Genomic DNA, 57671 nt, shown 5'->3' on the forward strand with positions numbered 1-57671 from the left:
TGATTTCAAAATATTGGATAATTTGAGTGTGGACGCCGGATATCGTTTTGCCGATAACCTTTACGCTGAGTTCGATGCTACAGATATTGATGAAAATGGAGCTTTGAAATTACCTTCTTTCGGTCTATTGGACGCAGGACTTTTCTTTAGCATGCCATTTGCTAGTAAAACAATGAGCTTCAGATTGAACGTTAACAATGTTTTAGATACTACGTACATTGCTGAATCTGATACCAATAGATTTGTTGAAGACGGCGATGACACTTTCAAAGGTATTAATACTAGTAACAGGGTATTCTTTGGTTTTGGAAGAACATGGAATGCCAGTGTTAGATTCAATTTCTAAATCTTCAATTCATAATAACATGAAAAACCCTGCCAAATGGCAGGGTTTTTTATTTCCAAAATCCTTACTTTTAAATTTCAAACCAATCTTATGGAAATTCTACAAAACGTTCACTCTTATCTTGCCTATGTGGTATTGGCAATATTAATTCTTGCAGTTTTTAATGCCTTAACAGGATGGTTGGGCAAAAGAGAATTTACCATGGAAAAAGATTTAAGGGTAAGTCTTTTTGCCTTGATATTGACTCATATTCAATTAATAATAGGGTTGCTGCTATACTTTATTTCAGATAATGGCCTAAAAGCAATCCAGACGTTGGGCATGGGCGGTTTAAATGCTGCAGCGCGCCTTTTGGCTTTGGAGCATCCTTTAATGAATATAATCGCAATAGCTTTAATCACCATTGGTTGGTCTCGTCACAAGAAAAAGACGGAAGATGTTGCTAAGTTTAAAAGTATCGCGATCTTTTACGGTCTGGGGCTATTATTTATTTTAAGCCGTATTCCTTGGGGACAGTGGTTTAGTTAAAAATCTCTTTCTTTCAGTAAAAACAGATATACAGGGAAATGGTCGCTGTACCCACCCAGATAATTGGTCCCAGAATACGTTCTAAAGGGATATCCTTTAAATTTTCCCTTGTTCGTCTTCATGTATGAAGGAGAATAGATGCCAGATTTCCAAAAAGAATGTTCTTGCTTGTTTTTATTCAGGAAGTTATGGGTCATAAAAAATTGGTCAAAAAGATTCCATTTATCCCTATAGGCCAATGACCCATACCCTTTTTTAAAAAACTTTTCCATAGGATTATAAAGATGTAAACTGTCCAATTGACTTTCTTTGCCCTTAGTGTTTAATATTTTTTTTAAGCTATCATCCCTTGGGTCGTCGTTAAAATCGCCCATGCTGATGATTTTAGCATTCCAATTTAATCTTTGTATAGAATCAATAATACGTTTGTTCAATAACGCAGCTTTAATTCTATTGGGCTTGCTTTTTGCAGCTCCACCCCTTCTGGAGGGCCAGTGGTTTACAATAAAGTAAAATTCTTCATTATCCAGTATTCCTCCAACTACAAGCTGGTCTCTGGTATAAATTCTTTGAGACATATCATCAAATAAAAGCAGTCTATGACTGTTAAAAGATGTTGGTAAATAGGCAGTTTTTTTAAAGAGCAAAGCAACATCAATACCACGTCTGTCAGGAGAATCAAAATGGACAATGCCATAATCTTTGTCTATTAAGCTGGGATGATGAATTAAATCTTTAACAACACTTCTTTTCTCAACTTCACACAATCCAATGATATCTGGAGATGTCTTGGAGGTCTTCTCACCTATTTTTGAAAGAACCTTCGAGATGTTTTCAATTTTCTGTTTATATCTGTCTTGAGTCCAGTTATAACTGCCATTTGGAGTGCGGTCATCATCAAAAGTCAAAGAATCATTCGTAGTGTCAAAGAGGTTTTCAACATTATAAAATGCGATGGTTCTTACCGTATAGTTTTTTTGGGAATGAGCGGTAAATGAAATACAGATTAGGGCGATTAAGGAAAATAAAAGTTGCATGTAGGTTTTGATTTTAAATCGAAAATAGTTAAGATTGTTTGTTTTTCGGACAAAAAAGAAAGACAATAACCCCAACCCTTATTAAATTAACCTACGATAGCTAGCCTATGAGAACTATTATGTTCTTGCTGGTATTCTGCTGTGCAGCGCAACTGTATAGTCAAAGTACTATTATTTCTGGAAGTGTAAAGGGAAAGGGTACAAAAACGCCTGTCCATAAGGCTATTGTCACCATAGATGGCTTTTCCACAGAATCTTTTACGGGAACAAATGGTCATTTTACATTAGAAACTTCACAGGTTGGGGATCACATTTTAAAAATTACTGCTCTAGATTTTATTCCCAAAAGTTTTGCGATTTCTTTAAATGGACAGAACATAGATTTGGGAGAAGTCTTCTTGGAGAAAGATATAGTACGAGAAAACACAGATAATCTGATTGTATTGACAGATGGAGAACTTTCTGATGATGAAGAAACTGTTTCAGGATCATCTGGAATCTTACAATCTAGCAAAGATATATTCCTAAACAGAGCAGCATTTGATTTTGGTCAAGCATTTTTTAAGGTCAGAGGCTATGATTCAAATAATGGCCAAGTTTTACTTAATGGTATTCCCATGAATAAATTCTATGATGGAAGACCACAATGGAATAATTGGGGCGGCCTCAACGATGTCATTCGCAATCAAGAATTCACCAATGGTCTATCTATTAACACATATACATTTGGAGGAATTCTAGGGAACACTAACATTGATACTAGACCATCTGGATTAAGACCGGGAATTCGGATATCGGGCTCAATGTCAAATCGTTCATATAGAAGCCGTCTCATGGCAACCTATAGTTCTGGGTTCCAAAAAAACGGATTGGCCTATACATTTTCATCTTCTAGAAGATGGTCCAATACAGGTTATGTAGAGGGCACTTTGTATGATGCTTACTCTTTTTTTGGCTCACTGGAATATAAATTGAATGATAAAAACAGCTTGGTCTTAACGTCAATTTTAGCTAGAAATAGGAGGGGGCGTTCCGCAGCTATAACTGAAGAGGTTTTTGATTTATTGGGAAATCAATACAATCCATATTGGGGAAATCAAGATGGAGAAAAGCGAAACTCAAGAGAGCGTGAGATTTTTGAGCCCCTGTTTATGTTGAATCATTTTCTACAGTCTAAAAAATTGATTTGGACATCAGGAATCGCATATCAGACTGGGACCAATACACGGAGTAGGTTAGGGTATTATAATGCCCCAAACCCAGACCCAACGTACTACAGATATTTGCCAAGCTTTTATATCAATAGTTCTATAGGGGCAAATTTCAACAATGCTTCTTTGGCGAAAGAAGGGTTTTTAAAGAATCCACAAGTTCAATGGAGTCGTTTATATACTGCTAATTTGTCCAGTGAAGGTAAAGCAGCTTATTTGCTTTATGATGATGTAGTTAAGAATAAGGAAATTACATTTTCAAGTGTCATGGATTATAATATTAATGAACATGTTCAATTAGGTGTCGGCGGGAACTTTAAAAAATTGTCTTCTGAAAATTTTGCAGAGATTCAAGATTTATTGGGAGCTAGTTTTCATGAAGACATTGATTCTTTTTCTAACACATTAAATGATGTTAATGGAAGTTCATCAAAAACTGAAGGAGAAAAATTTAATTACCATTATAGTATAGATGCTTCTCAACTAGGTGGTTTTTGTCAAATAGGACTAAACTTTAAACGCTGGAAGGGTTTTGTTTCTGGCTCTTTTTCAAGTTTTGGTGCTCAACGGAATGGGTTATTTCAAAATGAGCGTTTTTTAGAAAATTCTTTTGGTAATAGCGAGAAAGTTTCATTTTCCAGTTTGGCACTTAAATCGGGAATTACTTATTTCTTTTCTGGAAGACATTGGTTAACGGCCAACAGTGCGCTCGTAAATAAACCTCCAACGCTTCAAAACATGTTTATCAATCCAAGAGAAAATAACGACATAGTCCCAGAAATTCAAACCGAAAAAAACACGGCAATAGATTTAAGTTATTTTATTCGGTTGCCTGATTTAACAGGAAGAGTGAGTGTATTCTATACTCGATTTCAGAACACCACCGATATTAATTTCTTTTTTTGTCAACTCAGGTGTGGGGTCAGATTTTGTCCAGGAAGTAATTACTGCTTTGGATAAACTACATAAAGGGATAGAGCTTGGATTGGAATATCAGGTTTCGGCAAATGTAAAATTATCATTGGCTGGGAACTTGGGAGAGTACGTTTATGCCAGTAGTCCGCAAGTACAGATAAATTTTGATACAGCAGGTGCCGAAGAAGATTTAATTGATCCAGAAGGGAATATAGATTTAGGTGTTGCCAAACTAAAAGGTTTAAAATTGGCTCAAGGACCGCAAACTGCTTTTGCTTTTGGAACCGAATATAGAAGTCCTAAATATTGGTGGGTTGGGGCAACTACAAATTACTTAGCTAACAACTTTATAAATATTTCAACCATTACCCGCACACAAAGCTTCCTGTTGGATCCAGATACTGGACAGCGTTTTCCCGATGCTACTGATGAAAATGTGACTCGTATTTTAAAACAACAAAAACTAGAGGATATTTACCTGTTAAATGTAGTGGGAGGGAAATCATGGCTAGTCAATAAAAAATATGTTAGTGCATTTGTGAGTGTGAACAATGCTTTTGACAAAGTTTTTAGATCAGGGGGCTATGAGCAGAGTAGGAATGGGAATTATGGACAACTAAAACAAGATAATTTGAGCGGGACACCTTCCTTTGCTCCTAAATATTGGTACGGTTACGGAAGAACCTATTTTTTGAATTTGGCAATAAGTTTTTAATTAAGATGGCTAAAAAGTCCATATATACGGTGATTGTGCTCTGTTTCACAGTTCTTTCTTGTGTAAAGAATAGCGATTTCAATGGGTTATCAAATGGCTGTACTGACGACTTGGAAGCCAACGCCACTTTTAAGGAAGTAGAAGCTCTGTTTAAGGAAGAGACAATTCAAATTAAAGAAGATTGGATAATCGAGGGATATGTTATTTCCTCGGACAAAGCTGGAAATTTTTTTGGTGTACTGCATTTTCAAGACCATCCTACAAATCCTGCACAGGGCTTTCAAATAGAAATTGATTTAAGGAACTCCCATTTGTTTTTTGAAGCCGGAAGCAAGATTTTAATAAAATTGAAAGGACTTTACTTAGGTAAAAGAGGTGAAGTATATAAACTTGGTGGCACTTTCGCAGCCTTTGGAAATATCTCTGTGGGGAGATTGCCTGTGTTGAAGATCCCGGAACATATTTTTTTATCGTGCAATGCTTCTGAGGAGGTAAAACCAGTTTTGGCAGACTTTGAAGATTTGGAAGAATTAAAGACAAATACATTGGTGAGATTTGAAGAAATGGAGGTGGTCGAGGAAGAATTGGGGAATACCTTTGCAGTGGAAGCAGAAGAAACAGAACAAATACTTCAAAATTGCTCTGAAAACAGTGTTGTTCTGGTGAGTAGTGGCTTTTCCGATTTTCAAGCGGATATTATACCTGAAGGAAATGGAACCATAACGGGAGTTTTATTGAAAGATGGAGACAATTTGCAACTTGTTATTCGAGGTTTAGGAGATATTGAATTTACCAATGATCGCTGTCCAGAAATTATTACTGAATTTGCTTCAACTAGAATTTTTATTTCAGAATTGGCGGATCCAGATAATAATGCCGGCGCTCGTTTTGTAGAGTTATATAATTCGGCCACTGAGCCATTGGATTTGAACAAATGGGAGTTAAGACGATACACCAATGCCAATACCGATGTTAGTTCAACCATTGATTTGTCGGGTATTGTAATAGATGCTGAAAGTACGCTCGTGATATCTCCAAACGCCACAGAATTTGAACTGGTCTATAGTTTTGCTCCAGATTTTGGAGTTTCTACAAACAGTCCAGCAGATTCAAATGGAGATGATAATTTAGAACTAGTAGACCCTTTTGGAACTGTTGTAGATACATTTGGGGTTATTGGTGAAGATGGTTCAAATACCAATCATGAGTTTGAAGACGGTAGGGCCTTGCGTAACGCAAATGTTACAGAAGGAAACCCTAGCTATACTTTTGAAGAATGGAGTATTTTTAACGACACTGGTGATGCCGATACAACCAACCAACCCAAAAATGCCCCTGAAGATTTTACTCCAGGCATAAGGGACTAAACGATATAGAATTTAAAAAGGACGATAACTAAATTCTTGCGGGCAAAGTAGAAAAGACAAAACAACTTAATCCATTGTGAAAAAGAAAATGAGTTCTCAAATTCTAATTGAATGAAAAGGCTTAGTTTTTTTAGGCTTTTATTTAATCATATTTATGATGAAAACATTCTTTTCTAATATTTCGTAATACCTTTTTAGAGCTAAACCTGATTTTTTTGGTCTTTATTTAGCTCAATTTATAAATGGACACTACAATTTATAAATTGAACAAAAAAACAGTTGTCATTTTATAGAATTCGTTCCAATTTCATGATATCAAAATAATCTGTGCAAAGCAGTTTAATATTAACGCTAATTATAGTATGTCATGAAAAACCTTATTACTACATTCTTATCAACCTTATTTGCTCTATTGTTTTTTATTAGTTGCACTCAGGAAGAAACAATATTGTCAGACACTACTCAAGAAACAATGGAACCTGTTCAACTTACCGAGCAAGAAATTATAAGGAGTAACTTTAACCTAGATGGTCTTAATGATTCCACAGGTATAAAAAAGGATAACATGAAAGTCTTATGGGGCAAGCATAAGACCATTACCTTAGATGGCAGGGATTGGCATGAATTTTGGATTGAAGAATTGGTAAAACCCGATTTGGAAGAAGGAGAGATTACGGACATTACTTATAGTCTGTTGGCAACATTGACCGACGAAAAACCGGCATATTGGGTGGTAAAAATGAATTCTCACAATGGTGAACCTCAACAATCCTATTTTGAATTGGAAGACAATGTTTTTACAGGCATGACATATTTATTTGACATGAAAGGAACCATAAGTATGGCAAGATACTATGACAAGGGTGAGGCATTCAATGGTATTTCAGATAAGGATAGTCCATTGGAGTTGCCCGCTCCGTTAGCAGCCAGAAGATGTGATGCTAAATTAGCGACTAGGGGTTGCACTAGTACTAGTGGTTGCCCACCTCCTACAAATGGCAATGGTGGCTGCAAGGGTGGTGGTGGACATTATGAATGGGGTATTGTGGGCGTTGAGTATACGGACAGATATATGGACCGCAATGCAGATGGAAGGGGGCAGGAAAGTGAATATTCCAGTACATCTGTGAAAGATGTATATGGCTATAGATGGGTAGCAAGTAACGGTTATTACCGGGCACCACAACGAAGTTGGTCATATCTTGGCATTTATGACAATGGCAACTCTCGTAGAATACCCAAACCATCTACGCAGCCGGATAGAATAATCATAGATAAGGCCCTATCGGCATTTTCTCCATGTGCTTCAAAACTAATAGGCATTGCCAATGTTGCCGACAATAAAATGGCCAACGACATGAGGAATGCCTTCGGTAGAGATAACAGTGGTTTTGACCTCACCTACAAGTATAAAGATTTACCAGACAGTAATAATGAGACCACTTTGGGACAGACTGACGTTACTTTAAAAAGTAATGGAAGGATTCAAAATATGACCATTTGGTTGGATTCCGATTTTATAAAACAGGCAACAACCGTTTCTATTTACTCTGTGGTACTGCATGAAAACATGCACGCTCTTATGTACTATCAATTGGACAATAAGAGCATAGCTCCAAACAATCCGGACATTGACCTTTCTATTTTAGCGGATAAATGGTCAAAAGTTGTTGCTGAAAGTTCTGGCGGACCATTGCCAAGAAACCAAATGGCCTATGCCCAACATGAGATCATTTCAGGCCTTGTGGACACTATGGCCGGTTACATCCGTAACTTTACTAGAGGGTCGGGATATCAAATTGATACTGTACAAGCGACTGCCCTTGCATGGGTTGGCCTTGAAGATTCCATCGCATGGACCGTAATGGATGAAGATGAAAAAGAAACATATACCAATATTATTAATTATGAACGTACAGGTTTTGAAATACTTTCTGTTGGCACTAAGTGCAAGTAGTCTTGTGATCTACACCGCACAAGCGCAAAACGGAATAAGCGATAAGGTCTATTATGATTTGGTGACGGACATCATAATGGAGGACACCATTGTACCCAACTGGAGGGCTAAAATTATTGAGGACAGGGTCAAAAGAGGAACTATGACCAAACATGACAGTATCAAATATTTCAGGATAATAAAAAATTCCAGGCTGGTACTTTACAACAAAAAGGTTAATTCCCGTGCTAAAAAGGCGTTGACCAAAGATTTGGAAGAAACACATTACCTTAAAAAACACCTATCAGATAAAGAAGTAAGGGATATTGTAAATAAGTTCCCTGAAGATGGACCCATTGACGCTACTTTGGTCAAAGATCGAATTGAAGTGCTAAACAAAATTCCCATGAGGCAGGACGGGCACAAATTTTCTTCTCCAATACGAATTAGTGGAAATCGTTTCTTAGTTTACCATTTCAATGTTACTGGGCATTTTAGTTTTAGTTCTGGGGTCGTTATTTTTTCTGTTAAAGACGATACCTATTTGATTGAAAAAAAGGTGATTTTAGAGGAGGTTGTGCTATGATAGTGAATAGGTAATCAAAAAATGCTACATGTTAAACCAATGCAAACCTATTCCCATTAATTAAGAAATTAATAGAGCTATTCATTTTATTCGATTGCAGAAAGAAGAGGAAGTTGGAACCTTTTTACCCCCTTCTTCTTTCATTTAGAAGTAACATGAATTTTGAATCTAAACAAAACAGCTTGAAAACTTCTTTCCCTTTACTAATAAAGAATCCAATCATGAGTTTGAAGACGGACGAGCTGTGCGTAACACAAATATATCGGAAGGTAATTCCGGTTATACTTTTACCGAATGGGCAATATTTAATGATTCAGGAGATAGCGGCACAATAGAGCAACCCAAAAATGCCCCAGAAGATTTTACTCCCAGGATAAGGGAATAGAACAACTTTAATGACCTTCCCTTTTATAGGTGACTTTGCGGAAACCAGTTGATGAGAAAATAGAGACCAACTAAGCTAATAACCTCTATAAAAAACCAAATAAGTTTTGATTGGGTTATTTTTCTATTGGCTTTTTTGTATTGTTCCGCTCCTAGCTTAAACTGTGAGGAAGTTGCATTTCCCTTTTTCCTTGCTAGCTCTAGGCATTCCCTTGAAAATTTATTTAATTGCTTTGAATTCAGTATGATTTTCACCAACTTATAAATCCAAATACAAACAAGTACACCAACAACAACTTTAACCATTACAAATTTTTAGATACACGGAAAGATAGAAAAATGGCCACATTCAAAGAGAATAAAACCATAAAGATAAAACCATTGTACAGACTCCTATTTTTGGGGATCGCACAATTGTCCGGAGCTTTTATGATTTTTAGGCTAGGGGTTTTGGTACTAAAAGAGGAGTGGATAAATGTGGTTTGTTTTTTGATTGCTGCTGGTTTGGTGGTTTGGGCAGGCTATCTCTTTTATGCTTTTTCCAGATATTATAGTTTAAAGAATAACAAGATAGTTTTTAGAAAAGGGCTATTTGTTTTCTTTGGATATGAGTTGAAATATTCAGATTTAAAGAATGTTGAAATAAAAACATACGATTCTGAACTCACCTTGAATATTTATCTAAAACAAACAGAAGAACCGATTCCCTTAACGGCAACATATATGAAGATAAAGGACTTTCATGAGGTGTTCAAAACCCTTGTGGAAGCTCAATCTCAAAATAATCCTGAAGAGTTTAAACCTAGTTTTAGAGGATAATTTTCATCAAAAAGGACGATAGCTATAAGGGATGCAAATACTAATGAAGGGAATGCTGTTAATTCAGCAAACAGCAAACAGCAAACAGCAAACAGCAAACAGCAAACAGCAAACAGCAAACAGCAAAGCAAAGGGAGTAAAATGTCTTTAATCGGTCAAAGTGATACAAATTATGAAAACACTGAATTACTTAATTGCAGTTCTTTTTTTAGTAGCTAATTTAAACTGCAAAACTACATATAACATTGCTAAGGAAAACCTAGCGATGTATGAGGTTATTCAATCTTATATTGAATTTAATACCAATAGCAGCAGTTTGTATTTTAGGACGATAGTCGAGCCATCTTTAGATTCTACCTTTAGCGAAATTGTTGATTATGCCTATTTGAATTCATCAACCAATCTTATTGGAGATAATTCAAAGATGAAGTTTGAAGACATCTTTAAAGAAGAGGAAATAATTCTTTTAAAACAACGGGCGGCAAAGGTTCAAGAAGTCAAACTAAGTCATATTAGATTATCAGGAATAAATATCTCCAAAAAGAAAAATAATGCCTTATCAGTTACAGTGCCAATATTTTCAAGTAATGAAAAATATGCCTTAATGTATGTTGAGGGTAATTCAGGAGGAGATTTATATGTTTTCATTAAGTCAAAAAATACATGGAAACCATATACTATAAGTAATATATGGGTGTCCTAAATACTTGTTAAGTGGATGAGATTCCTTTTTTTAAAAAGGACGATAGCTAAATTTTTGCCCACCAACAGAAGCATCTGCCATTAAACCTGCTTTTGGCAAAGCAAAAACGGCAACCCCTTCTTTGTATTTGGCATTAAAAGCGATACCAGATTTTAGTGCTACGGCAGAAGTCTCGGCGGCAAATTGGAATTTTCCTTCTTTAAAGCGTTGTAAGTCCACTTCAGTTTCAAAAAAGATAACTTCAATAATGGCCTGTCCCCCAGCTTGGAGCCCCACATTAAGTTTTTTAAGGCCAGCCATACCAACCCTCTCGCCTGCTTCATAGACTACGCCATTACCGGAAGCACCTCCAATAATAAAGCCTCCTTTACCTACATTAGGAAACAGAACATACCCAGCTGAATTTTCAAAGAAACGTTCAAGACCACTATCTGCACTTAAAAGAGTCTTTTGGGCTTTTTTGGCATCATTCATTATTTTTCTATCCTTCTTGGTCTGGGCATTCACGCCTGTCATCATCAATAACATTCCAACTAACACAAGGGACTTAAGTACTTTCATTCTATATGTTTAAAGTATATTGAGTGTAAAAATAAAAAAATAGGCCCCTACTTTATGAGAAGGGGCCTATTTTTGGGTTTATCTTAAGAACTTGACTATTTTCCTTTGGGAAAAAGTTTATTGGCCATTATCTCTTCCATTTGCTTTACATGGCGTTCTGTATGTCCAGCCATAAAGATGACTACCTGTAAACCATCTACGGTTCCAAAAGGCAAATCATTACAGTAACGATTTCTTAGATCATCTTCTGTGGTTTTCACATAGTTAATATGCTCACTTCTTTTATCCATAAAAGCTTTAACGGTGGCTTCATGAGAACCAAACTTACCGCTTGGCTCAAAAGGCTCAGATGTTTTTACTCTATTACTTCTGTCCACAATTACTCCCATAAGTTGATCATCTTTAAATTTTAAAGAATCTTTCAATGCAGGGTTTGGTCCAGCGGCAACGGTTTTTTGAATCAATCCTCCAAAAGCGTTTTCAGAAATAGCAATATGCTCCACGCATTCCGCAATGGTCCAGGCCTCTTCTTCCGGCATAAAATTCAATTGTTCTTCAGTAAGTCCATTAAGAACTTTGGTCATATGATCACGAGTTTGTGTCAGGTGCTCAATTGCCATTTTACGCTCATCATCAGTAAGCTTAAAAGTATCTGTGCTAAAGCTGAAAAGCAATAGTGCAACCATTGGTAAAATCAGTTTTTTCATGTGTGATAGAATTTAAAATTAATTATGGGTTTATGGTGTTTTAATGTATAGACGGTTAAAGGTATTGCAATTGGACAAGTTCTTAAATAATCGAATAAAAAAACAAACAGGTACAAAATAGCAAATATACAGCATATTTATACCCTATTAAGGGGTATATGCGCCAAATGGAAGTGTAATTTATGCTAAAACTGGTTTAGCATGAAGGCCAGAAGACATAGATAATACCTATATTTTAATAGTATTTTAATATGAATTGCCTATAATGAAAGCAAGTGTTTTTTTAATTTTATGAAGGCTTAAAAATCATATTTAAACAACAATACTATCATGAGTAAAAATGAAACAAAATCAAATGGTACAAGTGGGTGCCCGTTTATGGGAGGAGCTTTAAACCAAAGTGCTGGCGGTGGCACAACGAACCGCGATTGGTGGCCAAACCAATTAAAATTGAATATTCTTCGTCAAAACTCTTCATTGTCCAATCCAATGGAAGAAGGCTTCAACTATGCTGAAGAGTTTAAGACTTTGGACCTACCAGCAGTAAAACAAGATTTATATGATTTAATGACCACATCTCAAGATTGGTGGCCGGCAGATTATGGTCACTACGGGCCATTCTTTATACGTATGGCCTGGCATAGTGCAGGTACGTATCGTATTCAAGATGGTCGTGGAGGTGCAGGTTCAGGTTCTCAACGTTTTGCCCCGTTAAATAGCTGGCCAGACAATGGAAATTTAGACAAGGCACGTTTATTATTATGGCCTATAAAACAGAAATATGGAAAAAAACTTTCTTGGGCAGATTTACTGATTCTTGCTGGTAACTGTGCGTTGGAATCAATGGGCTTTGAAACCTTTGGTTTTGGTGGTGGTAGAGAAGATATCTGGGAACCAGAACAAGATATATACTGGGGTTCTGAAACAGAATGGATGGGAGACGACAAACGGTATTCAGGAGATAGAGAACTAGAGAATCCTCTTGGAGCTTCTCATATGGGTCTTATCTATGTTAATCCAGAAGGTCCAGGAGGGCAACCAGACCCGATTGGTTCAGGATATGATATTAGAGAAACCTTTGGCCGAATGGCGATGAATGATGAAGAAACCGTAGCCTTGACCGCTGGTGGTCATACCTTTGGAAAAGCTCACGGTGCTGCAGACCCAAATAAGTATGTTGGAGCGGAACCGGCTGGTGCTCCTATTGAAGAAATGAGCACAGGTTGGAAGAACTCTTATGGTACAGGTGTTTTGGATGATACGATTACCAGTGGGATAGAAGGTGCATGGACGCCAAACCCCATAAAATGGGATCATGACTATTTTGAAGTGTTGTTGAACTATGATTGGGAATTGACAAAAAGCCCTGCAGGAGCACATCAATGGACTCCAACAGCGGCATCAAAAGCAAGAATGGCGCCTAGAGCAGGTGATGCTTCTAAAGAACAGCCACTTATGATGACTACAGCTGATATGGCAATGAAGATGGATCCGGCTTATTTGGCAATCTCCAAACGTTTTCATGAAAACCCAAAAGAGTTTGAAGATGCCTTTGCAAGAGCTTGGTTTAAATTAACACACCGTGATATGGGTCCTATACAACGTTATTTAGGATCAGAGGTACCTTCAGAAGAATTAATTTGGCAAGACCCAGTTCCAGCGGCCACAAATGAATTAAATGACAATGATGTAGCTGCATTGAAAGCGAATATATCGTCTTCGGGGCTTTCAGTATCTGAATTGGTATCTACCGCTTGGGCATCAGCTTCAACGTTCCGTGGATCAGATAAAAGAGGGGGTGCCAATGGAGGGAGAATCCGTCTTGCTCCACAGAAAGATTGGGAAGTCAACAACCCAGAGCAATTGGCTAAAGTATTGGATACATTGGGAAGAATTCAAAAAGAATTTAATAGTGCTTCTGGTAAAGAGGTCTCTATTGCCGACTTGATTGTTCTTGGTGGTTCTGTAGGTATTGAGCAAGCAGCTAAGAATGCAGGTGAAGATGTAACCGTACCTTTTACTCCTGGTAGAGGAGATTCGTCACAAGAGCAAACGGATGTTGAGTCTTTTGAAGCGCTGAGACCATTGGCTGATGGGTTTAGAAACTATATTGCTCCTCACCATTCCACTTCAGCAGAAGAATTATTGGTGGATAGAGCGCAATTGTTAACACTTACGGCACCAGAAATGACAGTTCTTGTTGGAGGATTGCGTGTAATGGATGTAAATCATAATCAATCCCAACACGGTGTTTTCACTAAAAATGCGGGGTCTTTAACCAATGACTTTTTTGTGAATGTACTCGACTTAAGTACCAAATGGGAGGCTACTTCAGAAGCTGATAATGTATTTGCTGGTCGTGACCGTGCTACAGGTGAAGTTAAATGGGCAGGTACCCGTGCTGACCTCATTTTTGGCTCTAATACAGAACTTAGAGCTATAGCCGAGGTATATGCGTCAGAAGATTCTAAAGAGCGATTCTTAAAGGATTTTGTTGCGGCATGGACTAAGGTAATGAACCTAGATCGTTTTGATTTGGCTTAGTTTTAGAATGGCATTGCCAAGAAAATTAGAAAAAGAAAATTAATACATAAGACTGCCATAACCACTTACGGTTGTGGCAGTTTTTTTATACCTTTCCATAACAAATGAATAGTAAAGAAGACTTTTTCAATCAAATAAGAAATGGCAATGTTCCGGCGGTTGAAAAACTGTTGGAAACCAATATGGAGTTGTTGGAATCGATAGACGAAAGAGGTTCCACTCCTTTAATTCTGGCTACATACTACGAGCATGAAAAAATTGCTGAACTATTGCTAAGAAAAGGAGCTAAGATTGATTCCAAAGATGGGTCGGGCAATACGGCATTAATGGGTGTATGTTTCAAAGGGTATACCAGTATAGCAAAATTGTTGATAGAAGCAGGAGCCAATGTTAACCAAACCAATGCTATGGGAGCCACCTGTTTAATTTATGCCGCTACGTTTAATCGAATTGAAATTGCCCAATTGCTCTTGGAAAATGGTGTGGATACTTCAACAAAGGATGCTAGAGGAAACACAGCCCTGGACCATGCCAAAATGCAAGGCATAAAACAACTAATAGAACTACTGGAAACCAAGGGTTAACAAACATATTTAATGGACTCAAAAGAACAGCTCAATCTTGTTAAACGAATAAAGGCTATTTCTGAAACAGGTTTGGTATATGCTACAGACCTTTACGCTAGGGAGCGCTATGAAGAACTAAAACAGATTAGCTTAAAGTTAATGGCCTATATGGCGGATTCCCCAATGGAGATCATTAGGGATTTCTTTATACCAGAGAAGGACTATCCCACTCCCAAAGTTGATGTTAGGGGTTTTGTTCTGAACGATAAGAATGAGATTTTGATGGCCAAGGAAAGTGTGGATAGTAAATGGACCATTCCAGGAGGTTGGGCAGATATAGGGAATACACCTTCTGAAATCGCAGTTAAGGAAATTGAGGAAGAAACGGGAATAGAGACAGAAGCGATAAGACTTTTAGCGGTTTATGATAAACAGGTGCATCCGCATCCTCCTGAGCCATACTATATTTATAAGCTTATTTTCTTATGCCGAATGAAGGGGGGAAAACTTAAGGCAGGTTTTGATATGCTTGGAGCCGATTTTTTTCCTTTGGATAATCTTCCAGAGCTTTCAAAAGATAGAATTTTGGAAGCCCAATTGAAGCATTTGTTCCAATTGACCAAATCTTCAGAATCTCAAGTTTATTTTGATTAAAGGAAATGTCACAATATCTCAACATAGCACTTATACAATCACACTTGCTTTGGGAAAACCCGCGAGCAAATAGAGAAGCTTTCTCCAAAAAAATCACTTCTATTCCCCAAGATGTAGATTTAATTATTTTGCCAGAGATGTTCTCTACAGGGTTTACCATGAGCCCAAAGAACATTGAAGCCTCAGAGGGAGAAAAGACTTTAAAATGGATGCAGCAACAAGCAAAAAAGAGTAATGTAGCTGTAGTTGGGAGTATAGTTTTTACAGAAAACAACCAAAACTTTAATAGATTGTTTTTTGTCTACCCAAATGGCGAATACGAGAGCTATGACAAAAAGCACACATTTACTCTAGCAGGGGAGGATAAAGTTTATAAAGCAGGAAACAGTAAATTAATAGTTGATTATAAAGGCTATAAAATCTGCCCTTTGGTCTGTTATGACCTTCGTTTTCCAGTATGGGCCAGAAATGTTGAGGATTATGACGTACTTATCTATGTTGCCAATTGGCCCAAACCACGCATTGCTGCTTGGGATACTCTTCTAAAAGCACGTGCCATAGAAAATATGTCTTATTGTATAGGGGTAAACCGAATTGGATTGGACGGATTAGGTTATGAATACTCTGGACATTCAGCGGTTTATGATGTTTTGGGAAATCAAACGGGATATTCTGAAAAGGAAGAAATTCTATATGCTACCTTGGATAAGGAGCATATTCATTCTACTAGAAAAAAATTAAAATTTCTAGAAGACCGGGATCAATTTAGTCTGTTATCGTAAAGGTCTGTTCCAACTCCCAGTTAGCACGCACGTCGATGACATCTGGATAATAACTCACCTTTTCGGGCTGTAGTTTTTTAAGATAGCTTCCTGTGTCCCAAATACCATTTCCATTATCATCAAAAATAACCCGAATCATATACTTTCCTGGCTCTAAGTTATTAAACTCAAAGGCCTTTGGTACCGTTGCCACAAGTTCGCGCTGGATTTCTCCTTGCTCATTGGTCAATTGTACAATCAAAGGATAACTTACATTGCCACCAATGTTTACCCGCAAGTTTCCATAATCTGCGTAGCTACCAACAGAAAAGTTATAATCCAAGGTATCACTTACCATCCCAAAAAAATCAGTGACTGCTCCTGGTAAAAAAGCAAAACGATAACGCTGATTGGGTTCAACGTCAAAATCAAAATCAAACTTGTTATTGATAGAATCAAGAGTGTAGGTATAAGGAGCCAAGAGAGAGTCGTTGACCACTAATCCAACCTGTGAAGTATCTAAACGACTTAATGGGGTATTGCCAAGAATACTAAAAGAATCTTCAAAATTAAATTTACCTCTAACGCTTGAGTTAAGTGCTATGGAGTCTAAAGGCAGTTTTCGGGTTTTAACCGTAAAAGTGTCAATTTCTTCAAGTTTTTCATTGCTAACTTTAAAAATAATTGAATCCAAATCGGTTGGAGTAAACCAATAATGCAATGTATCCTTTTCCCTATCTTTTAAAAGTACTGTTTTGACTGAATCTGGCAGAATGGTCAAGGGCTCAATTTTAATATCTCTATGGTCCCCTTGATATCCGAATAAAATATGGTTTTTGGCCACATAGCTGGGAACGGAAATATTATACCCTGGTTCTTCCAGAAATAGATTCAATAAATAAATGGAATCTGTTGGTATGGTAATCGTGTCTTTTAAAAAACCAATCTTATCCTGTCTTTGATCAAAGAGGTTATTTTTATTTAAATCCTTAATCCCTACCATAACATATTTACCTGCCTTTAAATTTTTAAGCTCAAAAAATGGAAGACTGTCCAATGTATTGGTAATATAATTAGGGGGACTTTTATAGATGGTGGAATCTGTATAGGCAGTATCTAACTCATACAACATTACACTTATAAACTGATCTGCTTTGCGGTTGAATGCGTCTTTTACGGCTCCAGATACGCTTAAAGAATCAATATAGGAGCCTGTTGAAAAAACGTATGTTAGAAAACTATTGGGGTTTCCTTCATTATGATCAACGATACTCTGACCAAAATTAAGTGTATATGTAGTGTTTTCTTTTAGGGTGTCCTTAAGAATAACTTCAATATACTTGCTTGCTCCGCCCAACGGTCTTACTTCAGGAAGGTTCTTTAGTGGGGGTGATACAATAAGCTGATTCTGGACATCCTCCAGCTTTATATATTCATCAAAATACAAACGTATTTTTTTGGCTTTAAAATTGGTGGTAAAATTGTCAGGCTCGGTACGCAAGAGCTCCGGTGGAGTTTTATCTTCTGGTCCCCCTGTTGGATTTCCTCTTTTAGCGCATTGCCAAAGTGCCAAACCTATTAAGGTAAGAAAGATATAGCTTAGTAGTTTTTTTAGGTATTGCATGTTAAAAACTAGTCTGGAACAAAGAAACAACTAATTTAAAAATTGGAAACAAGCATTAATAAAATTTAACCTCATGGAACAACGGCGATGCTCAGAACCGAAATGTCAATATTTCCAATTTGGTGAAGTTTTTTTGCGCAAGCCTCAATAGTAGCACCAGTGGTAATAACATCATCGACCAACAAAACATGATTAAAATCCATTTTGGAAGAAGTATTCAATTGAAAAACTTCTTTTGTGTTCTCCCAACGTAATTGCCTATCCTTTTTTGTCTGTGTTTTTGTGTTGATGATTTTGGTAAGCACATCATCTCTATAATCTGCTTTGATGGATGCAGCAATGTTTTTGGCAAACAGAGCTACTTGGTTATATCCTCTTTTCTTTATCTTTTTTGGGTGTAAGGGCACTGGAATTACCACATCAACATTTTGTAGCATTTCCTCATTTTCCAAAAAGGAACCGCACCAATCCCCAAAAAACACCCCTATTTGCTCTTGATTTTTATATTTTAAATGGTGTAACAGGTTTTTTACAACACCATTTTTGGTAAAAAACACGAAAGAAGCTGCTTTTTTTATAGGAATTCTCCCATAAAATATAAGATCTACTGGGTTCTCATCAGCATAGTTGTAATCGGTGAGTGGTAATTCATGTCGACAAACGGTACATAAAATGCTTTCTCCTCTAGATAATTGTGCATTACAACCAAAACAGACCAATGGCAATAGGATGTTGTTAATATCGTTTAGTATCTTAGCCAACCTTTTTATATTCAAATCTTATTGCATATTATAGTAGTGTATTAACCCATGGATGCCCAGGATAACAATTTCAACTACAAGATTATTTTTGCAGCACTAGTTGCTGTAATTGTGGGTATTTTAATAGCCTTCTACTACAGTTATGCGCAGTCCAATAATCAAATGTCTTTTTTAGAGCAGGAAAAATCTCTTCTGGTGAAGGATTTAACACTCATGAAGGCAGAGGTAGATCGATTGTCTGGACTTAATGAGGTTAATGATATCGAGTTGCAGACTTCACGATTCAAGGTACGACAATTATTGGACTCAGTAGGCCGTCTGAATTTCAGCATTACCAAATTAAAAGAAACTCGTAAAGAGCTTCGTATGCTGGAGGTTAAGTTTGATAGTTTAAAACTCAAGAATAATTTTCTTAGGTACAACAATAGCTTAATGGCCAGTAGGTTTGAAGAAACGCGAAAGCAGTTGGAAGATGCAAGAGGAAGGGCAAACAACATGGAGCAAGCAGAGTCTTTATTGCGTGAAACCAATAAAGAACTTAGCAGAGAACTTAAAATTAAAAGCTATTTAAAACTACAAGATGCCGAGGGCAGTGGTTTTAGATTAAGAGCAGGAAGACCTTTAAAAACCAATAAAGCTTCAACCATTGAAAAATTAAGAGGTTGCGTCACCATTTTAAGTGATGAAACCGAAAATGGGGATGTAAAAGTACTTTACCTACAGTTTTTAGGCCCTAATATGGCTGTTATAGAAGACAATGCCAGTACTATTTCGGTTAGTGGTAACACCTACAGCAAAAAAGTGGAAATCGTTTACACAGGAAAAGAGATCAGTGTTTGTGACGCTATTACGGTTCCTGAAGCATCCTTGCAAGAGGGAATTTATACCCTTAACGTTTTTGAGGACGAAAGACTTCTCGCTTCTACAGAATTTCAGTTGAAATAAATCACTTCTTTTAGGGTAAAATTCTATTTTTGCCCAATGGCAAATCAGGAAGACATTTTTAAGAAGGTTATCTCTCATGCAAAGGAATATGGATATGTGTTCCAATCCAGTGAGATTTATGATGGACTCAGTGCAGTGTATGACTATGCGCAGAATGGAGCTGAGCTAAAGAAGAATATTCGCGAATATTGGTGGCAGGCCATGGTTCAGCTCAATGACAACATTGTTGGGATTGATGCCGCCATTTTTATGCATCCTACTACTTGGAAGGCATCTGGGCACGTTGATGCTTTTAACGACCCATTAATAGATAACAAAGATTCCAAAAAAAGATATCGCGCAGATGTTTTGGTTGAAGATTATGTAGCCAAGATAGAAGCTAAAATAGATAAAGAAGTTGCTAAAGCAGCCAAACGCTTTGGGGACAGTTTTGATAAAAAACAATTTTTGGAAACCAATCAGCGCGTAGTTGACTACAAAGCTAAAGGAGATGGTATTCTAAAACGCTTGGGCAAATCTTTAGAAAATGAAGATTTGGTTGACGTAAAGGCACTGATTGAAGAATTGGAAATTGCCTGTCCACTTTCAGGTTCTAAAAACTGGACAGATGTTAAACAGTTCAATTTAATGTTTGGCACTAAGTTAGGAGCTTCTGCAGATAGCGCAATGGACCTTTACCTGCGCCCGGAAACGGCTCAAGGTATTTTTGTAAATTTTTTAAATGTTCAGAAGACGGGTCGAATGAAGATTCCCTTCGGAATTGCCCAAACCGGAAAGGCGTTTCGTAACGAGATTGTTGCGCGCCAGTTCATTTTCCGTATGCGGGAGTTTGAACAGATGGAAATGCAATACTTTATTAAACCGGGCACGCAACAGGAATGGTATGAAAAATGGAAGGAAAAGCGAATGAACTGGCATCTCTCATTAGGTATGGGAGAAGATAATTATCGTTTTCACGATCATGAAAAGTTAGCACATTATGCAGATGCTGCCGCTGATATTGAATTTAAATTCCCTTTCGGATTCAAAGAGTTGGAAGGGATTCATTCCCGAACGGATTTTGATCTAAGTCAGCATGAAAAATTTTCTGGTAAAAAACTTCAATATTTTGACCCCGAAGAAAACAAAAGTTATGTTCCTTATGTCTTGGAAACTTCAATAGGGTTAGATCGAATGTTTTTGGCGGTATTTTCCAATTCATTGCAAGAAGAAGAACTGGAAAACGGAACAACAAGAACAGTACTAAAACTTCCAGCAGTATTGGCGCCGACCAAAGCTGCGATTCTTCCTCTTTTAAAACGAGACGGACTACCAGAAGTCGCCCACAAACTTGTGGATGAGCTTAAATGGGATTTTAACGTGGTCTATGATGAAAAAGATGCGGTGGGTCGTCGTTACCGTCGTCAAGATGCTGCAGGAACTCCATTCTGCATTACTGTAGATCATCAAACTTTAGAGGATGAAACTGTCACTATTCGTCATAGAGATACAATGGAGCAACAACGTGTGTCATTATCTGAAGTAAAAGAAATTATTGCAAAGGAGGTTGATATGCGATACTGGTTACAACGCATTTAATCAAGCGAGTTGTCCTGTAAGCTAAAACAACCCGGTGATTTCACCATCCTCGTTAACATCTATACCTTCAGATGAAGGGTGCGCAGGCAAGCCCGGCATTCGCATGATGTCACCAGTAATTGGGACCAGAAACCCGGCACCAACGGCTATTTCAATTTCTCTGACAGTAATGATAAAGTCTTTTGGTCGTCCCAAAAGTTTGGGATTATCTGATAGCGATTTTTGGGTCTTTGCAATACAAACGGGTAAATGATCTAAGCCCAAATTGGAGATTTTTTTCAAATGGGCTTTCGCTTTTGAAGTATAATCTACATGTTCCGCACCATAAATTTCGGTGGCAATAGTGCTAATTTTATCCATAACACTGGAATTCCAATCATACAAAGGCTTAAAATCCGAAGCATTGGACTCCACTACGTCAATGACATGTTGTGCCAATTCTTCTGCACCTTCGCCGCCTTTGGCCCAAACTTCGGCCAAGGCCACTCGAATACCTTTGGATGATGCCAGTTGTTTAATTACCTCAATTTCAGCATCCGTATCGGTAACAAACTTGTTAATGGCAATCACAGGAACTATATTAAATTTTGCAATATTCTCCAGATGTTTTTCCAAGTTGGGCAGGCCTTTTTTAAGAGCCTCTACATTGGGTTCAGTTAGGGACTTGATATCTGCCCCACCATGATACTTAAGAGCGCGTATGGTAGCCGTAAGAACAACCACTTTCGGTTTTAAACCGGCACTCTGGCATTTGATGTCAAAAAACTTTTCAGCCCCCAAATCAAATCCAAAACCAGCTTCGGTAACGGTATATTCAGAGTAAGACATGCCCATTCGGGTAGCAATTACGGAGTTGGTTCCTTGCGCAATATTGGCAAACGGCCCTCCATGGATAATTGCAGGATTCCCTTCTATGGTCTGCACTAAATTGGGCTTAACGGCATCTTTGAGCAATGCGGTCATGGCACCTTCGGCTTTAAGGTCTTTGGCGTAAATAGGCTCTTTATCAAATGTATAGCCTATGAAAATGTTCCCTAGGCGCTCTTTTAGGTCACTTAGATTTTCAGCCAAACAAAGAATAGCCATAATTTCGGATGCAGCAGTAATATCAAAACCGGTTTCCCTGGGCACTCCAGAAGTGGTTCCTCCCAGACCTACAATAACATGACGTAGGGAACGGTCGTTCATGTCCATAACTCGTTTCCAGCCAATGGTCCTTGGATCTAAGCGCAAAGATCTTGTCTTGCTTTGAATATTGTTGTCAATTACTGCGGACAAGAGGTTATGGGCCTTTTCAATGGCGGCAAAGTCACCCGTAAAGTGGAGATTTATGTCCTCCATGGGGAGCACTTGAGAATACCCACCTCCAGTGGCGCCACCTTTTATTCCAAAAACAGGCCCCAAAGAAGGTTCCCGTAGAACGACAGTGGTCTTTTTGTTTAATCGATTTAAACCTTCGGTCAGTCCAATGGACATGGTTGTTTTTCCTTCTCCCGCTGGCGTCGGAGAAATGGCTGAAACCAGGATAAGATGGCTTTTGTCCAAATTCTTCTTGTCAATCGCCTCTAAAGGTAACTTAGCTTTATATTTACCATACATTTCAATGTTATCAGGATCTACTCCAAATTTTTTTGCAATTGTTGAAATGGGTTGAAGTGTTATGCCTTTGGCAATTTGCAGATCGTTCATTGAAAGGTGTTTTGAGTTAATTCCGAAGGCCTAAAAAAGCACTTCGTTTTACGACATACAATATACTATAATCAAGTGATTATTTAAGCTCGTTTGTTTTCCCTTTTCTTTTTAAAATAGGTTTTATCGGCTATATAAATAGTTTTCTCAACCCGGCAATAGACTATGGTTTGATCCTGGTTGGTGAGTGAGGTGGTTTTAAGAATCTCCATTTCATTATTATGGGCGACATGGTTTCTGATTTCGTCCAGTTCTTTAAGGGTGTAGGTGAAGTTGGCATATAGGTTTTCCTTTGCCGGACGTTTAAAAAATACTTCTGCTGATTTATCCCAAACCACGAAGTCTGTACCCAGCAAATTGATTAATTGCACCATAGGAATTGGGTCCACTGCTGAAAACATACTACCTCCAAAAATAGAATTAACGTAGTTTCTGTTTTTGTATGTAATAGGAAGTTTTATTGTAATATTTAATAGATCTTCAGAAACATGAATGATCCTTCCTGTACTTCTGCGATACATTGGAGATAGGTTAAAACCATATTTAAAGAGGGTATGTTTTTTAACAAACTTGGATCCTACCTCTGCTAAATTTTGATATAACGACATCTGATTTTCTAATTTGGAGATTGAGCACTGATAAAACGATAATGACCTATAATCCTAAAGTCAAAAAGCATGTCTTCTAAGACTTGACCTCGTCCAATATTGTGGACTATTAGGTTCCGTTTGTGATCCCTCGATTTTTTATCTACCACAATACCAATATGAGTAATAGCCCCTCTTAGGTTCCAACATACAATATCTCCTGGAAGGTAGTCTTCAGCATTATTTGATATTGATTTTTCTGCACCTATACGCTTAAAGAAAGTCATTAGATTAGGAACTCGTCTATGATCAATGTTTTTATCTGTGGAACTAAGGCCCCAAATTTTGGGATAAGCGTTAAAATTGGCTTTCATATCTTCATGTACTAACTGCTGCAGATCAACACCTATTTTCCTATATGCCCTAATTATAACATCGGTGCAGACGCCTTTGTCACTTGGTACATCTCCATTGGGGTAGTCAATCGAAAAATAACTTGGGTCATAGGTTACGTCCTGTTTTGTCAATTCCAGAGCACTTTCAACCAAATCAACTTCCTCAATTACAGTTTGGGACCAAACCATATTGAAGAGTAACACTAGGAGTATTAAAAGAGTTCTTTCCATAAGCCTCATAATGCTAAGATAACAAGCAAAGTAGTAAAGAAATATACTTTAACGTTGGGTTATGAATTGCCCACTATTTATGAATCCTTTAGCTATATGATCTACTAAATGGTGGTGCTTATTCCATGATTGATACACTTCCATACCCCATCCTTCAACCAATTGCTGACATTCCGCTTCGTTTTTTGAATTATGAATAATATGCGTAGTAGTAATGTTCCCGCGTTCCAATACTTCTGGTGGATTTAAAAACTCATTGGGGTCACCTTTTTTATAGACGTTTAAATAATCACTAAGCCTAGGTGATAAATCATAGTTCCAGACAACGTTATAGGCAAACATTAAATGTTGTCTTGTAAGGTGAAAATGGTTGCTCCACCGGCCATGTATTTCTGGGTGCTGGAGTGTATGTGCATCAACACTCAAGAAACGATATCTATGGTTTTCCTTTTTGGAATAATCCAAAAATTGAAAACCCAAATTGAAAATCTCTAAACATTCATGTATGTTTCTTGTGGTATTGGCTCCGCAAAACTGACAGTTTCCGGTTTCTAGAAGAGTAATTCCATTCTTTTGAGCAAGGTCTCTATAGTCTTGCATATTTTTTGTTATAGCCCCAATAAGGGGAGGTGCTTTATATTATGGTAGGTTAACGCTGCTTTAATACACTGCTTTAGTTCTACTTCTGGAAGTTTGTCATCCAGTTGAAAAACAATGGCTCGATTTTTCTCAAAAGTAAACAAGTCTTTAAACACTATTCTGAACGAAGGGACCAATTGGCTTGTACATTTAAAATATAGCGCATATTGGTTTGGTGTTTTGGATTTCCAGTCCATGCGCAACGTACTCCCTTTTTTGGCCAAATAACTTGGCTCACCCCATTTGAGCGTTTCCTCCAAAACCTCGATTTCATCTACTTCCTCTGCTACTTCTAAAACCAATTGTCTAAGGGCTTCCATTTTCTCCTTCACCAAATCGGGATAATTACTGAAAACGACTTTAACTTCCGGGTTTGCCTGTATTTGTAAAGCCTTCATTTTTGCTAACCGTGATTTTTGATTCAATCTTGGTGTTTGGATATTACTTTGTTGCCTTAATTTGTTCAACACCTATATTTTCCAAAATAGCGTTTACTTTTGGCAAATCTTTCTTTAGAATCCCATTTAAGTTGCCAAGATGTTCTTCAAGTTCGGCAGAAAGTTCCTTGTATACTTTGTACGTCCCATTGGTTGGCTTGGCATCGCCGCTTTCAACGCTTCGCCTTAGAGAAGCCAATCGATTATTTAGTTTTATCGGAAAATTCAAAGGATCTTGACCTGATTGATTTTTAACCTGATAGAGTTCTTCTTCAATTGCAGTTATTTTGTTCAGGAAAGGAGTAATGGTCTTTTTGGTGGCAGCACTGGAGATTTTTTCCTTGTTCGCCTGAATTACATCACGCATTTTTCTAATATGTATGACCGCTTCGTTAGCCGAGCTGGTCTTCTGCATAATGTTATTGGCCAGCTCAAACTGTTCTTTTAAATCAGCTTCTGTAATTCCTTTAAGATTAGGATCTATAGTAACGGAAAAAGGATAGGTTTTCTCATAATCCTTTGTTTTCATTCTAACTTTGTAGGTGCCCAAAGGAGCTTTGGGACCTCTTTGAGGACGAGCACTCCAAATAATCATTCCCTCAAATTCCGTAGCGCCAGGATATCTCAAATCCCAGGTAAAGGTATTAATGCCCTTCGCAGTAGTGGGTTTTGATGAGCCACCCTTTTGCCACCATGGAATATTGGGATCTTCTTCATATTCAGGCTTGCTTCCGGTAAACGTATTGATGAGGTTGTCATTGGCATCCAAAACTTCAAAAGTGATGGTGTCCAATTGCTCTTTCAGATAATACTGGATAGATGCATCTTGAATACCTCTAATGGCATCCGAAGGCTTAAAAAGGATGGCAGATTGATTTTTCATATTATCCTTATACTGCCTCAAGGGGTGAATATCATCCAAAATCCAAAATCCACGTCCATGGGAACCCAAAACCACATCATTGTCTTTAACCACTAAATCGCGGATTGGCGTATCTGGCAGTTTTAACTGTAAACTTTTCCAGAGCACTCCATCATTCATGGAAAAATAGACACCATGCTCAGTTGCTAAAAACAACAATCCTTCTCTTACCGGATCTTCACGAATTGCTCTTGCAAAATGCCCGTCTTCTATTCCTGTTATGATTTTCGTCCATGTTTTGCCATAATCATGCGTTTTAAAGACATAAGGTTGTCTGTCATCCACTTGATAGCGGTTGGCAGCTACAAACAAAGTTCCCGGGCGATGTTTAGATTCATCTATAATACTAACTCGAGAGAATTTTGGTAAATCCTTAGGGGTAATGTCCTGCCAATTTTCACCTCCGTCTCTTGTGATATGTATTTTTCCATCATCTGATCCCGCCCAAATGGTGTTGATATCATGGAAGGAAGGTGCCAATGCAAAAACGGTCGCATAAATTTCAGGTCCGTTCATATCCATGGTGATTATACCGCCTGTTTTTCCCAAGGTAGTGGGGTCCGCATACGTTAGATCTGGACTGATTTTCTCCCAAGATTGTCCATCATCCGTTGTTTTCCATACATGCTGTGAACAGGTATACATTATGTTGGAGTCCTGTGGAGCAAACATAATGGGAAAGGTCCATTGCCAACGTTCTGGAAGTGCTTCGGCAGGTTCTCCAGAAAAAAACCTCGGATATACTTGAATATCTCTAGACTGTCCATTACTGCGGTCGTAACGGGTGAGTAATGCGCCTTGACTCCCGGCATAAAAAATATCCAGATTCTCGGGATGTTGGGTAATCCATCCACTTTCGCCACCGCCTACAGCGTAAAACCATCCATGGTTAGGACCTCTTGCCTGCATATGGTCCCATCCGTCACTGGGCATGGCCAAAGTGCTATTATCTTGTTGCGCACCGGCAACATGATAAGGCACATCGTTCGTGGCCATAACATGATAAAACTGAGTGGTTACATAATCCTGTTCTGTCCAGCTTTTTCCTCCATTGATACTTACATTTCCGCCCCCGTCATTGGAATTGATCATACGATTTGGATTGGAGGGATCAATCCACAAATCATGATTGTCGCCATGAGGCGTTTTTATAATAGTATCAAAAGTCTTTCCGCCATCTGTAGATTTATAAAATCGGGTATTGAGACCATAAACCGTTTCTTTGTCCAAAGGATCGGCATAAATTCTGGAATAATAAAAGGCGCGTTGTCTTAGTTTACGTTCATCGTTGGTACGTTCCCATGTCTTACCGGCATCATCTGAGCGAAAAACACCACCTTCATTTGCTTCTACAATGGCCCAAACGCGATTCGAATCTACTGGAGAAACCGTAACCCCAATCTTTCCTATAGGTCCAGCGGGCATTCCAGCATTACCGGTTAGGTCTGTCCAAGTATCGCCGCCATCTACCGACTTCCATAGCTTACAATCGCCGCCACCGCCCCACATTTTCCATGCTTTACGCTGTACTTGCCAGGTGCTGGCATATAAAACTTTAGGATTGTTTCGGTCGATGATCAAATCGACAGCACCAGCTTTTGGGCTTGTATACAGTACCTTTTCCCAAGTTTCACCACCATTTTTACTTCTAAATACTCCACGTTCTTCATTATCACCATACGGATGTCCCAATGCTGCAACGTAGACAATATCTGGATCCGTTGGGTGAATTCTGATACGGGACACCGCCTGTGTTTCTTTTAGGCCTAAATGGCTCCATGTTTTTCCACCATCAATCGTTTTATAGACACCATCACCCTGAGTAATGCTTCCGCGCAATTGTACTTCTCCCATACCGATGTAAACGATATCTGGATTGGTTTCTGCTACTGCCACGGCCCCTACAGATGAACTGGTTACCTGTCCATCAGTAACAGCTTTCCATTCGTTACCTCCATCTGTGGTTTTCCATAATCCGCCACCGGTAGCACCAAAATAATATTCGTTGGGTCTAGTAGGACTACCCGCACATCCTAAAGATCGCCCGCCCCTACTTGGTCCAATGTTACGCCACTCCAGCCCTTCATAAAAATTTTTATGAATTGTTGTTGATTTAACTGTTGCTGTTTTGTCTTGCGCCAAAAGGGTAAAGGCACAATTTAGAAAAGCGAATAGAAATACAAATTTGACTTGTTCTTTCATTTTTGAAGGTATTTTGTGTTGGTTCTAGAGGGACTAAAAAATGTTCTATATAATAATCTACAAGATACTATAATCAGGTGAGAAAAAATGATAGGAAAAGGCGTTGGGTTTTTTTAAATGGGACTATGGGTTATTGGTTTTTTCGTTGTGCTTTTATATAAACATCAATAAGATCAGGACGGTCATTTACAAAGCGAAGTGTAGTCAACCCATCCTCATTCTGAGAAATTATTGCCGGAATGGAAGATGTGGTCAAAAACCAACCGAAAGGTAGTACCACCGTGTTTCTATTTCTGCCAAAACTCCTATCCCACACCAATTGATTTTTATAGACCATGTAACGATTGGCATCTGTGTAGGTTTCAGTAATGCGAAGGCGTTTGGTTTCCCCTTCTTTTAGGGGATCATACCAGATAGCAACGACTTCTGTTTCTGGAGTGATTTCTGAATTGATGGTAATGCCGCGTTTTGAAATTGCCTCTCCTTTCAAGGTTTCAACCTTTAATTCTTCCCCAGTATCCAAGATAATCGCGGAGGGTTTAGAGGCCTTACTACCAGGTCTAACAACATTTATGTAGCGATCTATACCAGGTCTTGTTTCGGTATAATCGTGATATAACAAAAAGGAATGGGTTTCTGGTTGCTGTAAAAAATAAACGATGTCCCTGTTTTGAAATGCACGCTCGTTAAACTGCCAACCCAAACGTGCTTTAGAGGCATCTCTTCCGCTTCCGTTTGTGGGCACATAACTTTCTTCTTGGGGCAATTCTATTTTTGAAGTGAGCTTTGTTGCTTTTATTGCAAGCGGCACTGCCTGCGCATCACGATTTAGGAAGCTTACCTTAATACGGGCATCATCTGTAAGTTGCACTTGTGATGGGTAATTGCAATGGGTTAACTCATAACCCGCAGGTAATATAATGCTATTGCGTTTTATACCCAATGATCTTGAAAATACAATGGTATTACCTTCACTAAAATAACTGGCAGGGTCTTTATAGGTTTTGTCAATACGTATTCTTGCCTGTCCACCATTAGGAATGGGTCGCGCCAAGGTCACCTGAAGATAGTCGGTGTCTTCGAAAGCATTAGCCAATCCGTTTTGTGCAGCGGTTTTTCCATCTACAATCTCCCAGACCAATGTTTTTCCTGAAAAGAGATCCCAAACTTTGTTTACCGTGTGTTCGCTTCCTTTTCTGAGCGTGTTCCAGTAGTATTTAGCGCCAGAGGTTGTTCCGCTTACATCATACACAATTCGAAAAGATTGGGTATCCGGTGCTAGAAGTTCGTATTGGGTATAGCTATCTGTCTGCGTTTGTTGTGCTTGCAAATAGAAGGAAAACAACAAGAGGAAAAAAAGAAGTGCCGTGGCTGATGTATGTTTTATGCTCATGAATGGTTTTTAGTCTGTGGTTTTATTATCAATACGCCAAGGCGGGTTTAACCTGTTTTCTCCAGCATGGTATAGAATGATTTGATTTCCATCCATATCTTTTAATCTTGCTTCTCGCCAAAGCCACGGTCTATCACTGGGAGGCTCGTCAAAAACGATTCCTTTTTGGGTGAGGTCGGCTACATACCCATCCAGATTGTCGCACTCAAAATAGACATAAATACCATCGCCTTTTGGCAATTGTTCCGCCAAATGTATAGAAAAAGTGGCAGGCCCATCTGGGCACTCAAAACGAGCATAATGGGGTAGGGCCTTTACGATTAGGGTTAACCCCAGTTTTTCATAAAAAGGGATTGATTTTGTTAGATCTAAAGAGGGGACGGTTATTTGGTTGAGGTTCATTGTTTGTAATTGCGGTTATACATTGTCGTACGCAGTTTTTATTTCTATCAGCACTACTTCATTCCTTATTCGTAATTCACTGAATATTTTACCTGGACAAAGTCATTAGCAAAAGCACTTGCTTTAGCTTTTTCAAGTTTAATGTCTTTTAATGTTTTTCCAAATAAAGGAATTCCTTCTCCAAGTAATACAGGAACTTTGGTTATGATTATTTCATCAATCATTTGAAGATTAATAAAGGATTGAATAGTTTTCCCCCCATCTATATAGGCATGCTTGAAACCTTCTTTTTCCAATGAAGCAACCAAGCTGTTAATATCTCCGGAGTACATTTCTATTTTTCCTTTTAGATTGTCAGGGGCTTCTTTTATCGTGTTGCTTAATACAACAATGCGCAGGTCACCGTAAAACCATTGCTCAGGTGTCAAATTCATATTGGAAATCATTTCCATACACTTTCGTCCCATAATCATACAATCTACAGAATCCATAAAAGCTTGAAATCCCATATCTTCTGTTCCCATATCAGCTTCCAAATCACCTGACGTATGCAACCAATCAACATTCCCGCCTAGTTTGGCAATAAAACCGTCTACACTCGTAGCTATATAAACTGAACACTTCATATCTGATTTCTATTTTTTTAATGGCATACAACGGTACGGCTAAGCGTAGTGCGGAGGCAAGGAAACCTTTCGTTTCCGTCTGTGCACGAAGCTAAAGCTTATTGTTTTGCTTTTTCTTTTTTTGTTCCAAAGCTAAATCTATAAGATTTAGCGACATTATAAATATACACTGACCTTACGGTTTTGCCCTAAAGTCCGCATTACGTTTAGGTATTGTTGGGCGCAGTTTTTCTCCGTACGAGTGCGCGTTTTTCATCACGTTTTGCTTTGATTTTTTCTGTCCGAGTTAGAAGTCCATCTGCAACAGCTGCGTTTGAGTGAAGTCCATTTAATCAAACTTGCTCAAGGTTTTTTTCGAAGGTTTATTCTCTCGACTAAAATTGCATTAAAACGGATGTCAAAATCACTATTTACATTCTCAATTTCCATTGAGCGAACAAAATCCTCCATTTCTCTACCGAGTTGCATTTTGTCAAAAGTCAATAAACTGTCAAGATTATATTTTCCAACTACACTTCGTACGCCTGACCTAACAATAGATTCTGCTAAATCGTCACTTTTATTATTCTCAGAAATGAAGAAGCCTTTTTCATCAAAAAGATGTTCTCTCTTGGACTCAAAAACATAAAAAATCCGTGAATATGTTATTAACTCCTTTCCATCTTTGGACAGGGCAGTTGTTTCCACTAGATTTTCAAATTGTCTCGATTCCTTATTAGTTTTTCCAACACAGCCAAGAATAAAAATCATTAGAATTAGTGTTGATAGAATTTTACTGCTTTTCATATTAAAATGGATGTTTCAAATTGCGCCCAACTTGTTTATATAGATGTAAAATACATTCGTATACCCCTAAATATAGTGGATAATCGCTGTATTTTGTAAGTGATATTTGTGATTTTAGTTAGAAAAGATAGGCGATTCTTGCACCTCCATAAAAGTTTCTGTCGTTACCGGGATAAAAATAACGAGGCAGGGCACCACCAAAACTGGAGGCATTGATCAATACAGATTGAGCGTAATTCGTATCAAACAAATTGTTTGCTCCAATATTCAATCCTAGCGAAAAATGAGAAGATAAACTGGTCCGGTAGGCCAGCTTGGCATTAAAGACATTAAAAGATTCACTATCCAAGGTATTGGCATCCGTTAGGGGAATCTTATCCACAAATTGATGGGTAAGGTTCAGTTGCAGGCCATTGGTATGGCGTAAATCCAGACCAGAGGCAATCCTATTTTTGGGGACACCTGTTAGCGGATTGCCAGAAAAATCATTTTCACCATCCACAAAATCCACAAAGCTATGGTCGCTCAAGGTATAGCTGAGGTAAGGAGAAAGTACCATCTTTGGAGAAAGCCGTAACGCATATTTGACATCCACCTCTAAACCTTGGTGACGCGTTTCACCAGCATTCCTGCCGATAAATTGGTCTTCGCCCACCCGTTGGGCAACCAGCAGGTCGTTAATATTCATCCTAAATGCCGTGAGATTAAGGGATAATTTCTTTTTTAAAAGCGCAACATAAGCACCCAGCTCATAATTGGTCCCGGTTTCTTGTGCAATATCAGGATTGATCACCCCATCTGGTGTTAAGGTTTCTTCTAAGCTGGGATTGGAAAAGCCGCGACTTATATTGGCATATACCTGTCCATTTTTAAAGAGGTATTGCAATCCAAAATTCGGCAAAAGAATTGCATCAAAATCCCGTTCTGCGGAAGTGTTTTCATTTCCTTGATTGAACAGGTCTTGGAAGTTATAGTTGGTCTTGTTAAGGTTGAGCCCTAGTTGTGCCGAGAATGATGGTGTAAAAGGATAGGTGAAAGATCCAAACAAATTTAACTGCCTTCTAAACTCCCGGTTTCTACTCAGGCGATCTCCTTGTAAACTGCCATTGCCATTGTTATCTTGGAACAAGTTCTGAAAAGTGCCCCAGTGGTATTCGTCCTTATAAAGCTCTCCTCCCAAAGTGTATTGTGCCTTGCCCAAATTTCCTTCAAATTGGCTGCGCAATCCAAAACCGTTGGTAAACTCATCTAAAATGTTAAATGGGCGTGGCTCGTAGTGGTCCAAGTACGAATAAAAAATACTTGTAGTATTTTTTAGGTTCTGATTGAATTCATGTGAATATGATATTCCTGCCAAGGTATATTTGTTTGCTTCAAAACCTTGTGCGGCCAACCAATTGCCTGCAGCTCGGGTAGGGTCTTCATCAAAATCTGTTTGATTAATGGAACTTGGAATCTGAGCGGTGTAATCTATATAGTTGATCAGTACCCCCAAGCTGCCTTTGGAACTAATTTTAGCGTTGGTATTCAGTAAAAAACCATCACGATCAAAGTTGTTGTTTTGTCTGTACCCATCGATTTCAAAATGATTGTAGCTAAAGGTTAAATCAAAGTTTTGCTGCGAATGTTGAAAGGAAAGATTCTCTTTTAACATGCCATAAGAGCCTACAGTAAAGCTATTGGCCAGTTTGGTCTCTTCAACTTGAAGGTTTTTGGTGTCCAATAATATGGCACCACCCAAATTGGCTCCAAAGGAGGTGGCTTTTGGTCCTTTGATGATTTCAATGGACCCCAGGTTTTCAAAATCAAAGGCTTCAATGGTTGATGATCCCGTGCCATTGGTAACGGGAATACCATTAAAATACAAACGAAGCTTGTCCGTGCCAAAGGGTGTTCGTGCACCCACACCTCTAATGGTAATCCTATTGGTGTTTAAAGCGCCAGAGAGAATATAAACTCCAGCCACCTGATTCATGGCGGAGGCAATATCTATAGGATTGAATTTTTCAAAAGTAGCAGGACCAATAGTTGAGGCAGCTGTAATTCCTGTTGCTTTCTTGGCAATCACATCTTCTATGAGAATAATCTCGTCCAATTGGGTAACAGAATCTTTTTTAACCTCCTGTGCAATCAGTTGTGCGATAAAAAGTGAGAATAGAATTGAAAAAAGACCTTTCATATAATTTATGGGGTAATGATTAAAAATAGGATTAAAAAAGTAGCTACTTTTTTAGTCGGATTGTTTTTCCCTTTTTGGCACTTTCTCTCGCTGCATCCAAAATTTCCATCACCACCATATTGTTTTCTAAAGAAGAAAGGTTGTTGGGCGGAAGGGTAATTTTATTTTTGACCACTGCAGCAAAAACGGAAAAGGGATCGTTCATGGGCGCTTGTCTTTCTTCAAGGGTAAATTGCTCTTCGCTAAAGCCATCATAGCCTTCTGCCATGCGAATACGTAAGTTGTTACGATTATCAGCATAAATGGCTCCAGTTAACCCATAGATTTCCATGTCTTTTCTACCTATTGGCCAGTTCCAAGAAGGCTCTAAAATTGCTTGAGCATCATCATAGGTAAGAATGATAGTGGCATCATCATCTACCTTGGGATTATTTTCTGCCTGCAATTGTTGGGTGACTGCAGTAACAGTGTTTGGTTTTTGCCCTTTTTTAAGCCAGGTCATTAAGTTGGCACCATAACATCCAAAATCCATGATAGCGCCTCCTCCATTATCTTTTGGATCCAATAGCCAATCCAAAAACTCACTATTGATTCCCAGTTTGGCGGGACCGCGATGCCCATCTCTTACTATGACTTTTCTTAAATCCCCAACTTTTCCCTGATCTAATAGTTCTTTTGCCCTATGGTTGGTGGGGTACCAAGTAGTTTCATAATTGGTGAGTAAATGAATGTTATGCTTTTCGGCAAGAACTTTCATTTGCTTGGCATGCTGTAAACTTACTGCCAATGGTTTTTCCACCATGACATGAATACCTTTTGGAGCACAGGCTTCAACTACTTCCAAATGGTCATAGATGGTCCCAAAGGCGGTGACTGCTTCGGGTTTTGTTGCAGCTATCATTTCTTCCAAGGTATTAAAGACCAAATCCATGGAATAACCATATTGTTTTGAATAGCGTTCGGCCAAATCTCGGTTAGGCTCTACCATCCCTACAATTTCGATATCGCCAATATCTTCCCGGCCCAAAATCCAATGTACATGGGTATGGGTAAGACCGGCCACTCCTATACTAAGTGGCTTTTCTTGAGCCAGACCATTGGGGGTATTCATGAGAAGACAAAAAATAAAAATAATTTCATAGCGAAGCATAAAACAGTGTTTGAATTAAGGGAATATGGTATAAAAATAGCGACTAATTGTCTAGTTCCTTTAAAAAGGAGACCGTATCCTTTATGGTTGCAAATTCTTCATTAAGGTTGGCCAATGCAATATTGTGAATTACTTCTGCACTATACTTTTCTCCTGCAACTCCAGTTTTATTGAAAGAAGCAGTGGCATCAGAAATTAAAGTGGCATTAAACCCAAGGTTGGAGGCCATTCTGGTTGAGGTAGAAACACAATGCTCGGTTGTAAGGCCTACGATGACAACATCTGTAATACCATTGTCCTTGAGTTGCGATTCTAAATCTGTACCTATAAAAGCACTGTTGACATTTTTCTTTATGACCGGCTCACCCGCCTTGGGTTCCGTTAGAGGATTAAAAGCATTCCCTTTTTTGGTAGGGTGCAAGGGAGATTCAGGGTTTGTGGAACAATGTTGAATGTGAAACCTTGGGAGATCTTTGGCTCTAAAAGCTTCCAAAATTTTTTGGCAATTTGCTTCTGCTTGTGGATTACTTCGTTCTTCCCCATAATAGTCCACTTCTTGTAAACCCAGTTGGAGATCAATTAATAATAAGGCTGTCATTTATAAAAATTAAGCCTTAAAATTAAGGATTAAAACCTGAAGCCCACAGATAATCCAGCTCTGTACATGAATGTATCCTGAAAATCTTCTGGGTTGACATTTCTACCAAAACCACCATGAATTTCCAAGGTGAATTTTTGACTTCGGGTGGCCCACTTGTTCCCCAAGCCCAGACCCAATGCTACTGTGCTGTACTCGTTGTCCCTGAATGCCAAAGGATCTGCTACTTCATCATCTTCCCCGGTGTAATAAAGGCCAAAAGCTTCAGCAAAAAAACCACTACGGGGTTGGTATCCAAAATAAGCTCTAAAGTTGGCTCCAATTCCAAAATCCCCATTGTAATCCGCAGCATCATTATCAAAATAAATTGTTCCCCCAAAACTAGTGTCCTCACTTAAATAATATTCGTAAGAACCTTCTATGGTACTAGTAGCTATAAAAAGCCCAGCATTAAATTTTATCTCGTGGTTATTGCTAAATGCCGGATACGCTTGGGCAACCATAAAACAACTGGAAAGTAAAAGACCCAAAAACAATAATTTCTTCATGATAATAGTGTTAAATCCAACAGGAATAATCAATTAGCGTTCCAAAAATCAAATTTAAAACATGTTGGTCAAATAGTTCAATTTTATAGAGCCGAACACATTGGTTATTTTTAGGGAAAATTTAGGTATGAAGATAGTATCGTATAATGTAAATGGAATTAGGGCTGCTCTAAACAAAGGTTTTATAGATTGGTTGCAAGCCGTGGGGCCAGATGTAGTTTGCTTACAGGAAACCAAAGCCATGAAGGAGCAGGTAGATTTGTCTTTGTTTGAGGCTGCGGGCTATAAACATCATTATTGGTTTAGTGCCCAAAAGAAAGGGTATAGCGGGGTTGCTCTATTATGTAAGGAGAAGCCAGATCATGTGGAATACGGCACTGGGATTGACTATATGGATTTTGAGGGACGAAATATACGAGCTGATTTTGGTGATATATCCATAATGAGCATGTACTTGCCATCTGGCACCAATATGGATCGCTTGGAATTTAAGCTAACCTATATGGCAGATTTTCACAAGTACGCCAATGAACTAAGAAATGAGCGACCTAATTTGATTGTTTGTGGCGATTATAATATTTGTCATGAAGCTATTGATATTCACGACCCGGTCCGCAACAAAAATGTATCCGGCTTTTTACCTGTAGAAAGGGAGTGGATTGGCAACTTCATGGATGGTGGCTTTATTGATAGTTTTAGGCATTTTAATAAAGACCCTCACAATTATACATGGTGGAGTTATAGAGCAAATTCAAGGACCAATAACAAAGGTTGGCGTTTAGATTACGGAATGGTAAGTTCTTCACTAGAGAACAGATTGAAACGTTCTGTAATTCTGTCTGATGCAAAACATAGTGATCATTGCCCAATTCTGTTAGAAGTAGAAAAATAACGTTTGCTTTAAAAACCAGAAATAAGGATTAACTACTTTTGCAAGTCAAAAAAAATAGCTAAATGAAATACACCAGACTTCCACATACCGATATTAAGGTTAGTAAAATCTGTTTGGGAACCATGACCTGGGGAAGACAGAATACTGAGGATGAAGGTCATGAGCAAATGGACTATGCTCTTGAACAAGGAATTAATTTCTTTGATACGGCGGAACTTTATCCAGTGCCCGCCAAGAAAGAACTCTATGCTGTTACGGAAGAATTTATTGGGAATTGGTTTAAAAAGACAGGTAATAGGGAGAAAGTGGTCTTGGCATCAAAAATTGCTGGGAGAGGTGACTACACCAAATTTATTAGAACAACAGGATTTAGTAAAGAATCCATAATAAAAGCTGTTGAGGGAAGCCTACAAAGATTGCAAACAGATTATATAGACCTTTACCAATTACACTGGCCGGAAAGGAATACCAATTATTTTGGACAACGGGGATACAATGCCCACACCTTAGATGGATGGGAGGACAATATTCACCAAATTCTTGAAACTCTTCGTGATTTAATATCCGAAGGAAAGATAAGACATGTTGGAATTTCCAATGAAACTCCTTGGGGGGCTATGCGCTTTTTGGAAGAAAGTAAAGTGCATAGAAGTTTACCAAGAATGCTGACCATCCAAAACCCTTATAATCTTTTAAACCGACTCTTTGAAGTTGGCCTTTCTGAGGTTTCAATGCGGGAAAATATTGGATTGTTGCCATATTCTCCTCTTGGTTTTGGTGTTTTGAGTGGAAAATATTTGGGAGGGCACAAGCCTAGGAAAGGAAGAGTAACTCTTTTTCCCAATTATAACAGATACAGTGGTGATACCGCTAATTTGGCAACCGAAAAGTATCACAAATTGGCAGAGGACAATGAATTGAGTCTTGCCCAGATGGCTTTAGCATTTGTAAACTCAAGGCCTTTTGTAACCAGCAATATTATTGGAGCCACAACAATGGAACAGTTAAAGGAAAACATTGGAAGTATAGATATTGAACTTTCGGATGAGGTCTTAAACGGGATTGAAGCTATTCATAATGAAATTCCAAACCCCGCGCCTTAATGAACTTATTCTAAAGCATAAGCTCTATATTCATCACCAGAGGCCGTTCCCATTTTTCCGCCTCCACAAGCAATGACCAAATACTGTTTACCATTAATTTGATAAGTGGCCGGAGTGGCATAACCCCCTGCGGGTAAATTATCTTGCCATAATAACTTGCCCGTTTTCATATTAAAAGCACGGATTTTTTCATCCTTGGTAGCGGCAATAAATAAAACTCCTCCTGCGGTAATAGCAGGACCACCGTAATTTTCAATTCCCGAAACGGGAATCTTGGGGTCTTCAAGGCTTTCTTCATGACCTAAGGGAACTTTCCAAAGGTATTCACCTGTATTTAAATTGATGGCGTTTAAGGTTCCCCATGGTGGCCTAACCGCAGGAAATCCTCTATCATCTTTAAAACGCCCAAAACCAGAAAGGGCATAAGGAACGTCCAAAGTTGTTTTTTCTGCCCTATGGTCAGTTTCTTTTTCAAGCTTAGTTAGAAAATGAGTTATTTCATCTATCTCTTTTTCTGAGAGGTTCGGCATACCCGGCATGGCACCTTTCCCATTTTTAATAATTGTCTTAATCGAATCGGGACCCAATCTCAGGTTTACATTTTTAAGCTCTGGAATTCCGGTCAATCCTTGAAGCTTTCCACCATGGCAGCGAGCACAATGTATCTGCGTTAGTGATTCACCAATACTCGTATTAGTGCCATTTGTGCCAATTGCTTTCATCTTTACAATCCATGCCATTTCATTTGAATTTACATACATGACACTGGTTGTAGGGTCCAAAGCTGCCCCTCCCCATTCTGCCCCGCCGTCTGCGCCTGGGTAAAGAATTACTCCAGTTGTATCAATAGGAACAAATTGACCTTGTGAGGTGATTGAGTTAAATTTTTCAAGAACAGTGGGAGAATCATCATTTTCAGCTTTGTCTACCAAATCATCCACAAAGGCTTTTCGGTCTGGATCATATAAATCATTTTCTGTAAGAATTTGTCTTGCGAATGGTTTTGGGTTAAGTGGTAAGGGTTGTGTTTCAAAAGCCTGTTCTCCACTTAATTTTGATTTGGGATATTGTTTTTCTTCAATAGGGAATAGTGGCTCGCCTGTTACCCGATTGAATATAAATACGTGTCCACTTTTTGTTACTTGCGCTACTGCGGGAATATCTTTCCCATCTCTTTTTATCGTCAATAGGTTTGGAGGGGCAGGTAAATCTCTGTCCCACATATCATGATGCACCATTTGAAAGTGCCACATTCGCTCACCCGTTTTTGCATCAAGGGCCAACAGCGAATTGGCAAACAGATTGGCTCCACTGCGATCACCCCCATACCAATCAAACGCTGCGGACCCTGTGGGAACATAGACGATGCCTCTTTCTGTATCCATTGCCATTCCTGCCCAGCTATTGGCTCCTCCAACACTTTTATAAGCATCTTTGGGCCATGTATCATAACCAAATTGATCAGGTTGTGGAATGGTATGAAATGTCCATTCAATTTTGCCCGTTAAAACATTGTACGCCCTTATGTGTCCCGGGGAAGAACCCGGTCCTTCACCAACCCTAGTTCCCTGAATCAATAAATTCTTGTAAAGGGCACCAGGTGTATTTGAAACTACAGATAATCGTTCAGGATCCCTTCCAAGACCTTCCCTTAAGTCAATGCTGCCTTCATTCCCAAAAGAAGTGATTGGTTTGCCATTTTCAATATCTATTGCAAATAGCTTGGAACCAGAAGTAAAAAAGATGCGACTTTTTTCGTTTTTTTCAGATTTCCAAAAAACTAGCCCCCTATTAACCCCCAGACCAGAATTGTCTTTTGCTGAAGGACTAAACTTCCAGATTTCCTTACCTGTTCCAGCATTGATTGCGAAGAGCTCAATCGCAGCATTTACTCCGTAAAGCACATCGCCAACGATTAATGGATTGGTTTGAATTTGAGTTGTTCTGCCTTCTTCAACACCGCCGCTTTTGTACTTCCAAACCAAGCGAAGTTCGCTTACATTAAGAGTATCAATTTGGTCTAGGGTTGAATAATGTGATCTTTCAGGATCACCAAGATAATGCTGCCATGTGGTATGATATTCCTTGTGACTTGAATCACGGGAAGTTTTGGTACAGTTGAAAAAAAGTATACCAATCAAAAAAAAGCAATAGATCGGAGTTTTCACAAAGATGGTTTTCTAAATATAAAAAGATATGGTTTAGAAAACTAGTTGTAATCAGAATAGTGAGCTTACCAAATCTTCTATTTTGGCAACCAATTGTATTTGAATGGAAGTGTTTTTAAGACCAATTTTGTTGCTCTTGGAAACATAAATTTGGGTAAAACCTAATTTTTCAGCTTCCAGAATGCGCTGATCTACGCGTTGTACAGGTCTTATTTCTCCTGCCAATCCCACTTCTGCAGCAAAACAAATGCCTTTTTCAATAGGGATGTCGGCATTACTGGATAGAATTGCGGCCATAACGGCCAAGTCAATTGCCGGATCGTCTACAGAGATTCCCCCTGTTATATTTAGAAAAACATCCTTTGCAGCTAGTTTAAAACCTGCTCTTTTTTCAAGAACGGCTAAAAGCATATTTAATCTTTTAGCATTGAACCCAGTTGCCGAGCGTTGTGGAGTGCCATAAACAGCAGTGCTCACCAAAGCCTGTATTTCAATCAGTAAAGGCCTCATGCCTTCAACTGTAGCGGCAATTGCTGTTCCGCTTAGGTCTTCATCGTTTTTTGAAATCAGTACTTCCGATGGATTGTTCACTTCACGTAGCCCACTTCCTTGCATTTCGTAAATACCCAATTCTGCTGTGGAACCAAATCTGTTTTTAAGTGAACGAAGAATCCGGTATACATAATTGCGATCCCCTTCAAACTGAAGCACAGTATCTACCATATGCTCCAATATTTTGGGTCCAGCTATAGTACCGTCTTTAGTAATATGACCTACCAAAATTACCGGAGTGCTACTTTCCTTGGCAAATTTGATAAGTTCGGCGGTGCTCTCCCTTATTTGTGAGATGCTTCCAGCGGCAGATTCAATATAATCAGTATGTAATGTTTGGATAGAATCAATAACTACCAAGTCTGGTTCTATGGCAGCTATTTGCTGAAATATATTTTGTGTTTTGGTTTCGGTAAGGATAAAGCAATTTTCACTATTGGGGTGAATGCGGTCTGCACGCATTTTTATCTGTTTCTGGCTTTCCTCACCGGACACATACAGGGTTTTGTATGCTAGTTTAAGTGCTATTTGTAGTAGCAAGGTGCTTTTTCCTATGCCAGGTTCACCTCCCAATAAGGTTAAAGAACCAGGTACAAGTCCCCCGCCCAAAACTCTATTAAATTCTTGATCTTGGGTATCTAATCGAATTTCCTTTTCGTTGGTTATTTCAGAAACTCGTAAAGGTGTTGAAGCTTTTTTTAGTGAATTAGAGCTGCTTTTCCAACCCTTTTTCTCTTCTTTTTGAACTACTTCTTCCACAATGGTATTCCATTGTTTGCAAGAAGAACATTGCCCAACCCACTTAGCATGCTGAGCGCCACAATTTTGACAAAAGAAAGCAGTTTTAATTTTAGCCATTAACCTTTTTGGTTTTGGCTAAAGATATTGATTTTGATGAATTGTTTGTGGAATCCCTTGTGCTAAAAATTCAGCTATTTAGTAGCCGAAGTCGGCTTTTAACGCATCTATTTTTTCAAGTGCCATGTCTTTGGTCAAGAAGTCAATCTCCTCCATTTGAAATGCTTTTTCAAATGTTTTGAATGCTTTTTTGGGCTCTCCCAATTCCTCATAGTATTCGCCTTCAAAATAGAATCCTAGCATGGTATCCGGAAATTGCTTTTTACAGAGTTCGGCCAATGGCTTTAATGATTCTATATCTTCTTTTTTAAGACAGGCAGCATAAATGGCCATGATGTCATTCAGTTCTACTGGCTTTTTGAAGCCCAAGAGGTTTTCTATCATATTGTACCTATCTTCCAGGTATTTGAAAACGGGTTCATCCGAAGTTAGAATTTCAGTTTTGTATTCTTTTGGACTGATAGGTCTAAATATTTTAAAGACATTGTCAAAAGCCTTACTTATGCCATAGGCGGCAATAGAGACATGATCGGCATCATTATATTCATCAAAAAAATAATGAAGCGTTTCCTTATCTATTGATTTGATTGCATTGTTCATTTGAAGTATGCGCTGCCGATCCTCCGTTTTTTCTTTTTCTAAAATGATATTATAGAAAATTTCTTGGTTTAAATCTGATAGGCGTGAAGGAACTCTGCTTTCCATTTCTGTAGCTAACACAGGCGAAATGGATAGGTAAGAGTTAAAAAGTGATTTATCCTTAAAAAGGAAATAGTTGCCAAAATTTGCGGTGATGTCATAGCCCGCAAACATTTTAAAAGGAGCAATGTTATAATTTGTTTCTAGGTATGGAATTAGTTCTGTGCCAAGGAATTCATAAAACTGGGTCCCTTTTTCTGTGGGCAAACCTGTGGTCTGTTCAAAATCACAATCCTCCCAACGAATATCATCCTCAGCCTGATCAATACCTACAATAATAGCTTGCGGCATTCTATGATGCTTGCTGTAAAATTTAGCATTGGCAACAACAATATCAAAAAGATATTCAGCATCCAATACAAGGATCAACGGATATTTTTTCTCATCGGAATAATCTTCAGGAAAGTAATAGGATACCCCTCTTCTTTCCTGGAGTTTGAACGATTCAAAAATTTCTTTTTTTACTTGGGCGCCAAGATTAAAACATAGTAGGCCTATTAGTAGAAATAGACATCTTTTCATTTGGTCAAGTTTTAATGTGGTAGGGGTTTACCGATTTCTATTCAATAACGGTAAGACGATAAAGGATATTGTGCCAAAAACAACCACCATAAGTGTTTGGGCCGTCCACATGATCCAACCATAAGCATCTCCAGAGGTTTTACTTACTCCATAAACGGATAGTGCTGCAGTGACAACTATTGGGAAAAGCCCCAATCCGCCGTTTGTGGCTGCCATGGCAAAAGCACCCGCTACAAATGCTACAAGAAATGCTCCCAATGGGAGTTCAGTAGTTTCTGGTACGGTAAACTTGATGACCCAAAACATACCAATATAACAGGCCCAAATAAAGAAGGTGTGAAAAATAAAGGCTGCTTTATTCTTCATTTTAAAAATACTAAGCACGCCATCTAAAAGTCCATTTAGGAATGTTTTGATTTTAATGGCAAATTTTGAGGTGGATTTTTTAATAAGGCGTATGGCAATATAAAGTCCAAGTATCCCCACTAATAACAGCAGTAGTGAGCCTACAAGCCCTATTCCATTTTCCTGAAGAATCCCTAAGATAACATCTGTTTGGAAGAGAAGCGCCGCTGTTATAACCAACAAAAGCATTATCACATCAATAATCCTTTCGGTAACTATAGTGCCAAAACCTTTTTCAAAAGGTACACTTTCGTATGTATTCAATGCAGTTGCCCTTAAAAATTCACCAGACCTAAGAACCAATGTATTGGCAAAATAGCTTATTAAGATGATAAGAACGTTATTAATAAGCTTTGACTTGTGACCTAACGGAGCTAAAAGGAAATTCCACCGAATGGCTCTAGAGACATGACTTAGTATGCCAATAAATATGGATAAAAAGACCCAAGTCAAGTCTGCGTTTTGGATGGATTCAAGAATCTTCTCCCGGTCCTCTGGTGAAGTTGAAGAGAAGGAGTAAAAAACAAGTCCCGCTCCAATAAGGATGGGAATTGCTATTTTAAGAATCTTTTTGAGAGAACTGTTCAAAATTAGTTCAAAAGGTTGGTCTCTTCATTAGGGAAAACCAATGCAGGATTAAAGGCTTTTGCTTCCTCGATATCCATCCATGCATAGGTTATAAGTATTAATACATCGCCCACGGCAACTTTGCGGGCGGCGGCTCCATTTAAGGTAAGTTCACCAGATCCCCTAGGGCCGGGAATGGCATAGGTCTCTAATCGCTCACCGTTGTTGTTGTTCACAATTTGAACTTTTTCTCCTCTAATGATATTTGCGGCATCCATTACATCTTCGTCAATGGTTATGCTGCCTATATAGTTAAGGTCTGCTCCGGTAACTTTTACCCTGTGAATTTTAGATTTTACAACTTGTACTTGCATGGCGCAAAATTAATTAATTCAATCTTAGATTGTCTATTAAGCGAACGTCATTTGCGTAAACGGCTATAAACGCCCTATATTTTCTATCTATCTGCTTTTTAAGCATTGGAGTAAGTGTATCCTCATCTGCAATTTCAAAATACTCTAGTTTCATAAAGGTATTTTGCTCAAACTGGGATTTAACCCACTCCCTAATATTATAAGCACTTTCCGTGCCAAATTTTGTCTTGGCAGTTAGTAGGGTATTGTAGATAAAACTTGCTTCTTGTCTTACTTTTTTTGATAAACGTTCATTACGGGAACTCATGGCCAATCCATTGGGCTCTCGTTCTATGGGGCAACCAATAATTTGGTATGGTAGATTCTTCGATTCCACCATTTTTCTTATGATTTGTAATTGTTGAAAATCTTTTTCTCCAAAGTAGGCTTTAGTTGGGGAAACGGTTTTAAGAAACAGCTCTACGATGGTACCAACACCATCAAAATGCCCTTCTCTAAATTCACCTTCCATTACCTTGTCCAATCCATCAAATTGGTAGGGTTTTGACTTTATACTGTTGCCATAAATTTCATCAGTAGAGGGAGTAAAAACAATAATGTGCTTTGAAACACTCTTTAAGAGATTAAAATCTTGCTCTAGATTTTTTGGATATTTCTCCAAATCATCTTTTTTATCAAATTGTGTTGGATTCACAAAAATGCTTACAACTACTAGATCATTTTCCGTAAGTGCAGTTTTTACCAAGGAAAGATGGCCTTGATGCAACGCTCCCATGGTGGGTACCAAACCAACAGTATGGTTTTTGTTTCTTTCTTTTTGCAAGAAGGAGTCAAGTTCCTTTTTTTGGTCAAATATGTGCATGTAGCGGTTTAAAAACGTGCAAAAATACTATAAATACTGCTAATCGGCATAATTTTTGTATTTTTGCAGCTACGTTTTTCAGATAAGAAAAAGAAAGTGTTTATGAATGGTAAAAAGATATTGTTTGTATCTTCTGAATTAGTGCCTTACCTCCCAGAGAATCCAGTTTCCTTAATGTCTTACGAAGCGCCAAGAATGGTGAACAGTAATGGAGGGCAGATACGAATTTTTATGCCAAGATATGGCAATATTAATGAAAGAAGACATCAATTACATGAAGTAATTCGTTTGTCAGGAATGAATTTGGTTATCAATGATATGGATATGCCCTTAATAATTAAGGTGGCATCTATTCCTAAAGAACGAATCCAGGTCTATTTTATTGATAACGAGGAATATTTTAAAAGAAAAGCAACTTTTGAAGATGCTGAGGGAAATTTGTTTTCAGACAACGATGAGCGTGCAATTTTCTTTGCAAAAGGAGTTGTTGAGACAGTCAAAAAACTAAATTGGTCACCAGATATCATTCATGTTCATGGATGGATGGCGTCTTTGCTTCCACTATACCTTAGGAAATATTATGCAGATGAACCTTTGTTTGCGGACAGCAAGATTGTGACCTCTGTTTACGGTAAAGGTTATGAAGGCGAATTGGATAATGAGATGATGAACAAAATTGCTTTTGATGGCATTCCGAAGGAGAATATTTCTTCGCTTTCCGCGCCTGACTATAATAATTTGTTAAAAGTAGCAGTAGATTATTCTGATGCGATTATTTTAGCCTCTGAAGAGATTTCGGATGACCTAAAAAATCACATTGCAAATCTTTCCAAACCTGTACTGCCCTACGTTTCGCTTCAAGAAGCGGAGGATGCGTACACAAATTTCTATAAAGCAGAAGTTTTAAAATAAATTGCATGAAATTTTCTAGGATTATTAAAGTTTCAGCTTTGGTTGGGGCCTTGTTCGTAATAGTAACTTCCTGTGAAGAAGAACAATTGGGGACTATTGGAGAAGGTGTAGTAGCGGGAGAACCATTTACAACGGGTAAAGAGGTATTTGACGTTTTTGCTTTTAATAAAGGGATAACAGCTGTACAGACCAATCGTTTACCCTTATATCAACTGGGGACATATAATGACCCTATTTATGGAAAAAGAAATGCAAGTATTGTGTCTCAGGTTACTTTATCTGCTGTAAACCCTACATTCGGAGATTCTTCTCAGGCTACTGAAGATGGTGCTGATACAGACAATATTGATAGCACAATTCCAGAAAATGAAACAGTTACAGAAGTATACTTGTTTTTACCATTTCAACAGGCGGCATCGGCATTCAGGGATGCTGATGGAGATGGAGTTGATGATGATTTTGATGCAGATTCTACTGACCCAAGCTCAGATACGGATGGAGATGGCGTAACAGATAACGATGAGCGTATTATTGGATCTAATCCTTTGGACGCTTCTGAAGATGGTACTGGCGATGATTTTGTTGCCAATACTTTTCCAAAAAGATTTGATATTGATAGTATTTATGGAAATACTGAGGCATCATTTAACCTAAAAGTGTTTAGATCAACTTTTTTTCTTAGGGATTTAGATCCAAATTCAAACTTTGAAGAAGCTCAGGAATATTTTTCAAATCAGGATTTTTCTGGCTTTGTTGGTGAAGAATTTTTTGATGGTGCGGTTACGGTTGATAATGAAGAAATGTTATTTTTTGCTGAAGATGATCCAGAAACGGAAGATATAGATGAATCTCTTCAAGTGGAGACTAGACTTAATCCAGGGATTCGAGTGTCTTTGAACACTGCATTTTTTCAGGAGATTTTAGATAAAGAGGGACAATCAGAATTGTTGAGTCAAGCAAATTTTAATGACTATTTCAGAGGAATTAATATCTCAGGAACAGATATGGAAGAATTGATGTTTTTGCTTGATTTGACTCAGGCCAACATCACTATCACCTATAATTTTCAGGATTACAATACCACAGAGGAGGAGATAGAAACAGTAGAGCGAGATTTTGTTCTAAACCTTCTTGTAAATGCTAACGGGGGCCTTATAGGCAATGCCGTTAATACATTAACTGATGAAATTTTTCCAGGAGAAATATCCAATGCTTTGGACAATGGTGAAAATGCTTCAAGAGTATATGTAAAAGGTGGGCCAGGGACTATTAGCGAAATAAGGCTTTTTGGAGAAGACGAGGATAGTCAAGTTCGAGGGCAAAACTTTATAGATGAGATAAAGGCCAACAATTGGATTATCAATGAGGCTAATTTAGTTTTTTATGTAGATGATAGTGCATTTCCAGCTACAAGTTCTGATGAGCCTATAAGATTGTATCTGTATAATGCCGAGACAAGTCAACCTATTTATAATGCCATAACTGAAAACAGGGAAACGGATGATTTTGTTAATGAATCTTTACGTTCTTTTTTAAATTATGATGGCATACTTGAAAAGGAGAATGACAGAGGAATAAAATATACGTTAAGAATAACGGATCATATCAACAATATCATCATAAGAGATTCCACTAATGCCAAATTGGCTTTAACAGTAACTTCTAATATTTCAATAGCAAATGTTACTGAAGCAATGGATGCGGAAGGAGACCCTATAAATATGCCAATTATGTCTACTGTAAATCCTTTAGGAACAGTTCTTTTTGGGGGCCAAGTAGAGGACTCGAATATGGATAAAAGATTGAAACTCGAAATTCTTTATACTGAGGCCAATTAGAAATACCTTTTACAGAGTTTTTTGGTCGTACAGCATATAGAATTGCTAACTTTCCCCCATAGATTTTAACTTTGTGCTTTTAAACTTAATTTTTTAAGATTTTTTTATGTGTGGAATTGTAGGTTATATAGGTCATAGGGATGCTTATCCCATTATAATGAAAGGCTTACAACGACTGGAATATCGTGGTTACGATAGTGCAGGGATTGTTTTATATGATGGTGAGGATACACATCTTTCTAAAACAAAAGGGAAAGTAGATGACCTTAGAAAAAAATCAGAGGCTACTATTTCTACAAACGGGAAGTTGGGTCTGGGACATACTAGATGGGCAACCCACGGTGTCCCCAATGATATTAATTCTCACCCTCATTATTCAAGCTCTGGTGACTTGGTTATCATTCACAATGGAATCATAGAGAATTATGAGTCGATAAAAAAGGCACTTATAGGGCGTGGGTATTCTTTTGAATCTGATACGGATACTGAGGTTTTGGTAAACCTAATAGAAGAAATCAAGAAGAAAGAAGGGGTTAAGCTTGGAAAAGCAGTTCAGATAGCACTTAATCAAGTTGTTGGTGCCTATGCCATTGCGGTTTTTGATAGAAATAAGCCAGATGAAATTGTAGTCGCCAAATTAGGTAGTCCATTGGCTATTGGAATTGGTGAGAATGAATATTTTATAGCTTCAGATGCTTCTCCATTCATAGAATTCACTAATAATGCTGTGTATTTAGAGGATGAAGAGATGGCCATAATCCGTATTGGGAAAGAAATTAAATTGCGAAAAATTAAAGATGATGCAATTGCTTACCCTAATATCATGGAGCTTCAAATGAATCTTGAGGAAATTGAAAAGGGGGGCTATGATCATTTTATGCTCAAGGAGATTTATGAACAACCAAGAGCAATTTTAGATACGTACAGAGGAAGGCTTTTGGCAGATCAGGGCATTGTTAAAATGGCCGGGATTGACCAAAACCTAGAAAAATTCCTGAATGCAAATAGAATCATAATCGTTGCTTGTGGTACTTCATGGCATGCCGGATTAGTTGCAGAATATATTTTTGAAGATTTAGCAAGAATTCCAGTTGAAGTTGAATACGCCTCTGAGTTTCGTTACAGAAACCCAGTTATAACGGAAAACGACATTTTAATTGCTATATCCCAATCAGGGGAGACCGCAGATACTTTGGCGGCTATAAAATTGGCAAAAGAAAAAGGAGCCTTTGTTTTTGGAGTTTGTAACGTAGTGGGTTCATCCATAGCAAGGGAAACACATGCTGGAGCATATACCCACGCAGGCCCAGAAATTGGTGTGGCATCAACAAAAGCTTTTACCACGCAAATCACCGTTCTTACACTAATTGCATTAAAACTGGCAAATGAAAAAGGAATCTTTTCTGAGTCCAAATACCATGAATTTTTAACAGAGCTGGAAAGTATCCCCGCTAAGGTAGAAAGGACATTGCAGTCTAATGAAATTGTGGAACAGATTGCAGAGATATATAAGGACTCCAATAATTGTCTTTATCTAGGTAGAGGGTATAATTTCCCAGTGGCTTTGGAAGGAGCACTAAAACTTAAGGAAATTAGTTACATTCATGCAGAAGGGTATCCCGCAGCAGAAATGAAGCATGGCCCAATTGCATTGATAGATGAACAAATGCCCGTAATTGTAATTGCTACTAAAAAAGGACATTACGAAAAAGTGGTAAGCAATATTCAAGAAATTAAATCGAGGAGCGGAAAGATTATAGCCATAGTTACAGAAGGAGACAAGTCTGTTAAAGAATTGGCAGATCATGTAGTTGAGGTGCCAGAGACTTCAGAAAGTCTTACGCCACTGCTTACAACCATACCATTACAGTTATTGTCATACCACATTGCGGTTATGAGAGGTTGTAATGTAGATCAACCAAGAAACTTGGCCAAATCAGTTACCGTAGAGTAACTTTATAAATCATAAAAATGTAATAAAGGCACTGATATCAGTGCTTTTTTTTGTTAAAAACGTAGTCAAAACATGTTTTTTTTAGCAAAAAAGTATTATGCATGCATAATTTTTTTCACTTTTGTAGAAATCAAATGAAAAAAAATGTATCTTCCCCCTCCAATACTTAACAGATACTTAATAACTAAATTAACTCTAATTCAAAGCTAATGAGAAGACTAGTAATCATTTCCCTCATGCTGTTTGGTGTTATCTCTTATGCGCAGACAACAGTACAGGGAACAGTGGTCGATGAAAATAATGAACCTATTCCTGGAGCCAATGTGGTTTTGGTTGGAAAAGCTGAAGGAACTACTACAGATTTCGATGGAAATTTCACCTTTAACACCTCAGAGCAACCCCCATTTGCACTTCGTTTTACGAGTATAGGATTTTCTGATTTAATAATGCAAGTCACTTCTAATAATCAGACACTTTCTGTAACATTAAGTGAGGCGTCTACACTTTTAGACGAAATTGTAATCTCGGCTTCCAGAACTCCGGAAAGAATTTTTGAATCTCCGGTTTCAGTTGAGAGATTTGGATTGAAGGAAATTAAAAATACAACCGCTGAATCTTTTTATGGTGGTTTACAAAATTTAAAAGGTGTAGATATCAACACAAACAGTTTAACCTTCCAATCTATAAACACAAGAGGTTTTGCCGCATTCTCCAACAATAGATTTTTGCAGCTTGTAGATGGGATGGACAACTCCGCTCCAGGTCTAAACTTTGTTTTAGGAAACTTGGTTGGTATGTCAGAATTGGAAGTACAGAGTGTTGAGATTCTTCCAGGAGCTTCTTCTGCATTATATGGTGCTGGTGCATTCAACGGGATTCTTTTTATGACCAGTAAGAGTCCTTTTGATTTTCAAGGGATTAGTGCCTATGGAAAAACAGGTTTAACATCGCAAGATGCAGCAGGGGATAATAACTATTATGATTTTGGTATTAGAGTGGCCCATGCATTTAGTGATAAGGTAGCAGTCAAAGCAAATTTATCTTTTTTAAAGGGTGAGGATTGGCATGCGGTGAACACAACGGATTTATCAAACCTTGGAGCGGATAGAACAGACCCTAATTACAATGGGCTTAATATTTATGGTGATGAAGTAACTACACTTTTAAATTTTGATGCTGCTGCTGGATTCCCAACAGGAACTGTTGGTACGGCAGATGTTTCAAGAACAGGTTATGCAGAAAATCAATTGGTGGATTATGATGCGCAAAGTGTTAAATCTGACTTTTCTGTTTTCTATAGACCTTTTGCAGATGATTTTGAGATTATCTACAACGGAAGAGTGGGTAGAGGAAACACTATCTATCAAGGCGCTAATAGGTACTCGGTAAAAAACTTTATCCTGCAACAACACAAAATTGAATTTAGAAACAAGAATTTCTTCTTAAGAGGATATATTACTACGGAGAACTCCGGAGATTCATATGATACCCGTTTTGCGGCAATTAATGTAAACAGAAGATGGAAATCGGATACGCAATGGTTCACTGAATATGCCGGGGCTTATATACCTGCTTTTCTTGGAGGAATACAACAAGGAGGGCTTTCAAGGGAAGATGCTTCGACTGCAGCACATGCGGTAGCAAGACAAGCTGCAGATACAGGAAGACTTGTTCCTGGCACACCTGCATTTCAAAATGCGTTAAACTCTGTTATTAGTGATGGAGATTTGTCGACAGGAGCAAAATTTATAGACAATACTAAATTCCGTCATGTAAATGGTAATTATAATATAGCGCATCTTATAGATGACTGGGCAGATATTCAAATAGGAGGTTCTTTCCGTGAGTATGAATTAAACTCTGGGGGAACAATATTTACTGACTTTGATGGTCCTATAAAATATAATGAATATGGTGCCTATGTTCAGGTGCAAAAGAAGTTCATGGATGATCGAATTAAGTTCACAGGCTCTGCTCGTTATGACAAGAACGAATTCTTTGATGGCTTTCTGTCACCAAGGCTTGGTTTATCCTATACTGCCGGGGAGAAGAGAAATCATAACATTAGAATTTCCGCCCAACAAGGATTTAGAAACCCTACAACACAAGATTTGTTTATTGGTTTAAATGCTGGCTCGGCTATTTTAGTTGGTTCGGCTCCTTCAAATTTGGATAGAGATGTCAGAACATTTAATGTAACTCAAAGTGGTCAAGATTTGATTGGACAATCAACTGTGGATATCGTGGGACGAGCTGCCTATGAAAATGCATACTCACTAAATTCAGTTCTGGCAGGAGCGCCTGAAGTTGCAAATACTTCCGTGATTAAACCAGAAGAGATTACAGCTTTTGAAGCAGGGTACAGAGGGCAAATAGGAAAATTCACAGTAGATTTAAGTGGATACTATAATAGGTACAAAGATTTTATCTCAAATGTAACCGTATTGGTTCCTTTTTATGGAACTGCAGGAGATGGTGGACTTTCATTGCTTGCTTTGCAAAATGGAGATAGACAAGCATATCAAACTTATACCAATGCAGAAGTTGATATTGATTCTTGGGGAGGTACTATTGGAGTAGATACCAAGGTGATGGGTAATTTTGATTTAGGCGTTAACTACACCTATGCAGAATTTGATTTTGATAAAGCACGATTCCCAGACTTTGAAACCAATTTCAATACTCCAAAACACAAAGTGAAAGCTTCTTTTGGGAATACAGCACTTTTTGAAAACTTTGGTTTTAATGTAAATTACAGATGGAGCGATAGTTTCTTTTGGGAGGCTACCTTTGCTGATGGGGATGTTCCAGCATATACTGTGCTAGATGCTCAAATCAATTATTCAGTTCCAAGCATAAAATCAATTTTTAAAGCTGGAGGTTCAAACCTTTTAGGGGATGAATATTTTCAAGCTGTTGGTACAGGTAACATAGGATCTATCTACTACGTATCTTGGACAATTAACCCATAGGATACAACTTTAAAATACATTCAAAGGCACTGAGAAAATCAGTGCCTTTTTTGTTGCTAAAAAAAGGGTTTAGAAGTTTCACATTAAAAATGGAAAAGTATATCTTTGCAGCCGGAAAAAAAGCAGTTTTTTCCTTCATATTCAATTAAAAATAAACACAGTAATGTCTAAAGTTACAGGTAAGGTTGCCCAAATTATAGGCCCGGTCATTGATGTTGAGTTTGAGTCGGGAACAGAAATCCCAAAGATTTATGATTCTCTTGAGATCAATAAAGCTGATGGTTCCAAGTTGGTACTAGAAGTTCAATCACATGTTGGTGAAAATACGGTTCGTACCATTTCTATGGATTCAACGGATGGTTTAAGCAGAGGAGTTGAGGCCCATGCTACCGGAAGTGCAATTCAAATGCCTATTGGAGAGGATGTTTACGGACGTCTATTCAATGTAATTGGAGACGCTATTGATGGTTTGGAAAACTTGCCAAAAACTGGAGACAGCGGACTTCCAATTCACAGAGAAGCTCCAAAGTTTGAAGACTTATCTACCTCTACTGAAGTACTTTTTACTGGAATCAAGGTAATCGATTTAATTGAGCCTTATGCAAAAGGTGGTAAAATTGGATTATTTGGTGGTGCCGGTGTTGGTAAAACGGTATTGATTCAGGAATTGATTAACAATATTGCAAAAGGACACGGTGGTTTATCTGTGTTCGCTGGTGTTGGAGAAAGAACAAGAGAAGGAAACGATTTACTTCGTGAGATGTTGGAATCAGGTATTATCAAATACGGAGATGATTTCTTGCACTCTATGGAAGAAGGTGGATGGGATTTATCCAAAGTTGATAAAAAGGCAATGAAAGAGTCTAAAGCGACTTTCGTTTTTGGACAGATGAATGAGCCTCCTGGAGCGCGTGCTCGTGTTGCTTTGTCAGGACTTACAATTGCTGAATTTTTCCGTGATGGCGCTGGAGATGGTCAAGGAAAAGATGTGCTTTTCTTCGTGGATAATATCTTCCGTTTTACGCAAGCAGGTTCAGAAGTATCTGCCCTTCTTGGAAGGATGCCTTCTGCGGTAGGATACCAACCAACTTTGGCTACAGAGATGGGTGCCATGCAAGAAAGAATTACATCAACAAAAAGAGGTTCGATTACATCTGTACAAGCGGTTTATGTACCTGCGGATGATTTAACGGATCCAGCTCCTGCTACAACCTTTGCCCACTTAGATGCAACTACGGTACTTTCTCGTAAAATTGCTGAGCTAGGTATTTATCCTGCGGTGGATCCTTTGGATTCTACTTCAAGAATTTTGACCGCTGAAATTTTAGGAAAAGAGCATTACGAATGTGCACAACGCGTAAAAGAGTTGTTGCAACGATATAAAGAGCTTCAAGATATTATTGCCATTCTTGGTATGGAGGAACTGTCAGAAGAAGATAAACTGGCGGTAGGTAGAGCAAGAAGGGTACAACGTTTCTTGTCTCAACCGTTCCATGTTGCGGAGCAATTTACTGGTATCCCTGGGGTATTGGTAGACATTAAGGATACCATCAAAGGATTTAATATGATTATGGATGGTGAATTGGACCACTTGCCAGAATCTGCCTTTAACCTAAAAGGAAGTATCCAAGATGCTATAGAAGCTGGAGAAAAAATGTTAGCTGAAGCGTAAGATATGTATTTAGAAATTGTATCACCAGAAGCTACGTTATTTGCAGGTGAAGTAACCTCGGTTACTGTACCTGGTATAAATGGCGAATTTCAAATGTTGCAGAATCACGCACCTATTGTTTCCTTACTTCAAGAAGGAGATGTTAAGGTTCAGGGAGACATTGCCATTGATGAAGATTTTCAAAATAAATTTTCTAAAGGCTCTAATGGTGAGACCATTCTTTCCATTGTAAGTGGAACAATCGAAATGAAAGACAACAAAGTGATTGTTTTGGCGGATTAAGCGATACAGAAGTATAAAGAATAAAAAGCCGCTCAAACGAGCGGCTTTTTTATGTCAAGAGAGTAAGAGACCACTCTTTTCCTTTAGAACTGTATCTTTTTAGTTCTATAAATCCAACAGCGCTATGTGCATGTAAAGAACGTTTGTTCTTAGCATCAACTTCGGTTATTATGGTATCAAAACCTTTTGGAAGTTTTTCTTTCATAGTGCTGTACAACCCTCTGAATACACCTTTGCCCCTATATTCTTTTGAAACACAAATTTGACCCATAACCATATAATTGCAATTGTTTTGCGTCAGCCTATTGATTTCGTGAAACATGGGTTTTAAAACTTCAATGAGACTGGCAAACTTAGGATGCATACATAACGCATACCCAACAACCTTTCCGTGTTCCAAAGCAATAATATGAGGGCATTCATCATTCATTTCTTTTAGAGAACCCAACGAATGTTCTACAGTTAAAAATCCTTCTTGCTCCTTTTCTTTGGCAGATAAATTTTTTGGGAGATTCTGTTGTTGAAGTGCAAGAATTTGCTCAAGCTGGTTAATTGTTGAGGCCTGTTTATAGGTAATCATCTATTCACTTTTGAGCCACTCTTTTCGCCGCTGTAACATTTCCGCAGTAGGTACTTGCTCTGCATCTTCCATTAAACGGATTGAATAACTAGGATGTGACTCTGGAATTAACGTAGTGGTTTTTGTATTTCCAAATCGAGAAAAGTTAACCTCTAAAGAATCACCTTTATTGAATTGTTTAAGGTAATCGGCAAACTCCTGTCCTTCAGTAAAAGGAATATTGTTGATGCTTAAAATAACATCTCCTTTACTCAGTTTTGAATTATAAGCAGGACTTCCAATTTTTGGGTTTCTTCTGATGCGTGCCCCTTTGCCATCCTCATTTATGGAGACCGAAAAACCAAAATAGGGTTTGTCCTTACTTTGTTGAAGCGTTACACCCACGGATTGAAAAAGCGCGTTATAATTTGGCATATTGCTTTTATGGATGTAGTCATTAAAAAAGGTATCCCCTAAAGTTTTACCTGCATATTGAGTCAATACCGCATGAAGATTGTCTATGGTGTACGGAATTTCCTTTTTTCCGTATTGTTGCCAGACCATTTTCATATAATCATCAAGGTTCAGGTTGTTTTGTCTTAAAGATAAATCCAATGCTAGTCCTAAAACACTACCATAGGAATAATAAGAGATGAATGTATTTTCTCTATTCACAGGGTCAACGGAGGTAGCAGCATCTACAAAGGGAGCCTGAAAACTCATCTCTATAGGATTGAAAAATTGTCTTGCCGGAGAATTCCATACATAATTGAAGTTGCCCGTAATACCTTCTACATACTCTTTTGGAGATATTAGTCCGGCTCTGCATAAGATTAGATTGGTATAATAGCTTGTAAAACCTTCCGCGAACCAAAGTTCACCACTCATGTTTGCAGCCTCAAAACTAAAAGGTTCCAAAGTTTTAGGTCGTATTCTTTCAACATTCCATGCGTGAAAAAACTCATGGGACACCGTTCCAATATTACGTTCCATCCCGCCGTTTGCCAAACTACGGGTACTGGTTAAAACTGTAGAATTTCTATGTTCCATGCCATCCCCTGAAGCATTGGGAACATAGCAAGCCAAAAAAGTATAAGTTCCATAATCAAAGTTTGGAAGTTCACCATACACTTTTTTTTCAGCTAAAACTACTTTCCTCACTTTTTCAAAATAAGCATCGGCTTCGGTTTCTGTTCCATTATGGTGCAGAGCAAGCTGAATTGTTTGTCCATCCAACTCAAAGGTTTTTAAAATGAAATCACTGATTTCCGTTGGGCTATCCATAAAATAATACAGGTTTGGCGCCATGTAGGTAGTCCCAGATACTAATGGCAACTGAGTAGCTACTTTCCAGTTAAGGTCATCTCTAACGTTAAAAGTAACCTCTATTTTACGTTTGCTAAGTTGGGGAGCATACATAAAAGTTGCAGGTATATTTAAGTGAGCATGAGTCTCGTCAACTTGCGAATAGGTGCCATCACCTCTGTTGGCGAACAGTGTGTATTCAATTTTTACAGAACCATCATGTCCAGTTATTTCCCATTCATATGGGTTAGGTCGATGAACACTTAGGTTATTTCCTTTACTATCCATTGCTTTAAATCCATATACATTCTTAGCAAATTCATGCAAGGCATATCGTCCAGGAGATGTTCTGCTCATTCGAACAAAAAGTGTGTCCATGTCTAAATCGGGGAAAGAAACACTAATTGCTGCTTCATGGTGTACAGCATTCTCAAATGAAATTTCGTAAGTGTTGGTTTGGGCTTCCATGACCAAAACAGAAAATATTGCAAAAAAAGAAAAAAAGGGTTTCATTCAATAAAAGGTTTGTAAGAGACTAAAAGTACTATTTAAAAATAGTAAATACTAAATTTGTGTTATGGAGAGACTGCCCCATAAGCTACAATTAAAACTATCTGAAAGATTGACAAATGGCTCCATGCGAAGCCTAAAAAAGGGTGGTGACTTAATTGATTTTTCTTCGAATGATTATTTGGGCTTAGCAGGAAAAAAAATGATAAATGAAGCGACCACGGCAATTCTTAAAGAGCGAAATCTTAATGAAAACGGTGCCACAGGGTCTAGATTGCTAACAGGTAATCATATTTTATACAAGGAGCTTGAAGATTTTTTGGCATTGTATCATAATTCTAAGACGGCCCTTGTGTTCAACTCAGGATATGATGCCAACATCGGATTCTTTTCCTCAGTTCCTCAACGTGGAGACATCATTTTATATGATGAGTTGGTGCATGCCAGTATTAGGGATGGGATTAAAATGAGCAATGCAAAGAGCTATAAATTCAAACATAATGATTTAAAGAACTTAGGTGAGAAAATTTCACTGTCACTTCGAGCGCAGTCGAGAAGTAAAGACAGCGAAATTTACATTGTTACGGAATCTGTTTTTTCCATGGATGGAGATTCACCTGATATTAAAGCATT

The 57671-nt window shown here is 38.2% G+C and carries 52 protein-coding genes (2 of these 52 cut by a window edge); 25 read left to right on the top strand and 27 right to left on the bottom strand.

Features of this window, described 5'->3' with window-relative positions; genetic code table 11:
- Together LV704_RS10045 and LV704_RS10050 are read left to right on the top strand one after the other, a co-directional pair.
- Positions 1-346: the 3' portion of a TonB-dependent receptor plug domain-containing protein gene (locus tag LV704_RS10045; protein ID WP_163420482.1), read on the top strand. 2378 nt of this gene lie to the left of the window's left edge; 346 of the gene's 2724 nt are visible here — the last part of the coding sequence; the start codon falls outside the window, past its left edge; the stop codon is at positions 344-346.
- Between the two features lie 90 nt (positions 347-436).
- Positions 437-874, top strand: a complete 438-nt coding sequence (locus LV704_RS10050) for a hypothetical protein (protein ID WP_163420481.1) — start codon at positions 437-439, stop codon at positions 872-874.
- Here the strand turns inward: LV704_RS10050 and LV704_RS10055 are convergent.
- A complete protein-coding gene (locus tag LV704_RS10055) occupies positions 871-1911 on the bottom strand; it encodes an endonuclease/exonuclease/phosphatase family protein (RefSeq protein ID WP_163420479.1) in 1041 nt (346 codons plus the stop codon). The genes LV704_RS10050 and LV704_RS10055 overlap by 4 nt on opposite strands.
- Before the next feature lie 107 nt (positions 1912-2018).
- Between LV704_RS10055 and LV704_RS10060 the strand changes: the two genes are divergently transcribed.
- The 8 genes from LV704_RS10060 (at position 2019) to LV704_RS10095 (ending at position 10547) form a co-directional block, all read left to right on the top strand.
- A complete protein-coding gene (locus tag LV704_RS10060; protein ID WP_233782190.1) occupies positions 2019-4082 on the top strand; it encodes a TonB-dependent receptor in 2064 nt (687 codons plus the stop codon).
- Positions 4075-4752, top strand: a complete 678-nt coding sequence (locus LV704_RS10065) for a hypothetical protein (RefSeq protein WP_233782191.1) — start codon at positions 4075-4077, stop codon at positions 4750-4752. Before LV704_RS10060 ends, LV704_RS10065 begins: the two co-directional genes overlap by 8 nt.
- A gap of 5 nt (positions 4753-4757) precedes the next feature.
- On the top strand, positions 4758-6119 hold the full coding sequence (locus LV704_RS10070) for a DUF5689 domain-containing protein (RefSeq protein ID WP_163420478.1): 1362 nt from the start codon (positions 4758-4760) through the stop codon (positions 6117-6119).
- Between the two features lie 367 nt (positions 6120-6486).
- Positions 6487-8076, top strand: a complete 1590-nt coding sequence (locus LV704_RS10075) for a hypothetical protein (RefSeq protein WP_163420476.1) — start codon at positions 6487-6489, stop codon at positions 8074-8076.
- A complete protein-coding gene (locus LV704_RS10080) occupies positions 8027-8641 on the top strand; it encodes a hypothetical protein (RefSeq protein ID WP_163420474.1) in 615 nt (204 codons plus the stop codon). Before LV704_RS10075 ends, LV704_RS10080 begins: the two co-directional genes overlap by 50 nt.
- Before the next feature lie 244 nt (positions 8642-8885).
- The gene (locus LV704_RS10085) at positions 8886-9026 is read left to right on the top strand and encodes a hypothetical protein (RefSeq protein WP_163420472.1); all 141 of its coding nucleotides are present in this window, start codon (positions 8886-8888) and stop codon (positions 9024-9026) included.
- A 338-nt stretch (positions 9027-9364) separates the two neighbouring features.
- Positions 9365-9844 (top strand): hypothetical protein, encoded by a 480-nt coding sequence (locus LV704_RS10090; protein WP_163420471.1) that lies wholly within the window; start codon positions 9365-9367, stop codon positions 9842-9844.
- A gap of 172 nt (positions 9845-10016) precedes the next feature.
- Positions 10017-10547 (top strand): hypothetical protein, encoded by a 531-nt coding sequence (locus tag LV704_RS10095; RefSeq protein ID WP_163420469.1) that lies wholly within the window; start codon positions 10017-10019, stop codon positions 10545-10547.
- 30 nt (positions 10548-10577) lie between these two features.
- Here LV704_RS10095 and LV704_RS10100 read toward each other — a convergent pair whose 3' ends face one another.
- Together LV704_RS10100 and LV704_RS10105 are read right to left on the bottom strand one after the other, a co-directional pair.
- Complete coding sequence (locus LV704_RS10100; RefSeq protein ID WP_163420467.1) at positions 10578-11108, bottom strand: lipid-binding SYLF domain-containing protein; 531 nt, start codon at positions 11106-11108, stop codon at positions 10578-10580.
- A 95-nt stretch (positions 11109-11203) separates the two neighbouring features.
- On the bottom strand, positions 11204-11815 hold the full coding sequence (locus LV704_RS10105) for a DinB family protein (RefSeq protein WP_163420465.1): 612 nt from the start codon (positions 11813-11815) through the stop codon (positions 11204-11206).
- Between the two features lie 330 nt (positions 11816-12145).
- On the opposite strand from LV704_RS10105, the gene katG reads away from it, so the two are divergent.
- The 4 genes from katG (at position 12146) to LV704_RS10125 (ending at position 16361) form a co-directional block, all read left to right on the top strand.
- Positions 12146-14359, top strand: coding sequence for a catalase/peroxidase HPI (gene katG / locus LV704_RS10110; protein WP_305070389.1), 2214 nt, complete (start codon positions 12146-12148; stop codon positions 14357-14359).
- Between the two features lie 104 nt (positions 14360-14463).
- Positions 14464-14943, top strand: coding sequence for an ankyrin repeat domain-containing protein (locus LV704_RS10115; protein WP_163420463.1), 480 nt, complete (start codon positions 14464-14466; stop codon positions 14941-14943).
- Between the two features lie 12 nt (positions 14944-14955).
- The gene (locus LV704_RS10120; protein ID WP_163420462.1) at positions 14956-15579 is read left to right on the top strand and encodes an NUDIX hydrolase N-terminal domain-containing protein; all 624 of its coding nucleotides are present in this window, start codon (positions 14956-14958) and stop codon (positions 15577-15579) included.
- A gap of 5 nt (positions 15580-15584) precedes the next feature.
- Complete coding sequence (locus LV704_RS10125) at positions 15585-16361, top strand: amidohydrolase (protein ID WP_163420460.1); 777 nt, start codon at positions 15585-15587, stop codon at positions 16359-16361.
- On the opposite strand, the gene LV704_RS10130 is transcribed toward LV704_RS10125, so the two are convergent.
- Together LV704_RS10130 and LV704_RS10135 are read right to left on the bottom strand one after the other, a co-directional pair.
- On the bottom strand, positions 16345-17964 hold the full coding sequence (locus LV704_RS10130; protein ID WP_163420458.1) for an Ig-like domain-containing protein: 1620 nt from the start codon (positions 17962-17964) through the stop codon (positions 16345-16347). The genes LV704_RS10125 and LV704_RS10130 overlap by 17 nt on opposite strands.
- Positions 17965-18035: 71 nt before the next feature.
- Positions 18036-18725 carry a ComF family protein gene (locus tag LV704_RS10135; RefSeq protein WP_233782017.1) on the bottom strand — a complete coding sequence of 230 codons (690 nt, stop codon included), beginning with the start codon at positions 18723-18725 and terminating at the stop codon, positions 18036-18038.
- A gap of 48 nt (positions 18726-18773) precedes the next feature.
- On the opposite strand from LV704_RS10135, the gene LV704_RS10140 reads away from it, so the two are divergent.
- Complete coding sequence (locus LV704_RS10140; RefSeq protein WP_163420454.1) at positions 18774-19670, top strand: hypothetical protein; 897 nt, start codon at positions 18774-18776, stop codon at positions 19668-19670.
- A gap of 36 nt (positions 19671-19706) precedes the next feature.
- On the top strand, positions 19707-21248 hold the full coding sequence (locus LV704_RS10145; RefSeq protein WP_163420452.1) for a glycine--tRNA ligase: 1542 nt from the start codon (positions 19707-19709) through the stop codon (positions 21246-21248).
- A gap of 21 nt (positions 21249-21269) precedes the next feature.
- On the opposite strand, the gene LV704_RS10150 is transcribed toward LV704_RS10145, so the two are convergent.
- The 14 genes from LV704_RS10150 to LV704_RS10215 all read right to left on the bottom strand — a co-directional run bounded on the left by LV704_RS10150 (position 21270) and on the right by LV704_RS10215 (position 36032).
- A complete protein-coding gene (locus tag LV704_RS10150; RefSeq protein WP_163420450.1) occupies positions 21270-22937 on the bottom strand; it encodes a formate--tetrahydrofolate ligase in 1668 nt (555 codons plus the stop codon).
- A gap of 83 nt (positions 22938-23020) precedes the next feature.
- Positions 23021-23545, bottom strand: coding sequence for a PaaI family thioesterase (locus LV704_RS10155; RefSeq protein ID WP_163420448.1), 525 nt, complete (start codon positions 23543-23545; stop codon positions 23021-23023).
- Between the two features lie 8 nt (positions 23546-23553).
- On the bottom strand, positions 23554-24150 hold the full coding sequence (locus LV704_RS10160; RefSeq protein WP_163420446.1) for a DUF1287 domain-containing protein: 597 nt from the start codon (positions 24148-24150) through the stop codon (positions 23554-23556).
- Positions 24151-24198: 48 nt separating this feature from the next.
- Complete coding sequence (locus LV704_RS10165; protein WP_163420445.1) at positions 24199-24750, bottom strand: DUF5946 family protein; 552 nt, start codon at positions 24748-24750, stop codon at positions 24199-24201.
- Between the two features lie 8 nt (positions 24751-24758).
- Positions 24759-25187: a DUF1801 domain-containing protein gene (locus LV704_RS10170; protein ID WP_163420443.1), complete on the bottom strand. Its 429-nt coding sequence runs from the start codon at positions 25185-25187 to the stop codon at positions 24759-24761.
- 43 nt (positions 25188-25230) lie between these two features.
- The gene (locus LV704_RS10175) at positions 25231-28350 is read right to left on the bottom strand and encodes a glycosyl hydrolase (RefSeq protein ID WP_163420441.1); all 3120 of its coding nucleotides are present in this window, start codon (positions 28348-28350) and stop codon (positions 25231-25233) included.
- Between the two features lie 130 nt (positions 28351-28480).
- Entirely contained in the window at positions 28481-29743 is a 1263-nt protein-coding gene (locus LV704_RS10180; RefSeq protein WP_163420440.1) for a hypothetical protein, read from the bottom strand.
- 9 nt (positions 29744-29752) lie between these two features.
- The gene (locus LV704_RS10185) at positions 29753-30145 is read right to left on the bottom strand and encodes a VOC family protein (protein WP_163420438.1); all 393 of its coding nucleotides are present in this window, start codon (positions 30143-30145) and stop codon (positions 29753-29755) included.
- A 65-nt stretch (positions 30146-30210) separates the two neighbouring features.
- Positions 30211-30771 carry a dihydrofolate reductase family protein gene (locus LV704_RS10190; RefSeq protein ID WP_163420437.1) on the bottom strand — a complete coding sequence of 187 codons (561 nt, stop codon included), beginning with the start codon at positions 30769-30771 and terminating at the stop codon, positions 30211-30213.
- Positions 30772-31113: 342 nt separating this feature from the next.
- Positions 31114-31521 (bottom strand): hypothetical protein, encoded by a 408-nt coding sequence (locus tag LV704_RS10195; RefSeq protein WP_163420435.1) that lies wholly within the window; start codon positions 31519-31521, stop codon positions 31114-31116.
- Between the two features lie 154 nt (positions 31522-31675).
- Positions 31676-33736 (bottom strand): TonB-dependent receptor domain-containing protein, encoded by a 2061-nt coding sequence (locus LV704_RS10200; RefSeq protein WP_163420433.1) that lies wholly within the window; start codon positions 33734-33736, stop codon positions 31676-31678.
- Positions 33737-33779: 43 nt separating this feature from the next.
- Positions 33780-34886 (bottom strand): Gfo/Idh/MocA family protein, encoded by a 1107-nt coding sequence (locus LV704_RS10205; protein ID WP_163420431.1) that lies wholly within the window; start codon positions 34884-34886, stop codon positions 33780-33782.
- A 43-nt stretch (positions 34887-34929) separates the two neighbouring features.
- On the bottom strand, positions 34930-35484 hold the full coding sequence (locus LV704_RS10210) for a cysteine hydrolase family protein (RefSeq protein ID WP_163420429.1): 555 nt from the start codon (positions 35482-35484) through the stop codon (positions 34930-34932).
- Between the two features lie 29 nt (positions 35485-35513).
- Positions 35514-36032, bottom strand: coding sequence for a hypothetical protein (locus LV704_RS10215; protein WP_163420428.1), 519 nt, complete (start codon positions 36030-36032; stop codon positions 35514-35516).
- A 127-nt stretch (positions 36033-36159) separates the two neighbouring features.
- On the opposite strand from LV704_RS10215, the gene LV704_RS10220 reads away from it, so the two are divergent.
- Both LV704_RS10220 and LV704_RS10225 read left to right on the top strand, forming a co-directional pair.
- Positions 36160-36924: an exodeoxyribonuclease III gene (locus LV704_RS10220; RefSeq protein WP_163420426.1), complete on the top strand. Its 765-nt coding sequence runs from the start codon at positions 36160-36162 to the stop codon at positions 36922-36924.
- Positions 36925-36986: 62 nt separating this feature from the next.
- Positions 36987-38027 carry an aldo/keto reductase gene (locus tag LV704_RS10225; RefSeq protein WP_163420424.1) on the top strand — a complete coding sequence of 347 codons (1041 nt, stop codon included), beginning with the start codon at positions 36987-36989 and terminating at the stop codon, positions 38025-38027.
- A 5-nt stretch (positions 38028-38032) separates the two neighbouring features.
- Here LV704_RS10225 and LV704_RS10230 read toward each other — a convergent pair whose 3' ends face one another.
- The 6 genes from LV704_RS10230 to panC form a co-directional block, all read right to left on the bottom strand.
- On the bottom strand, positions 38033-40168 hold the full coding sequence (locus tag LV704_RS10230) for a PQQ-binding-like beta-propeller repeat protein (protein ID WP_233782018.1): 2136 nt from the start codon (positions 40166-40168) through the stop codon (positions 38033-38035).
- 78 nt (positions 40169-40246) lie between these two features.
- A complete protein-coding gene (gene radA, locus LV704_RS10235) occupies positions 40247-41605 on the bottom strand; it encodes a DNA repair protein RadA (RefSeq protein ID WP_163420421.1) in 1359 nt (452 codons plus the stop codon).
- Positions 41606-41683: 78 nt separating this feature from the next.
- Positions 41684-42826 (bottom strand): alpha/beta hydrolase, encoded by a 1143-nt coding sequence (locus tag LV704_RS10240; RefSeq protein ID WP_163420419.1) that lies wholly within the window; start codon positions 42824-42826, stop codon positions 41684-41686.
- A 27-nt stretch (positions 42827-42853) separates the two neighbouring features.
- Complete coding sequence (locus LV704_RS10245; protein WP_163420418.1) at positions 42854-43819, bottom strand: lysylphosphatidylglycerol synthase transmembrane domain-containing protein; 966 nt, start codon at positions 43817-43819, stop codon at positions 42854-42856.
- 2 nt (positions 43820-43821) lie between these two features.
- Entirely contained in the window at positions 43822-44172 is a 351-nt protein-coding gene (panD, locus tag LV704_RS10250) for an aspartate 1-decarboxylase (protein ID WP_163420416.1), read from the bottom strand.
- 13 nt (positions 44173-44185) lie between these two features.
- Complete coding sequence (panC, locus tag LV704_RS10255; protein WP_163420414.1) at positions 44186-45034, bottom strand: pantoate--beta-alanine ligase; 849 nt, start codon at positions 45032-45034, stop codon at positions 44186-44188.
- A 102-nt stretch (positions 45035-45136) separates the two neighbouring features.
- Between panC and LV704_RS10260 the strand changes: the two genes are divergently transcribed.
- The 6 genes from LV704_RS10260 (at position 45137) to LV704_RS10285 (ending at position 54664) form a co-directional block, all read left to right on the top strand.
- On the top strand, positions 45137-45946 hold the full coding sequence (locus LV704_RS10260) for a glycogen/starch synthase (RefSeq protein ID WP_163420412.1): 810 nt from the start codon (positions 45137-45139) through the stop codon (positions 45944-45946).
- Positions 45947-45951: 5 nt separating this feature from the next.
- Positions 45952-47784 carry a DUF4270 family protein gene (locus tag LV704_RS10265; protein WP_163420410.1) on the top strand — a complete coding sequence of 611 codons (1833 nt, stop codon included), beginning with the start codon at positions 45952-45954 and terminating at the stop codon, positions 47782-47784.
- Between the two features lie 106 nt (positions 47785-47890).
- Complete coding sequence (glmS, locus tag LV704_RS10270) at positions 47891-49738, top strand: glutamine--fructose-6-phosphate transaminase (isomerizing) (RefSeq protein WP_163420408.1); 1848 nt, start codon at positions 47891-47893, stop codon at positions 49736-49738.
- 209 nt (positions 49739-49947) lie between these two features.
- The gene (locus tag LV704_RS10275; protein WP_163420406.1) at positions 49948-52710 is read left to right on the top strand and encodes a TonB-dependent receptor; all 2763 of its coding nucleotides are present in this window, start codon (positions 49948-49950) and stop codon (positions 52708-52710) included.
- Between the two features lie 163 nt (positions 52711-52873).
- Positions 52874-54382, top strand: coding sequence for a F0F1 ATP synthase subunit beta (gene atpD / locus LV704_RS10280; protein WP_163420404.1), 1509 nt, complete (start codon positions 52874-52876; stop codon positions 54380-54382).
- 3 nt (positions 54383-54385) lie between these two features.
- The gene (locus tag LV704_RS10285; protein WP_163420403.1) at positions 54386-54664 is read left to right on the top strand and encodes a F0F1 ATP synthase subunit epsilon; all 279 of its coding nucleotides are present in this window, start codon (positions 54386-54388) and stop codon (positions 54662-54664) included.
- A gap of 49 nt (positions 54665-54713) precedes the next feature.
- On the opposite strand, the gene LV704_RS10290 is transcribed toward LV704_RS10285, so the two are convergent.
- Positions 54714-55244, bottom strand: coding sequence for a GNAT family N-acetyltransferase (locus LV704_RS10290; RefSeq protein WP_163420401.1), 531 nt, complete (start codon positions 55242-55244; stop codon positions 54714-54716).
- Positions 55245-57041, bottom strand: coding sequence for a M61 family metallopeptidase (locus LV704_RS10295; protein ID WP_163420399.1), 1797 nt, complete (start codon positions 57039-57041; stop codon positions 55245-55247).
- Between the two features lie 64 nt (positions 57042-57105).
- On the opposite strand from LV704_RS10295, the gene LV704_RS10300 reads away from it, so the two are divergent.
- A protein-coding gene (locus tag LV704_RS10300; protein ID WP_163420397.1) for a pyridoxal phosphate-dependent aminotransferase family protein crosses the window boundary here: on the top strand, positions 57106-57671 show its 5' end (the start). It continues 595 nt past the right edge of the window; 566 of the gene's 1161 nt are visible here — the first part of the coding sequence; it begins with the start codon at positions 57106-57108; the stop codon falls past the right edge of the window.

Origin of the sequence: Flagellimonas sp. CMM7 (genome assembly GCF_021390195.1) — a bacterium.
In the GTDB taxonomy this organism is placed as follows: Bacteria; Bacteroidota; Bacteroidia; order Flavobacteriales; family Flavobacteriaceae; genus Flagellimonas.

Coding starts and splice junctions, on each gene's coding strand:
- LV704_RS10060 (WP_233782190.1), top strand. CDS start 2,019: ATGAGAACTATTATGTTCTTGCTGGTATTCTGCTGTGCAGCGCAACTG.
- LV704_RS10175 (WP_163420441.1), bottom strand. CDS start 28,350: ATGAAAGAACAAGTCAAATTTGTATTTCTATTCGCTTTTCTAAATTGT.
- LV704_RS10155 (WP_163420448.1), bottom strand. CDS start 23,545: ATGTCGTTATATCAAAATTTAGCAGAGGTAGGATCCAAGTTTGTTAAA.
- LV704_RS10165 (WP_163420445.1), bottom strand. CDS start 24,750: ATGCAAGACTATAGAGACCTTGCTCAAAAGAATGGAATTACTCTTCTA.
- LV704_RS10090 (WP_163420471.1), top strand. CDS start 9,365: ATGGCCACATTCAAAGAGAATAAAACCATAAAGATAAAACCATTGTAC.
- LV704_RS10225 (WP_163420424.1), top strand. CDS start 36,987: ATGAAATACACCAGACTTCCACATACCGATATTAAGGTTAGTAAAATC.
- atpD (WP_163420404.1), top strand. CDS start 52,874: ATGTCTAAAGTTACAGGTAAGGTTGCCCAAATTATAGGCCCGGTCATT.
- LV704_RS10140 (WP_163420454.1), top strand. CDS start 18,774: ATGGATGCCCAGGATAACAATTTCAACTACAAGATTATTTTTGCAGCA.
- LV704_RS10145 (WP_163420452.1), top strand. CDS start 19,707: ATGGCAAATCAGGAAGACATTTTTAAGAAGGTTATCTCTCATGCAAAG.
- LV704_RS10105 (WP_163420465.1), bottom strand. CDS start 11,815: ATGAAAAAACTGATTTTACCAATGGTTGCACTATTGCTTTTCAGCTTT.
- LV704_RS10295 (WP_163420399.1), bottom strand. CDS start 57,041: ATGAAACCCTTTTTTTCTTTTTTTGCAATATTTTCTGTTTTGGTCATG.
- LV704_RS10125 (WP_163420460.1), top strand. CDS start 15,585: ATGTCACAATATCTCAACATAGCACTTATACAATCACACTTGCTTTGG.
- LV704_RS10115 (WP_163420463.1), top strand. CDS start 14,464: ATGAATAGTAAAGAAGACTTTTTCAATCAAATAAGAAATGGCAATGTT.
- LV704_RS10080 (WP_163420474.1), top strand. CDS start 8,027: ATGAACGTACAGGTTTTGAAATACTTTCTGTTGGCACTAAGTGCAAGT.
- LV704_RS10160 (WP_163420446.1), bottom strand. CDS start 24,150: ATGGAAAGAACTCTTTTAATACTCCTAGTGTTACTCTTCAATATGGTT.
- LV704_RS10275 (WP_163420406.1), top strand. CDS start 49,948: ATGAGAAGACTAGTAATCATTTCCCTCATGCTGTTTGGTGTTATCTCT.
- LV704_RS10170 (WP_163420443.1), bottom strand. CDS start 25,187: ATGAAGGCTTTACAAATACAGGCAAACCCGGAAGTTAAAGTCGTTTTC.
- LV704_RS10075 (WP_163420476.1), top strand. CDS start 6,487: ATGAAAAACCTTATTACTACATTCTTATCAACCTTATTTGCTCTATTG.
- panD (WP_163420416.1), bottom strand. CDS start 44,172: ATGCAAGTACAAGTTGTAAAATCTAAAATTCACAGGGTAAAAGTTACC.
- LV704_RS10205 (WP_163420431.1), bottom strand. CDS start 34,886: ATGCTTCGCTATGAAATTATTTTTATTTTTTGTCTTCTCATGAATACC.
- LV704_RS10120 (WP_163420462.1), top strand. CDS start 14,956: ATGGACTCAAAAGAACAGCTCAATCTTGTTAAACGAATAAAGGCTATT.
- panC (WP_163420414.1), bottom strand. CDS start 45,034: ATGCACATATTTGACCAAAAAAAGGAACTTGACTCCTTCTTGCAAAAA.
- katG (WP_305070389.1), top strand. CDS start 12,146: ATGAGTAAAAATGAAACAAAATCAAATGGTACAAGTGGGTGCCCGTTT.
- LV704_RS10130 (WP_163420458.1), bottom strand. CDS start 17,964: ATGCAATACCTAAAAAAACTACTAAGCTATATCTTTCTTACCTTAATA.
- LV704_RS10220 (WP_163420426.1), top strand. CDS start 36,160: ATGAAGATAGTATCGTATAATGTAAATGGAATTAGGGCTGCTCTAAAC.
- LV704_RS10050 (WP_163420481.1), top strand. CDS start 437: ATGGAAATTCTACAAAACGTTCACTCTTATCTTGCCTATGTGGTATTG.
- LV704_RS10200 (WP_163420433.1), bottom strand. CDS start 33,736: ATGAAAGGTCTTTTTTCAATTCTATTCTCACTTTTTATCGCACAACTG.
- LV704_RS10240 (WP_163420419.1), bottom strand. CDS start 42,826: ATGAAAAGATGTCTATTTCTACTAATAGGCCTACTATGTTTTAATCTT.
- LV704_RS10185 (WP_163420438.1), bottom strand. CDS start 30,145: ATGAACCTCAACCAAATAACCGTCCCCTCTTTAGATCTAACAAAATCA.
- LV704_RS10070 (WP_163420478.1), top strand. CDS start 4,758: ATGGCTAAAAAGTCCATATATACGGTGATTGTGCTCTGTTTCACAGTT.
- LV704_RS10195 (WP_163420435.1), bottom strand. CDS start 31,521: ATGATTTTTATTCTTGGCTGTGTTGGAAAAACTAATAAGGAATCGAGA.
- LV704_RS10260 (WP_163420412.1), top strand. CDS start 45,137: ATGAATGGTAAAAAGATATTGTTTGTATCTTCTGAATTAGTGCCTTAC.
- LV704_RS10055 (WP_163420479.1), bottom strand. CDS start 1,911: ATGCAACTTTTATTTTCCTTAATCGCCCTAATCTGTATTTCATTTACC.
- glmS (WP_163420408.1), top strand. CDS start 47,891: ATGTGTGGAATTGTAGGTTATATAGGTCATAGGGATGCTTATCCCATT.
- LV704_RS10150 (WP_163420450.1), bottom strand. CDS start 22,937: ATGAACGATCTGCAAATTGCCAAAGGCATAACACTTCAACCCATTTCA.
- LV704_RS10290 (WP_163420401.1), bottom strand. CDS start 55,244: ATGATTACCTATAAACAGGCCTCAACAATTAACCAGCTTGAGCAAATT.
- LV704_RS10215 (WP_163420428.1), bottom strand. CDS start 36,032: ATGAAGAAATTATTGTTTTTGGGTCTTTTACTTTCCAGTTGTTTTATG.
- LV704_RS10180 (WP_163420440.1), bottom strand. CDS start 29,743: ATGAGCATAAAACATACATCAGCCACGGCACTTCTTTTTTTCCTCTTG.
- LV704_RS10265 (WP_163420410.1), top strand. CDS start 45,952: ATGAAATTTTCTAGGATTATTAAAGTTTCAGCTTTGGTTGGGGCCTTG.
- LV704_RS10285 (WP_163420403.1), top strand. CDS start 54,386: ATGTATTTAGAAATTGTATCACCAGAAGCTACGTTATTTGCAGGTGAA.
- LV704_RS10095 (WP_163420469.1), top strand. CDS start 10,017: ATGAAAACACTGAATTACTTAATTGCAGTTCTTTTTTTAGTAGCTAAT.
- radA (WP_163420421.1), bottom strand. CDS start 41,605: ATGGCTAAAATTAAAACTGCTTTCTTTTGTCAAAATTGTGGCGCTCAG.
- LV704_RS10210 (WP_163420429.1), bottom strand. CDS start 35,484: ATGACAGCCTTATTATTAATTGATCTCCAACTGGGTTTACAAGAAGTG.
- LV704_RS10190 (WP_163420437.1), bottom strand. CDS start 30,771: ATGAAGTGTTCAGTTTATATAGCTACGAGTGTAGACGGTTTTATTGCC.
- LV704_RS10100 (WP_163420467.1), bottom strand. CDS start 11,108: ATGAAAGTACTTAAGTCCCTTGTGTTAGTTGGAATGTTATTGATGATG.